57 protein-coding genes, 2 tRNA genes and 1 pseudogene (1 of these 60 cut by a window edge) are annotated in these 54,750 nt (G+C 60.3%); 36 read left to right on the top strand and 24 right to left on the bottom strand.

Annotated elements, in window-relative coordinates:
- Positions 1-68: 68 nt before the first annotated feature.
- From etfB to LOY45_RS24830, 6 genes are all read right to left on the bottom strand, one after another.
- Positions 69-839: an electron transfer flavoprotein subunit beta gene (etfB, locus tag LOY45_RS24805; protein WP_115084933.1), complete on the bottom strand. Its 771-nt coding sequence runs from the start codon at positions 837-839 to the stop codon at positions 69-71.
- 15 nt (positions 840-854) lie between these two features.
- A complete protein-coding gene (etfA, locus tag LOY45_RS24810; RefSeq protein ID WP_258578506.1) occupies positions 855-2,078 on the bottom strand; it encodes an electron transfer flavoprotein subunit alpha in 1,224 nt (407 codons plus the stop codon).
- The gene (dgcB, locus tag LOY45_RS24815; protein WP_258578507.1) at positions 2,078-4,027 is read right to left on the bottom strand and encodes a dimethylglycine demethylation protein DgcB; all 1,950 of its coding nucleotides are present in this window, start codon (positions 4,025-4,027) and stop codon (positions 2,078-2,080) included. Before dgcB ends, etfA begins: the two co-directional genes overlap by 1 nt.
- A gap of 167 nt (positions 4,028-4,194) precedes the next feature.
- Positions 4,195-6,255 carry a dimethylglycine demethylation protein DgcA gene (gene dgcA, locus LOY45_RS24820; RefSeq protein ID WP_134061232.1) on the bottom strand — a complete coding sequence of 687 codons (2,061 nt, stop codon included), beginning with the start codon at positions 6,253-6,255 and terminating at the stop codon, positions 4,195-4,197.
- Positions 6,256-6,270: 15 nt separating this feature from the next.
- The gene (locus LOY45_RS24825; protein ID WP_134061231.1) at positions 6,271-6,801 is read right to left on the bottom strand and encodes a DUF5943 domain-containing protein; all 531 of its coding nucleotides are present in this window, start codon (positions 6,799-6,801) and stop codon (positions 6,271-6,273) included.
- Positions 6,802-6,876: 75 nt separating this feature from the next.
- Positions 6,877-7,854 (bottom strand): dipeptidase, encoded by a 978-nt coding sequence (locus LOY45_RS24830; protein WP_254282549.1) that lies wholly within the window; start codon positions 7,852-7,854, stop codon positions 6,877-6,879.
- 250 nt (positions 7,855-8,104) lie between these two features.
- On the opposite strand from LOY45_RS24830, the gene LOY45_RS24835 reads away from it, so the two are divergent.
- Positions 8,105-9,316: a serine hydrolase domain-containing protein gene (locus tag LOY45_RS24835; RefSeq protein ID WP_258578508.1), complete on the top strand. Its 1,212-nt coding sequence runs from the start codon at positions 8,105-8,107 to the stop codon at positions 9,314-9,316.
- A gap of 3 nt (positions 9,317-9,319) precedes the next feature.
- On the opposite strand, the gene LOY45_RS24840 is transcribed toward LOY45_RS24835, so the two are convergent.
- Both LOY45_RS24840 and LOY45_RS24845 read right to left on the bottom strand, forming a co-directional pair.
- Positions 9,320-10,609, bottom strand: coding sequence for an ATP-binding protein (locus LOY45_RS24840; RefSeq protein ID WP_115084928.1), 1,290 nt, complete (start codon positions 10,607-10,609; stop codon positions 9,320-9,322).
- Complete coding sequence (locus LOY45_RS24845; protein WP_115084927.1) at positions 10,610-11,317, bottom strand: winged helix-turn-helix domain-containing protein; 708 nt, start codon at positions 11,315-11,317, stop codon at positions 10,610-10,612.
- Between the two features lie 191 nt (positions 11,318-11,508).
- On the opposite strand from LOY45_RS24845, the gene LOY45_RS24850 reads away from it, so the two are divergent.
- Positions 11,509-11,910, top strand: a complete 402-nt coding sequence (locus tag LOY45_RS24850; protein WP_115084926.1) for a lysozyme inhibitor LprI family protein — start codon at positions 11,509-11,511, stop codon at positions 11,908-11,910.
- Between the two features lie 19 nt (positions 11,911-11,929).
- Positions 11,930-12,349 (top strand): DUF3010 family protein, encoded by a 420-nt coding sequence (locus LOY45_RS24855; protein WP_258578509.1) that lies wholly within the window; start codon positions 11,930-11,932, stop codon positions 12,347-12,349.
- On the opposite strand, the gene LOY45_RS24860 is transcribed toward LOY45_RS24855, so the two are convergent.
- Positions 12,336-13,301: a GlxA family transcriptional regulator gene (locus tag LOY45_RS24860; protein WP_115084924.1), complete on the bottom strand. Its 966-nt coding sequence runs from the start codon at positions 13,299-13,301 to the stop codon at positions 12,336-12,338. The genes LOY45_RS24855 and LOY45_RS24860 overlap by 14 nt on opposite strands.
- A gap of 169 nt (positions 13,302-13,470) precedes the next feature.
- On the opposite strand from LOY45_RS24860, the gene choX reads away from it, so the two are divergent.
- From choX to LOY45_RS24885, 5 genes and pseudogenes are all read left to right on the top strand, one after another.
- Positions 13,471-14,415, top strand: a complete 945-nt coding sequence (gene choX / locus LOY45_RS24865; RefSeq protein WP_115084923.1) for a choline ABC transporter substrate-binding protein — start codon at positions 13,471-13,473, stop codon at positions 14,413-14,415.
- A gap of 102 nt (positions 14,416-14,517) precedes the next feature.
- On the top strand, positions 14,518-15,402 hold the full coding sequence (cdhC, locus tag LOY45_RS24870; protein ID WP_115084922.1) for a 3-dehydrocarnitine:acetyl-CoA trimethylamine transferase CdhC: 885 nt from the start codon (positions 14,518-14,520) through the stop codon (positions 15,400-15,402).
- Between the two features lie 15 nt (positions 15,403-15,417).
- Positions 15,418-16,384, top strand: a pseudogene (locus LOY45_RS24875) (L-carnitine dehydrogenase).
- 13 nt (positions 16,385-16,397) lie between these two features.
- Positions 16,398-16,868: a thioesterase family protein gene (locus LOY45_RS24880; protein ID WP_115084920.1), complete on the top strand. Its 471-nt coding sequence runs from the start codon at positions 16,398-16,400 to the stop codon at positions 16,866-16,868.
- A 343-nt stretch (positions 16,869-17,211) separates the two neighbouring features.
- The gene (locus LOY45_RS24885) at positions 17,212-17,472 is read left to right on the top strand and encodes a hypothetical protein (RefSeq protein WP_115084919.1); all 261 of its coding nucleotides are present in this window, start codon (positions 17,212-17,214) and stop codon (positions 17,470-17,472) included.
- Positions 17,473-17,559: 87 nt separating this feature from the next.
- On the opposite strand, the gene gbdR is transcribed toward LOY45_RS24885, so the two are convergent.
- Positions 17,560-18,663 (bottom strand): choline metabolism transcriptional regulator GbdR, encoded by a 1,104-nt coding sequence (gbdR, locus tag LOY45_RS24890; protein ID WP_028942254.1) that lies wholly within the window; start codon positions 18,661-18,663, stop codon positions 17,560-17,562.
- A gap of 408 nt (positions 18,664-19,071) precedes the next feature.
- On the bottom strand, positions 19,072-20,448 hold the full coding sequence (locus tag LOY45_RS24895; protein WP_134061227.1) for an L-serine ammonia-lyase: 1,377 nt from the start codon (positions 20,446-20,448) through the stop codon (positions 19,072-19,074).
- Between the two features lie 462 nt (positions 20,449-20,910).
- Between LOY45_RS24895 and LOY45_RS24900 the strand changes: the two genes are divergently transcribed.
- The 3 genes from LOY45_RS24900 (at position 20,911) to choV (ending at position 23,948) form a co-directional block, all read left to right on the top strand.
- Positions 20,911-21,858: a choline ABC transporter substrate-binding protein gene (locus LOY45_RS24900; RefSeq protein WP_115084917.1), complete on the top strand. Its 948-nt coding sequence runs from the start codon at positions 20,911-20,913 to the stop codon at positions 21,856-21,858.
- A 66-nt stretch (positions 21,859-21,924) separates the two neighbouring features.
- Positions 21,925-22,773: a choline ABC transporter permease subunit gene (gene choW, locus LOY45_RS24905; RefSeq protein ID WP_177414816.1), complete on the top strand. Its 849-nt coding sequence runs from the start codon at positions 21,925-21,927 to the stop codon at positions 22,771-22,773.
- A complete protein-coding gene (choV, locus tag LOY45_RS24910) occupies positions 22,770-23,948 on the top strand; it encodes a choline ABC transporter ATP-binding protein (protein ID WP_115084915.1) in 1,179 nt (392 codons plus the stop codon). The genes choW and choV overlap by 4 nt, the downstream gene beginning before the upstream one ends.
- A gap of 52 nt (positions 23,949-24,000) precedes the next feature.
- On the opposite strand, the gene hisF is transcribed toward choV, so the two are convergent.
- The 6 genes from hisF to LOY45_RS24940 all read right to left on the bottom strand — a co-directional run bounded on the left by hisF (position 24,001) and on the right by LOY45_RS24940 (position 28,917).
- Complete coding sequence (hisF, locus tag LOY45_RS24915; protein WP_115084914.1) at positions 24,001-24,771, bottom strand: imidazole glycerol phosphate synthase subunit HisF; 771 nt, start codon at positions 24,769-24,771, stop codon at positions 24,001-24,003.
- A 10-nt stretch (positions 24,772-24,781) separates the two neighbouring features.
- Positions 24,782-25,519, bottom strand: a complete 738-nt coding sequence (gene hisA / locus LOY45_RS24920) for a 1-(5-phosphoribosyl)-5-[(5-phosphoribosylamino)methylideneamino]imidazole-4-carboxamide isomerase (RefSeq protein ID WP_258578510.1) — start codon at positions 25,517-25,519, stop codon at positions 24,782-24,784.
- A gap of 42 nt (positions 25,520-25,561) precedes the next feature.
- A complete protein-coding gene (locus LOY45_RS24925; protein WP_010221322.1) occupies positions 25,562-25,822 on the bottom strand; it encodes a DUF2164 domain-containing protein in 261 nt (86 codons plus the stop codon).
- Positions 25,822-26,460 (bottom strand): imidazole glycerol phosphate synthase subunit HisH, encoded by a 639-nt coding sequence (hisH, locus tag LOY45_RS24930; RefSeq protein ID WP_115084912.1) that lies wholly within the window; start codon positions 26,458-26,460, stop codon positions 25,822-25,824. Before hisH ends, LOY45_RS24925 begins: the two co-directional genes overlap by 1 nt.
- Positions 26,460-27,053 carry an imidazoleglycerol-phosphate dehydratase HisB gene (hisB, locus tag LOY45_RS24935; protein WP_028942262.1) on the bottom strand — a complete coding sequence of 198 codons (594 nt, stop codon included), beginning with the start codon at positions 27,051-27,053 and terminating at the stop codon, positions 26,460-26,462. Before hisB ends, hisH begins: the two co-directional genes overlap by 1 nt.
- 202 nt (positions 27,054-27,255) lie before the next feature.
- A complete protein-coding gene (locus tag LOY45_RS24940; protein ID WP_115084911.1) occupies positions 27,256-28,917 on the bottom strand; it encodes an OFA family MFS transporter in 1,662 nt (553 codons plus the stop codon).
- Positions 28,918-29,255: 338 nt separating this feature from the next.
- Between LOY45_RS24940 and LOY45_RS24945 the strand changes: the two genes are divergently transcribed.
- The 5 genes from LOY45_RS24945 (at position 29,256) to LOY45_RS24965 (ending at position 33,525) form a co-directional block, all read left to right on the top strand.
- Positions 29,256-31,502 carry an AsmA family protein gene (locus tag LOY45_RS24945; protein WP_134064755.1) on the top strand — a complete coding sequence of 749 codons (2,247 nt, stop codon included), beginning with the start codon at positions 29,256-29,258 and terminating at the stop codon, positions 31,500-31,502.
- Entirely contained in the window at positions 31,499-32,566 is a 1,068-nt protein-coding gene (gene mutY, locus LOY45_RS24950; RefSeq protein ID WP_115084909.1) for an A/G-specific adenine glycosylase, read from the top strand. The genes LOY45_RS24945 and mutY overlap by 4 nt, the downstream gene beginning before the upstream one ends.
- Entirely contained in the window at positions 32,563-32,835 is a 273-nt protein-coding gene (locus LOY45_RS24955; RefSeq protein ID WP_115084908.1) for an oxidative damage protection protein, read from the top strand. Before mutY ends, LOY45_RS24955 begins: the two co-directional genes overlap by 4 nt.
- 91 nt (positions 32,836-32,926) lie before the next feature.
- Positions 32,927-33,002: transfer RNA gene (locus LOY45_RS24960), tRNA-Phe, on the top strand.
- A 118-nt stretch (positions 33,003-33,120) separates the two neighbouring features.
- Positions 33,121-33,525: a hypothetical protein gene (locus LOY45_RS24965; RefSeq protein WP_258578511.1), complete on the top strand. Its 405-nt coding sequence runs from the start codon at positions 33,121-33,123 to the stop codon at positions 33,523-33,525.
- On the opposite strand, the gene LOY45_RS24970 is transcribed toward LOY45_RS24965, so the two are convergent.
- Positions 33,522-34,058, bottom strand: coding sequence for a TetR/AcrR family transcriptional regulator (locus LOY45_RS24970; protein WP_038998288.1), 537 nt, complete (start codon positions 34,056-34,058; stop codon positions 33,522-33,524). The two genes, LOY45_RS24965 and LOY45_RS24970, sit on opposite strands and share 4 nt — an antisense overlap.
- A 108-nt stretch (positions 34,059-34,166) precedes the next feature.
- Here LOY45_RS24970 and LOY45_RS24975 point away from each other — a divergent pair, with 108 nt between their 5' ends.
- The 3 genes from LOY45_RS24975 (at position 34,167) to LOY45_RS24985 (ending at position 36,326) form a co-directional block, all read left to right on the top strand.
- Positions 34,167-34,655 carry an HPP family protein gene (locus tag LOY45_RS24975; RefSeq protein ID WP_038998287.1) on the top strand — a complete coding sequence of 163 codons (489 nt, stop codon included), beginning with the start codon at positions 34,167-34,169 and terminating at the stop codon, positions 34,653-34,655.
- 98 nt (positions 34,656-34,753) lie between these two features.
- Entirely contained in the window at positions 34,754-35,797 is a 1,044-nt protein-coding gene (gene ppk2 / locus LOY45_RS24980; protein WP_038998286.1) for a polyphosphate kinase 2, read from the top strand.
- Between the two features lie 91 nt (positions 35,798-35,888).
- Entirely contained in the window at positions 35,889-36,326 is a 438-nt protein-coding gene (locus LOY45_RS24985) for a hypothetical protein (protein ID WP_038998284.1), read from the top strand.
- 211 nt (positions 36,327-36,537) lie between these two features.
- Here LOY45_RS24985 and gabP read toward each other — a convergent pair whose 3' ends face one another.
- Positions 36,538-37,932, bottom strand: coding sequence for a GABA permease (gene gabP / locus LOY45_RS24990; RefSeq protein WP_233674612.1), 1,395 nt, complete (start codon positions 37,930-37,932; stop codon positions 36,538-36,540).
- Positions 37,933-38,541: 609 nt separating this feature from the next.
- Between gabP and LOY45_RS24995 the strand changes: the two genes are divergently transcribed.
- Genes LOY45_RS24995 through LOY45_RS25015 form a run of 5 tightly spaced genes read left to right on the top strand, consistent with a single transcriptional unit; the run spans position 38,542 to position 42,795 of the window.
- A complete protein-coding gene (locus LOY45_RS24995) occupies positions 38,542-39,315 on the top strand; it encodes an ABC transporter ATP-binding protein (protein WP_038998282.1) in 774 nt (257 codons plus the stop codon).
- A gap of 13 nt (positions 39,316-39,328) precedes the next feature.
- Positions 39,329-40,090: an ABC transporter substrate-binding protein gene (locus LOY45_RS25000; RefSeq protein WP_038998280.1), complete on the top strand. Its 762-nt coding sequence runs from the start codon at positions 39,329-39,331 to the stop codon at positions 40,088-40,090.
- 57 nt (positions 40,091-40,147) lie between these two features.
- Positions 40,148-40,843, top strand: coding sequence for an ABC transporter permease (locus LOY45_RS25005; RefSeq protein WP_258578512.1), 696 nt, complete (start codon positions 40,148-40,150; stop codon positions 40,841-40,843).
- Positions 40,840-41,529 carry an ABC transporter permease gene (locus LOY45_RS25010; RefSeq protein WP_258578513.1) on the top strand — a complete coding sequence of 230 codons (690 nt, stop codon included), beginning with the start codon at positions 40,840-40,842 and terminating at the stop codon, positions 41,527-41,529. The genes LOY45_RS25005 and LOY45_RS25010 overlap by 4 nt, the downstream gene beginning before the upstream one ends.
- A gap of 45 nt (positions 41,530-41,574) precedes the next feature.
- The gene (locus tag LOY45_RS25015; RefSeq protein ID WP_258578514.1) at positions 41,575-42,795 is read left to right on the top strand and encodes an SAM-dependent methyltransferase; all 1,221 of its coding nucleotides are present in this window, start codon (positions 41,575-41,577) and stop codon (positions 42,793-42,795) included.
- A 230-nt stretch (positions 42,796-43,025) separates the two neighbouring features.
- Here the strand turns inward: LOY45_RS25015 and mdtI are convergent, their stop codons facing one another.
- Together mdtI and LOY45_RS25025 are read right to left on the bottom strand one after the other, a co-directional pair.
- A complete protein-coding gene (mdtI, locus tag LOY45_RS25020; protein WP_258578515.1) occupies positions 43,026-43,355 on the bottom strand; it encodes a multidrug/spermidine efflux SMR transporter subunit MdtI in 330 nt (109 codons plus the stop codon).
- Positions 43,349-43,708 (bottom strand): SMR family transporter, encoded by a 360-nt coding sequence (locus LOY45_RS25025; protein WP_258578516.1) that lies wholly within the window; start codon positions 43,706-43,708, stop codon positions 43,349-43,351. Before LOY45_RS25025 ends, mdtI begins: the two co-directional genes overlap by 7 nt.
- 516 nt (positions 43,709-44,224) lie before the next feature.
- On the opposite strand from LOY45_RS25025, the gene LOY45_RS25030 reads away from it, so the two are divergent.
- The 12 genes from LOY45_RS25030 to LOY45_RS25085 all read left to right on the top strand — a co-directional run bounded on the left by LOY45_RS25030 (position 44,225) and on the right by LOY45_RS25085 (position 51,945).
- A complete protein-coding gene (locus LOY45_RS25030; RefSeq protein WP_010221300.1) occupies positions 44,225-44,803 on the top strand; it encodes a hypothetical protein in 579 nt (192 codons plus the stop codon).
- A 9-nt stretch (positions 44,804-44,812) separates the two neighbouring features.
- Positions 44,813-45,019, top strand: coding sequence for a helix-turn-helix domain-containing protein (locus tag LOY45_RS25035; protein WP_010221299.1), 207 nt, complete (start codon positions 44,813-44,815; stop codon positions 45,017-45,019).
- Positions 45,020-45,037: 18 nt separating this feature from the next.
- Positions 45,038-45,418: a hypothetical protein gene (locus tag LOY45_RS25040; protein ID WP_115084903.1), complete on the top strand. Its 381-nt coding sequence runs from the start codon at positions 45,038-45,040 to the stop codon at positions 45,416-45,418.
- Positions 45,419-45,442: 24 nt separating this feature from the next.
- On the top strand, positions 45,443-45,649 hold the full coding sequence (locus LOY45_RS25045; RefSeq protein WP_258578517.1) for a hypothetical protein: 207 nt from the start codon (positions 45,443-45,445) through the stop codon (positions 45,647-45,649).
- A gap of 24 nt (positions 45,650-45,673) precedes the next feature.
- Entirely contained in the window at positions 45,674-45,940 is a 267-nt protein-coding gene (locus LOY45_RS25050; RefSeq protein ID WP_115084901.1) for a hypothetical protein, read from the top strand.
- A gap of 97 nt (positions 45,941-46,037) precedes the next feature.
- Positions 46,038-46,113 (top strand) — tRNA-Thr (locus LOY45_RS25055).
- Positions 46,114-46,277: 164 nt separating this feature from the next.
- The gene (locus LOY45_RS25060; protein WP_258578518.1) at positions 46,278-47,606 is read left to right on the top strand and encodes a tyrosine-type recombinase/integrase; all 1,329 of its coding nucleotides are present in this window, start codon (positions 46,278-46,280) and stop codon (positions 47,604-47,606) included.
- A gap of 904 nt (positions 47,607-48,510) precedes the next feature.
- A complete protein-coding gene (locus LOY45_RS25065; RefSeq protein ID WP_258578519.1) occupies positions 48,511-49,491 on the top strand; it encodes an integrase domain-containing protein in 981 nt (326 codons plus the stop codon).
- Positions 49,488-49,763, top strand: a complete 276-nt coding sequence (locus LOY45_RS25070) for a hypothetical protein (RefSeq protein ID WP_046040835.1) — start codon at positions 49,488-49,490, stop codon at positions 49,761-49,763. The genes LOY45_RS25065 and LOY45_RS25070 overlap by 4 nt, the downstream gene beginning before the upstream one ends.
- Positions 49,764-49,878: 115 nt before the next feature.
- On the top strand, positions 49,879-50,823 hold the full coding sequence (locus tag LOY45_RS25075; RefSeq protein WP_258578521.1) for a hypothetical protein: 945 nt from the start codon (positions 49,879-49,881) through the stop codon (positions 50,821-50,823).
- A gap of 99 nt (positions 50,824-50,922) precedes the next feature.
- The gene (locus LOY45_RS25080; protein WP_038978441.1) at positions 50,923-51,297 is read left to right on the top strand and encodes a hypothetical protein; all 375 of its coding nucleotides are present in this window, start codon (positions 50,923-50,925) and stop codon (positions 51,295-51,297) included.
- Positions 51,298-51,387: 90 nt separating this feature from the next.
- Positions 51,388-51,945 (top strand): hypothetical protein, encoded by a 558-nt coding sequence (locus tag LOY45_RS25085; protein ID WP_038978440.1) that lies wholly within the window; start codon positions 51,388-51,390, stop codon positions 51,943-51,945.
- A 471-nt stretch (positions 51,946-52,416) separates the two neighbouring features.
- On the opposite strand, the gene LOY45_RS25090 is transcribed toward LOY45_RS25085, so the two are convergent.
- From LOY45_RS25090 to LOY45_RS25100, 3 genes are all read right to left on the bottom strand, one after another.
- Positions 52,417-53,445 carry a reverse transcriptase domain-containing protein gene (locus LOY45_RS25090; RefSeq protein WP_080925314.1) on the bottom strand — a complete coding sequence of 343 codons (1,029 nt, stop codon included), beginning with the start codon at positions 53,443-53,445 and terminating at the stop codon, positions 52,417-52,419.
- A gap of 274 nt (positions 53,446-53,719) precedes the next feature.
- Complete coding sequence (locus tag LOY45_RS25095; RefSeq protein ID WP_185754785.1) at positions 53,720-54,064, bottom strand: hypothetical protein; 345 nt, start codon at positions 54,062-54,064, stop codon at positions 53,720-53,722.
- Positions 54,061-54,750 carry the 3' portion of a phosphoribosyltransferase-like protein gene (locus tag LOY45_RS25100; RefSeq protein ID WP_258578522.1) on the bottom strand. Its footprint extends 156 nt past the window's final position, so 690 of the gene's 846 nt are visible here — the last part of the coding sequence; the start codon falls outside the window, past its right edge — the gene reads right to left on this strand; the stop codon is at positions 54,061-54,063. Before LOY45_RS25100 ends, LOY45_RS25095 begins: the two co-directional genes overlap by 4 nt.

The following is a 54,750-nucleotide window of genomic DNA, read 5'->3' on the forward strand; positions in this document are numbered from 1 at the left end:
ATGCGTGCCCTCCAGCCATGCACAAACACTTTATCCACAGATCGGCCAACAGACTTTGTGAGCAACTGTCAGCGCAGCACACCCTCTTCCACCAGCAGCTTGAGGATGGCTTGTGCACCGTCCTGAGGGCTGACGTCCTTGAGTACTTGCCCACCGCCGCCACTGGCCTTGGCGGTGGCGGCTTTCATGCGGTCGGCGCCGCTCTTGGCCTTGATCACTTTGAGGCGCTTGGGCCGTGGCTTGGCCGGTTGCAGTTCGGCACTTGTGAATAACTCGTCTTCGATGATTGCCACCTGGCGCGCGGCCAACACCCCACGCCGCGCCGGGCCAAACGCGCTCTGGCGCGGCTTGGGCGCGGCGTTATCCACAGTGGCGAGCAACGGCAGGCGCACCTTCAAGCGGCGCCGCTGGCCCCGTGGCAGGGCCTGCAGGACCTGGGCCACGCCGTTGTGGATAGACTCCACTTCGGCAAGGCCCACCACCAGCGGCCAGCCCAGACGCTCGGCCAGCAGGAATGGCAGCATCCCTGAGCCTTCGCCGGTTTCCGCCTGGCTACCGGTAAGTACCAGTTGCGCACCGGCGTCGCGCAGATAGTCGCCCAGTACGCCCAGGGCATCGGCGCCTTGCGGTTGTTCCAGCACGTCAATGTGTTCCAGGCCCATGCCCAGGTAGGCGCGCAAGGCCGGCTCCTGCGGGTCGCCGGCATGCAGCACCTGCAAGTTATCCCCAGCCAGCTGCAGGCCCAGTTCCACCGCCCGGGCGTCCTGTTCGGCGCGGCGGCTGCGGCCGGAGCTGGGGTGGGCACCGATTGAAACCAGACTGATGACCTTGGTGTGCATAGTTATCCCCTGCCCTTAGGCCGCATCGCGCTTGGCGTCGTTGCGGTAGTTTTCCACAGCCTCGATCAGCGCCTGGAGAATCGCCGCGCTGTCGCCGATCACCGACAGGTCGGCACGCTTGATCATGTCGCAGCCCGGGTCCATGTTGATCGCCACCACCTTGTCGCAGGCCCCGATGCCCTGCAGGTGCTGGATCGCCCCGGAAATACCCACAGCCACATAAACCCGCGCGGTCACCCAGGTACCGGTAGCACCGACCTGGCGATTGCGCGGCATGAAGCCGTCGTCCACGGCCACCCGCGAAGCGCCTTCGGTAGCGCCCAGCGCAACGGTGGCGCGGTGGAACAGGTCCCAGTCCTTGACGCCGTTGCCGCCCGAGACGATGAACTCGGCCTCGGCCATGGCAATGGCGGCCGGGTCGACGGCCACAGGGCCGAGGTCTTCAATTCGCGACAAGCTGCGCACAGCGCTTGTGGATAACTGCACCGGCAAGGCTTCGTGGCGAGTTTCGCTGACCGGTTCCGCGCATTCGGCAGCCGCCAGGATCAACCGTGGCAGGCCGCGGATCAGGTCCTGCTGGCCAGCGCCGGCGCGGCCGCTGCATTGCCCGTCCTTGACCTGCCAGACGCGCGTAGCCGGGCGTTCGCCAATGGCCGCGGCAAAGCGCCGGCCCAGCTCGCCGCCACCGGTACGACTGTCCGGCAGCAGCCAATGGCGTGGGCTGTACTGGTTATCCACAGCGCGCAGCCCCTGCACCAGTTGCTCCGGCGCATAACCTGCGAACTCGTCGCCTTCGATCACCAGCAGGCGATCGACGCCGGCTGTGGAAAAGTTGCTTTCCTTGTGTTCGCCAAACACCACCGCCAGCACTGCGCCGTCGCTGCCGGCCAGGCTGTGGGCCAGGCCCAGCAGGTCGCGGTCGTGGCTGCCCAGGCGGCCGCCGACCATGTCCGGGACCACGGCGATGTAGAACGCCGGCTGCGCCACCTGGTGCAGCGGCAATTGCACCGCCGCTGCTGCCGTGCGCTTGCTGCTGCCGCCCTGCTGGGCGCCGCTGCGGTCGATGCGCTTGATGCCGTTGGGGCCGATGAAGCCGACCCCATGGGGGTTCTTGCGGATGATGCCGTTGGGCCCCATCCAGCTGTGCTGTTGGCCCTGCTGCATGGCCGCGTGCAGCGGGTGCAGGCGGTTGCGGGCGATCCACTCGGCGCGCGGATCACGGCGAATAATGTCGCTCATCAGTGCACCTCCGCGGGTTCACGCTTTGCCGGGGCGGGTTTGCTCGCCTGGGCCTGTTCTTCGAGAATGGCGTCGGCGACCAGCTCCGCCAGGTCCTTGATCAGCGGACGCGGCTCGACCACGCCTTCGAGCATCGCCGTGCACTGTGGACAACCCACGGCCACCAGCTCGGCAGCGGTTTCGCGGATGTCGTCCATGCGCATGTCGGGGATCCGTTGCTTGCCAGGAATATCGGTAATCGGCGCGCCGCCGCCACCGCCGCAGCAGCGCGAGCGAAAGCCCGAACGCTGCATCTCCTGGACCTCGATACCGAGGGCGCGCAGCACTTCACGCGGCGCCTCGTACTCGCCGTTGTAACGACCCAGGTAGCACGGGTCGTGATAGGTCACGCTACCGCCCTTGTGCTGGCCGAGGTTGAGCGCGCCAGCGGCGATCAGTTCGGCGATATAGGTGCTGTGGTGCTGCACCAGGTAGTTGCCGCCGAAGGCACCGTACTCGTTCTTGAGCACATGGAAGCTGTGCGGGTCGCAGGTGACGATGCGCTTGAAGTTGTACTTGGCCATGGTCTGGATGTTGCGCCTGGCCAGTTGCTGGAAGGTCGCTTCGTCGCCCAGGCGCCGGGCCACGTCACCGCTGTCGCGCTCTTCCAGGCCGAGCACGGCAAAGTCCACTTGCGCGGCTTTCAGCACTTTGACAAACGCCCGCAGGGTGCGCTGGTTACGCATGTCAAACGCACCGTCGCCGACCCAGAACAGCACCTCGGCGGTCTTGATGTCGCCGAGCAGGTTGAGGTTGAGGTCCGCCGCCCAGTTCATCCGCCCGCCCGGAGCAAAACCGCCGGGGTTGTCGGTGGCGATCAGGTTGTCCAGCACCTCGGCGCCCTTGTTCGGCGTCGCGCCTTTTTCCAGGGTCAGGTGACGGCGCATGTCGACGATGGCATCGACGTGCTCGATCATCATCGGGCACTCCTCGACGCAGGCGCGGCAGGTGGTGCACGACCACAGGGTCTCGGCGTCGACCAGGCCGTTGACGATGGGCTGGTGCGGGTTGCCGCCATGCTCGCCGATCGGTTTGCCAGGGTACGGGCTGCCAGCGAACTTGGCATCGGTGCCGCCGGCCAGGCCGACGACCATGTCCTGGATAAGTTTTTTCGGGTTCAACGGCTGACCGGCAGCAAAGGCCGGGCACACCGCTTCACATTTGCCGCACTGCACGCAGGCATCGAAACCGAGCAGCTGGTTCCAGGTGAAGTCCTTGGGCTTTTCCACGCCGAGCAGGGCTTGTGGATCTTCCAGATCGATGGGCTTGAGCCCGGTCGAGCGACCACCGCCAAAGCGCTCGGCGCGCCGGTGCCAGGCCAGGTGCAGGGCACCGGCGAAGGCGTGCTTCATCGGCCCGCCCCAGGTCATGCCGAAGAACAGCTCGGACACGCCCCACAGCACGCCAATACCCAGCAGCGCCACCAGCAGCCAGCCGCCGAAGCCCTCAGGGAGAATCCCGGCCACCGGCAAGGTGGCGATGAAGAAGCTCACGGCAAACACCAGCAGGCTTTTCGGCAGGCGCATCCACGGGCCCTTCGACAACCGTGAAGGCGGGTTGAGGCGACGTTTGTAGACGAACAGCGCACCGGCAAACATCAGTACGGTGGCAAACAGCAAGGCATAGCCAAGAATCTTGTTATGCAGGCCAAAGCCATGCACCAGGATCGCCAGTACCGCTGCCAGGACGAAGCCGCCAGCCGTGGCCACGTGGGTGTTGGCCATGTACTTGTCGCGGGCGACCACGTGGTGCAGGTCGACCATATAGCGCCGTGGCATGGCCAGCAGGCCGCCCAGCAGATCGACCTTCGACGGCCGACCCTGGCGCCACATCCGCACGCGCCGCAGCGCGCCAAGGACGGCAAGGCCCAGGGCGGCGAACAGGAGGATGGGGATAAGGGTGTTCAACATGGGAAGCTCCCAAAAGACACTTCAGTGCCTTGCCAGGGGATCACTGTGGGAGCTGGCCTTGCCAGCGATGCAGACACCGCGCAACAACAGACACGGCGTCGATCCCATCGCCGGCAACGCCGGCTCCCACAGGGGTAGTAACACACCAGCATTCAGTTGCCGGTCGATCAGAAATCCTTGCACAGGCGCAAGGCGTCGTAGATGGCCGCGTGTGTATTGCGCTGCGCCACGCAGTCACCGATGCGGTACAGCAGGTAGCCTTCGCCCGGTTGGCTGAGGATCGGCTGCGGCTTGATCGCGAACAGGGCTTCGATATCGATCTGGCCCTTGTTCCGCGAACCTTCCTTGAGCCCGTAGTACAGCGCCTCGTCCGGCCGCACGCCGTTCTCGATCACCACCTGGTCGACCACCCGCTCCTCTTTGGCGCCGGTGTATTCGTTCTCCAGCACCGCCACCAGCTTGTCGCCCTCGCGGTAGACCTTTTCCAGCATCAGGTCGCCGGTCATGATCACTTCCTTGGGGTACATGCTGCGGTAGTAGGTCGGGAACGACGTGCCACCGATGGCCACGCCCGGCTTGATGTCGTCGGTGACGATCTCCACCTGGCTGCCTTTGTCGGCGATGTAGTCGGCCACCGACATGCCGGTGAATTCGCAGATGGTGTCGTACACCAGCACGTTCTTGCCCGGCGCCACCTTGCCGTCGAGCACGTCCCAGCTGCTGACCACCAGCCCTTCGGCGGCGCCCCAGTGTTCGTTCTGCTCGATGTAGGGATGGCCGCCCACCGCCAGCACGATAATGTCCGCACGCAGGTCCTGGATGGTCTCGATATCGGCCGCAGTGCCCAGGCGCAGGTCGACCTTCAGGCGCGCCAGCTCCAGCTGATACCAGCGGGTGATACCGGCGATCTGGTCGCGTTGCGGCGCCTTGGCAGCGATGCTGATCTGCCCGCCGATGGCGTCTTTCTTCTCGAACAGGGTGACGTCATGGCCGCGTTCGGCCGCCACGCGAGCGGCTTCCATCCCCGCAGGCCCGGCGCCGACCACCACCACCTTGCGCTTGGGCCCGGTGCTTTTCTCGATGATGTGCGGCACGCCCATGTATTCACGGGAGGTTGCCGCGTTCTGGATGCACAGCACATCCAGGCCCTGGTACTGGCGGTCGATGCAGTAGTTGGCACCGACGCACTGCTTGATCTGGTCGATCTGGCCCATCTTGATCTTGGCGATCAGGTGCGGGTCGGCGATGTGCGCGCGGGTCATGCCGACCATGTCGACATAGCCGCCTTCGAGGATGCGCGTGGCCTGGTTGGGGTCCTTGATGTTCTGCGCGTGCAGCACCGGAACCTTGACCACTTCCTTGATGCCGGCCGCCAGGTGCAGGAACGGCTCGGGCGGGAAGCTCATGTTGGGGATAACGTTGGCCAGGGTGTTGTGGGTGTCGCAGCCCGAACCGATCACGCCGAAGAAATCCAGCATGCCGGTGGCGTCGTAGTACTTGGCGATTTCCTTCATGTCCTCGTGGCTGAGGCCATCGGGGTGGAATTCGTCACCGCAGATACGCATGCCCACGCAAAAATCCGGGCCCACTTCGGCACGCACGGCCTTGAGCACTTCCAGGCCGAACTTCATTCGGCCTTCAAAGGTACCGCCCCATTCGTCGGTACGTTTATTGACCCGCGGGCTCCAGAACTGGTCGATCATGTGCTGGTGCACCGCCGACAGCTCGACGCCGTCCAGGCCGCCTTCCTTGGCCCGACGCGCGGCTTGCGCGTAGTTGCCGATTACCCGCCAGATTTCCTCCGGCTCGATGGTCTTGCAGGTGGCACGGTGCACCGGCTCGCGCACCCCCGATGGCGACATCAGGGTTGGCCAGTTGAAGCCATCCCAGCGCGAGCGGCGGCCCATGTGGGTAATCTGGATCATGATCTTGGCGCCATGCTTGTGCATGGCATCAGCCAGGTTCTGAAAGTGCGGGATGATGCGGTCGGTCGAGAGGTTCACCGAGGCCCACCATTCCTGCGGGCTGTCGATCGCCACCACCGAGGAGCCACCGCAAATGGCCAGGCCGATGCCGCCCTTGGCTTTCTCTTCGTAGTACTTCACGTAGCGCTCGGTGGTCATGCCGCCGTCGGTGGCGTAGACCTCGGCGTGCGCGGTGCTCAGTACCCGGTTGCGGATGGTCAGTTTGCCGATCTGGATCGGCTGGAACATTGCTTCGAAAGCCATGGCGGGATCCTCGACTTACAACGGCTTGACGATGAACAGGCCGTCGTCGTGGCCTTCTTCCGAACCGCCGTAGACCTGCTCGGCGACCGTGCGAATGGTGCTGCCGCGGGCCGCCAGGATCTGGTCCATGGCCCCGGCGAACCAGCCGGTAAACATGTAATCGACCTTGCGCCCGACCTTGCCGTACACATAGACGAACGCCGAATGCTCGAGCTTGACGCTGGCGGTGCCCTTGTCGAGGTCGATGTCCTGGATCTTGAACAGGCCCCAGCCGCGCTGGGACAGGCGCTTCATGTAGTGCTCGAACACCGCCACGCCTTCCAGGCCATGACATTCGGCTTCTTTCTCGCACCAGTGCCAGGCGGACTTGTAGCCGGCCTTGTAGAGGATCTCGGCATAGGCGTCGGCGCCCAGCACTTCCTCGATCCCCATGTGGTTGTTGACGAAGAAATGCCGTGGCACGTACAGCATCGGCAGGGCATCGCTGGTCCAGACACCGGTTTCGCTGTCGACTTCGATAGGCAATTGCGGGGCGATCTTGGCCATGGAAACTCAACTCCAGAAATTTTGGTTGGCTGCCCCTGCGCCTGTGGCAGGGGTCGGAAGACGGTTACTGGCGGCTTATTCGCCCCAGACATCCTTGAGCACGTTGACCCAGTTCTCGCCCATGATCTTGCGCACCACGCGCTCGGAATGGCCGCGCTTGAGCAGGGTCTCGGTGAGGTTGGGGAATTCGCCCACGGTGCGGATGCCCAGCGGGTTGATGATCTTGCCGAAGTTGGTCAGACGCCGGGCGTAGCCCTTGTCGTGGGTCAGGTACTCGAAGAAGTCCTGGCCGTGGCCCTGGGTGAAGTCGGTACCGATACCGATAGAGTCTTCACCAACGATGTTCATGGTGTATTCGATGGCTTCGGCGTAGTCATCGATGGTCGAATCGATGCCCTTGGCCAGGAACGGCGCGAACATGGTCACGCCGACGAAACCGCCGTGGTCGGCAATGAATTTGAGCTCTTCATCGGATTTGTTGCGCGGGTGCTCCTTGAGCCCGGAAGGCAGGCAGTGGGAGTAGCACACCGGTTTTTTCGATTCGAGGATGACTTCTTCGGAGGTCTTGGAACCGACATGGGACAGGTCGCACATGACCCCGACGCGGTTCATCTCGGCGACGATCTCGCGGCCAAAGCCCGACAGCCCGCCATCACGCTCGTAGCAGCCGGTGCCGACCAGGTTCTGGGTGTTGTAGCACATCTGCACGATGCCTACGCCCAGCTGCTTGAACACCTCGACATAGCCGATCTGGTCTTCGAAAGCATGGGCGTTCTGGAAGCCGAAGAGGATGCCGGTCTTGCCCACTTCCTTGGCCTTGCGAATGTCGGCAGTGGTGCGTACCGGCATCACCAGGTCGCTGTTCTCGCGGATCAGCTTCTGGCTGGCGGCAATGTTGTTGACCGTGGCCTGGAAGCCTTCCCAGACCGACACCGTGCAGTTGGCCGCAGTCAGGCCGCCCTTGCGCATGTCCTCGAACAGCTCGCGGTTCCATTTGGCAATGATCAGCCCGTCGATAACGATGCTGTCTGCGTGTAATTCGGCTGGGCTCATCAGGCTGTCCCCTTTATTGGTAAAACCTGCGCCGAATCGTCTGCCGGCGCTTTGGGGCCAGCATATGCCTAGGGGCAATGTCGCCCAGATGCAAAAACGACAGGGGAATTGCCGAAAGCGTCAAAGAGCGACAAAGGGCTGCTTTGACCGCCTGCGCCACAGTCTTTAACAGTTTTCCGACAATCCGCTCAAAGATTGCCGACCGCCTCTGCCCTAGCATGAACTGCCCCCCATTGCGCCCAGGTGCCCCATGCTTCGCCTTGCCTTTCTGTTCAGCCTGCTGCTCGTCAACTCCGGCTGCAGCGAGCGGGCACCCGCAAGCCTGCCGCCGATCCGCCAGGGTGACTATCAAGCGGTGATCGAACAGTTGCGCCAGAGCATCCCCGAGCAGATGCGCAAGAACCATGTGCCGGGCCTGTCCCTGGCGCTGATCGACGGCCAGACGCTGGTCTGGGCCGAAGGTTTCGGCCTGGCTGACGAGGCGCTGCAAATACCCGTGACCCCCGCCACGGCGTTCCGCGCCGGCTCGCTGTCTACGCTGTTCACCGCCAGCGCCACTTTGCAACTGGTCGAACAACAGCGCCTGAACCTGGATGCCCCGCTGTCGCAGACCCTGCCGGAGTTTCGCGTGCGTTCGCGCTTTCATGCCGATGCCCGCGGTGCTGACCGGGCTATCACCCTGCGCCGTTTGCTCAGCCACCAGGCTGGGCTACCCAGCGAATTTTTGCCGAACCTGCACAGCGCTGATCCATTGACGCACCTGCCGCAAAAAGCCGGCGAGCTGTGGCTTAACCATCCCCCCGGCATGCAGATGGCCTATTCCAACCTGGGCTTCACCCTGCTCGGCGCCGCCATCGAGCGCAGCAGCGGGCAACCCTTCGAAACCCGCCTGCAGCAGCACTTGTTGAAACCCCTGGGCATGGCGCACTCAAGTTTTATCGGCACCAGCAGCCTGCAGCCCTACCGCGCCCGCGGCTACCTGCAGGGCCAGCGCAGTAAGGACCCGGAAATTCGCGACCTGCCGGCTAGCGGCTTGTGGACCACGCCTCGGGATGTCGGCCAGTTCGTGCAAATGCTGTTCGCCCAGGGGCGCTTCGACGGTCGGCAAGTGCTCAATCGCCAGTCGATCGAACAGATGTTCCGCCAGCACAATCGCGCTAATGGGCCGGACGTCGATTGCCCGATTGGCCTGGCCTGGTACCTGGGCCCTTGCGGTGATCCACGCATAGGGCCGCAACTGCAGCAATGGCAACACAGCGGTTCGACCGGAGATTTTGCTGCGCAACTGAGCGTGCTGCCCGAGCCGAAACTGGCAGTGGTGGTGATGGCCAATGCCGATACCGCCGAAGCGCTGGTCAGCGACCTGGCCACCCAGGCCCTGCGCCTGATGCTGCAGGCCCACGGTAGCCAGCTGGCTTGCCCGCGCGACTGTCAGCCGAGCTTGCCGCCGCTGCGGCTCTGAACCTCAGGCTTCGTTGTGCGGCCAGCTCAACACGAACAGGGCGCCGCCACCGGCGCAGTCACGTACTTGAGCGTGGCCCTCGTGCCACTGCGACACTCGCCGGACCAGCGCCAGGCCAAGACCGTAGCCACCGGTGCGGCGATCGCGGCTGGTGTCCAGGCGGGTAAACGGCTCGAAGATCTTCTCCCGGGCGACCAAGGGCACGCCCGGGCCGTCGTCTTCGACAAACACCTGATACAGGTCGCCTTCGCGTACCAGGCTCACCCGCACTTCACGCTCGGCGTAGCGGATGGCATTACGCAGCAGGTTGATCACCGCCCGTGCCATGAACCGCGGCTCGATGCGAATGTTTTCAACCGTACAGACACTCAGCGTCAGCGCTACACCAGCGGCTTCCGCTTCCAGGGCGACGCTGCCAAGCACGCTGTCGATCCAGTCGGCGGCCTGGATGGTTTCGCGTTTGATCTGCGCCGCACCATGCTCAAGGCTGGCGTAGGTCAACAGCTCGGAGACCATCTCCTCCAGGTCGCCCAGGTCGGCATGCATATCGTCGATCAGCGGGCCACAGGCGCTCTGGTCGGCCAGGCGGCGCAACTGTTCCAGTTCGAAGGTCAGCCGCGCAATCGGCGTACGCAGCTCATGGGAAACGGCATTGGTCAGCTCGCGCTGGTTGGCGATCAGGCCTTCGATACGCCCGGCCATCTGGTTGAAATGCTCGGCCAGCTCACGAATGTTCGAGCGCCGCGACAAATGGATGCGCGAACGCAAGTCATTGTCACCAAAACGCTGGGCCGCCAGGCGCAAGCGCTCAAGGTCGCGCCAGTGCGGCCAGACCCAGCAGAACACGGCAATGCCGAGCAAGCTGGCGAACATGGCGTAGGCACTGACGGTAAAGGCTGTGGTCATGCGTAAATCGGGCGGCAAACTGACGCTCAACAACTGGCTGCCATCATCGATGGGAATGATGAAGCGGCTGACATCATCGGAAATCAGCATCTGCCCGTCGGCCAGTAACGCCTGATCTTGCCGGCCCAGTTGCAACTGGCTGGCCTCGACCAACTTGAGAGTCATCCCGTAGTGAGGCTGCAGCTCATTCAGGCGCTGCGGACGTTGTGCAGCAGGCAATGGCCGCAGTTGCTCCACCAGGCTGTAGGCCGGCCCGCGCATCGACTCGCGATAGTAAACATCGTCGCTGGTTTTCAGGTACCAGTCGAAAAACGTGTTGATCGACGGCACTGCCAGGGCGAAGGCTATGACCAGGGTGATGAACAAGCCGAGAAACAACCGCAGCATCTACAGCTCCCAGGCAAAAGGATTGAACAGGTAACCCTTGCCCCACACCGTCTTGATGCACACCGGCTCGCGGGGGTTGTCGCGCAATTTGCCGCGCAGCTTGCTGACATAGACATCGACGCTACGGTTGAAGCCGTCAAAGGCAATGCCGCGCAGGCGATTGAGGATGTCATCGCGCGACAGGGTCTGCCCGGCGGCACTTGCCAGCAGCCAGAGCAGTTCGAACTCCATGGTGCTCAACTCGATCGGTTCGTCACCCAGATGCGCTTCGCGACTGGCCCGGTCGATGCTCAAGTTCCCGAAGCGCAAGCTGTCGCGCCCAAGCGGCTCGCTGCCCTGGCGGCGCTGCAGGGCGCGCAGGCGCGCCAGTAGCACCGGTGGCTTGATAGGCTTGATCACATAGTCATCGGCACCGGACTCAAGGCCAAGGATATGGTCCAGGTCGTCCTCGCGGGCAGTCAGGATCACGATCGGGGTGGCCGCCTGGCTGCGAATCGCCCGGCACACCTGCAGGCCGCTCAGGCCCGGAAGCATCAGGTCGAGCACCACCAGTGCGGGCTTGAAATGCACAAAGGCCTCCAGTGCCTGGTCTCCACGATGCACGCAGTGCACCTCGAAGCCGTGTTCGGCCAGAAAGTGCGCAACCAGGCCAGCCAGTTTCAGGTCATCCTCGACCAGCAGTACCTTGATCAGTCCGGGGCTTTCCATGGCGTTTCCACAGGGTAGTCTGGATAAATGACAAAACGCCGAGTTTATGTGCGCCTTTATGAAACGTCTGTGAATAAGTGTTCACTCAGCCTGCACGCTTTTTCACAGGTGCAACGGCTACCCTGTTCTTTGCTGCGGCGCTGAGCGAGAATCGGCGCCCATGTTCGCGAAGCTTCCGGAGGATGTCGCAGATGAGAACGATGGTAGGGCTGGCCCTGGTATTGCTGGCATTCGGCGCCTATGCCGAGGACGACGAAAGCACCCCGTGCGACAACGTCGAAACCGACCAGCAAAGCTATGAATGCGCTCAATACAGCCGCACCACCGCTGAACGCGAACTCAATGCCGCTTTCGATGACCTGCTGCAACGCATCGGCGAGCAGTACGAAGGCCAGGACGCCAAGGTCGCCGACCTGAGCAAGCGCCTGCGTGACGCCGAAGCCATCTGGAAGCAACTGCGCGATGCCGATTGCAAGGTCGAGACCTTTGACGTCAAGCCCGGCAGCAAAGCCTTCGAAACCGCGCAGAACACCTGCCTGGCCCAGCGCAGCGACGATCGCTCGGAGTACCTGCAATCGCTCGGCCTGCAATAACCCCTGTCCTGAGGTATGAATGAAAGTCTGCGGAATCGAAATCAAGGGCAGCGAAGCCCTGCTCGCGGTCGCCACCCTCGAAGCTGGCGCCCCGGCGCACCTGGCCCTGGGTACCAAGAAGATCGCCCTGGAAGACGATGACCTGGCGGACAACGTCAAGGCCTTCGCCCGCCAGGCGCGGCAATTCTTCAGTGACAACGCCATTACCCACCTGGCGATCAAGAAGCGCAGCAAGAAAGGCGAATTCGCCGGCGGCCCGACCACCTTCAAGATCGAAGGCATCCTGCAGTTGCTCGACGGCTGCGAAGTACAGCTGCTGTCGCCGCAAACCGTCAGCGCCCAGGCCAAGAAGCACGCCATCGAGCTGCCCGCCGGGCTCAACAAGTACCAGCACGAAGCCTACAAGTGCGCCTGCGCGGTGCTGCTCACGGCACGCTGAGTGCGGGTTTGGCGGTAACCTGGACGCGATCATCGCGCGGGCAGCTGTTAAAGCGCGCGCGGTAGCAGCGGGTGAAGTAGGACGATGACTCGAACCCGCAGGCGATGCTTACCTCCAGTACGCTGAGGTCGGTCTGGCGCAGCAGTTGCCGGGCCTTGTCCAGGCGCAGGCGCAGGTAGAAACCACTGGGGGTGTCGTGCAGGTACAGGCGAAACAACCGCTCCAGTTGGCGCCGGGTGATCTGCACCGACTCGGCCAGCACCAGGGTATTGAGCGGTTGCTCGGTGTTGCGCTCCATCTCGCCGATCACCTGCACCAGTTTCTTGTTACTGATCCCATAGCGTGAGGCGATCTGCATGCGCTGGTGATCCTGGCGCGGGCGGATACGGCCGAGCACGAACTGCTCCGACACCTGGATCGCCAGCTCCGGGCCGTGGGCCTGGGCGATCAGGTCGAGCATCAGGTCGATCGACGCAGTACCACCCGCCGAAGTGATACGTCGGCGATCTACTTCGAACAGCTCCTGGGTTGCCTGCAACTGCGGGTAACTTTCCTTGAAGGCTTCCAGCGCTTCCCAGTGCAGGGTCACCCGGTGGCCGTCGAGCAGCCCAGCCTCGGCCAGCACCACGGTGCCGGTGTCGATGCCACCCAACACCACGCCCTCGTGATCGAGCTTGCGCAACCAGTGCTGCAGGACCGGGCCGAAGCTGCGCAGTGGCTCGAAACCGGCCACCACCAGCAGGGTCGCGCCTTTGCCCAGCGGCTGCAGCGCGGCGTCGGCATTCACCGACATGCCGTTGCTGGCCGGCACCGCACCGCCATCCATACTCAGCACCTGCCAGCGGTACAACTCGCCGCGAAAGCGGTTGGCCACCCGCAACGGCTCTACCGCGGAAATGAAGCCAATGGCGGAGAAACCGGGCAACAGCAAGAAATAGAAATCCTGGGGCATAGCGACAACTCGACGGCCACGGATGCAGGGTTAATAGCGCGCTGGTCGCCACTGTGCAAGTGCCGGTCGCCACAGTGCGATTTTTGCCCAGGGTACCCGCGTAGTTTGATCACACGGCACGCAGAGGCCGCCCCCTATAACAATTAGAACTGCCGTTGGAGGAGCCACCATGAACAGAATGATCAGCCGTAGCCTGCTGATGCTCGTCGGTACCGCAATCCTCAGCACCAACGTAATCGCCGCAGAACCGGCGGCCTGCAAGAACGTGCGCCTTGGCGTGGTGAACTGGACCGATGTGATGGCCACCAGCGCCATGACCCAGGTCCTGCTCGATGGCCTGGGCTACAAGACCAAGCAGACCAGTGCCTCGCAACAGATCATTTTCGCCGGTATCCGCGACCAGCGCCTGGACATGTTCCTCGGCTACTGGAACCCGATCATGACCCAGACCATCACCCCGTTCATCGACGCCAAACAGGTCAAGGTCCTCGACCAGCCGAGCCTCGACGACGCCCGCGCGACCCTCGCCGTGCCCAAGTACCTGGCCGACAAGGGCCTGAAAACCTTTGCTGACATCGCCAAGTTCGAGAAGGAGCTTGGCGGCAAGATCTACGGCATCGAGCCAGGCTCCGGCGCCAACACCCAGATCAAGGCGATGATCAGCAAGAACCAGTTCGGCCTGGGCAAGTTCCAGTTGGTCGAATCCAGCGAGGCCGGCATGCTCGCTGCCGTCGACCGCGCTGTGCGGCGCAAGGAGGCGGTGGTGTTCTTCGGTTGGGCGCCGCACCCGATGAACGTCAACATCGACATGGCCTACCTCGGCGGCAGCGAGGGCGCCCTGGGCCCGGACGAAGGCCGCGCCTCGGTGTGGACCGTTACCGCCCCGGATTACGCCGAGCGCTGCCCGAACGTCAACCAGCTGCTGAGCAACCTGACCTTCAGCGCCGAAGACGAGAGCCGCATGATGCAACCGCTGCTTGACCACAAGGACGCGCTGGAGTCCGCCCGCCAGTGGCTCAAGGATCATCCACAAGACCAGAAACGCTGGCTTGAAGGGGTGACCACGTTTGACGGCAGGCCGGCCGCCGAAAACCTGCAACTGACCGCTAACTGACAACCCCCATCGCGGGGCATGCCCGCTCCCACAGAGGAAATGGTCATCTGTGGGAGCGGGCTTACCCCGCGACGGCCCCAACTCGCCCGAAGGAAACCGCACATGAACCACGACGTCATCATCACCTGCGCCCTGACCGGCGCCGGCGACACCGCCAGCAAGAGCCACCTGGTCCCGGTGACCCCAAAACAGATCGCCGAAGCCGCGGTAGAGGCCGCCAAAGCCGGCGCAACAGTCGTCCACTGTCACGTCCGTGATCCACAAACCGGCCGCTTCAGCCGCGACGTCGCCTTGTACCGGGAAGTGATGGAGCGCATCCGCGAAGCGGACGTCGACATCATCGTCAACCTCACCGCCGGCATGGGCGGCGACCTGGAGATCGGCCCGGGCGAGACCCCACTGGAATTTGGTACCGGCACCGACCTGATCGGCCCGCTGGAGCGCCTGGCCCACGTCGAGGCGCTACTGCCGGAAATCTGCACCCTGGACTGCGGCACCCTCAACTTCGGTGACGGCAACAGCATCTACGTCTCGACCCCGGCGCAACTACGCGCTGGCGCCAAGCGCATCACTGAACTCGGGGTCAAAGCCGAGCTGGAAATCTTCGACACCGGTCACCTGTGGTTTGCCAAACAGATGATCAAGGAAGGCCTGCTCGACGACCCATTGTTCCAGCTGTGCCTGGGCATTCCCTGGGGCGCCCCGGCCGATACCACCACCATGAAAGCCATGGTCGACAACCTGCCAGCGGGCGTGACCTGGGCCGGCTTCGGCATCGGCCGCATGCAGATGCCGATGGCCGCACAAGCGGTGCTGCTGGGCGGCAACGTGCGGGTCGGCCTGGAAGACAACCTGTACCTGGACAAGGGCGTGCTGGCCAGCAATGGCCAGTTGGTCGAGCGCGCCAGCGAGATTCTAAGCCGCCTCGGCGCACGGGTACTCACCCCTGCCGAAGGCCGCGCCAAAATGAACCTGACCCGTCGCTGATTGCTGGAGAAACCGATGAGCTTTATCACCGAGATCAAGACCTTTGCAGCCCTGGGCAGCGGCGTAATCGGCAGCGGCTGGGTGGCCCGCGCCCTGGCCCATGGCCTGGACGTGGTAGCCTGGGACCCGGCTCCCGGCGCCGAAGCGGCCTTGCGCAAGCGTATCGCCAACGCCTGGCCAGCCCTGGAGAAACAGGGCCTGGCGCCCGGCGCATCACAGGAGCGCCTGCGCTTTGTGGCAACTATCGAGGAATGCGTGCGCGATGCCGATTTCATCCAGGAGAGCGCACCCGAGCGCCTGGACCTCAAGCTTGACCTGCACAGCAAGATCAGCGCTGCGGCCAAGCCCAACGCGCTGATCGGTTCCAGCACTTCGGGGCTGTTGCCCAGCGAATTCTACGAGTCCTCGACCCATCCCGAGCGCTGCGTGGTCGGCCACCCGTTCAACCCGGTGTACCTGCTGCCGCTGGTGGAAATCGTCGGCAGCAACAAGACCACGCCCGAGGCAATCGAAGCGGCAAAAAACCGTCTACACCAGCCTCGGCATGCGCCCCTTGCACGTGCGCAAGGAAGTGCCCGGCTTTATCGCCGACCGCCTGCTCGAAGCGCTCTGGCGCGAGGCTCTGCACCTGGTCAACGACGGCGTGGCAACCACCGGTGAAATCGACGACGCCATTCGTTTCGGTGCGGGTTTGCGCTGGTCGTTCATGGGCACCTTCCTTACCTATACCCTGGCCGGTGGCGATGCCGGCATGCGCCACTTCATGGCCCAGTTCGGCCCGGCGCTGCAACTGCCCTGGACTTACCTGCCAGCGCCGCAGCTGACCGACGGGCTGATCGACGCCGTGGTCGAGGGCACCAGCGAACAACTGGGCGAACGCAGCATCAGCTCGCTGGAGCGCTATCGCGATGATTGCCTGTTGGCCGTGCTGGATGCGTTAAAAACCACCAAGGCCAAGCACGGCATGGCCTTCAGCGACTGACCGGAGTGCAGCGATGCCCGCATTGATCACCTACCAGACCCCGGTCCAGGCGGACTGGGTCGACTACAACGGGCATCTGCGCGATGCCTTCTACCTGCTGATCTTCAGCTACGCCACCGACGCCTTCATGGATCGCATCGGCCTGGACAGCGACAACCGCAGCGCCAGCGGCAACTCGCTGTTCACCCTGGAGTGCCACCTCAACTACCTGCACGAAGTGAAGCTCGGTACCCAGGTGTGGGTGCAGACCCAGATCATCGGCTTCGACCGCAAGCGCCTGCACCTGTATCACAGCCTGCATCGCGAAGGCTTTGACGAGGCGTTGGCGGCCAGTGAGCAGATGCTGTTGCATGTGGACCTGGCGGGACCAAGGTCGGCGCCGTTTGCGCCCGGGGTGATGGAGCGGTTGCAGGGGATCGTGGATGAGCAGGTTGATCTGCCGGCGGCCGAGTTTGTTGGCCGGGTGATCGGGTTGCCAACGTAATCGCCCTATCGCTGGCAAGCCAGCTCCCACAGAAGCGGCGGTGATCCCTGTGGGAGCTGGCTTGCCAGCGATGAATCCAGCACCGATCCAAAGGCAAAAAATAACCCCGGCAAGCCGTGAAGCAACCGGGGCCAAGAGCGAGCATGAACATGCTTCAAGCGGAGGGTGACCAAACCTTCCTTTTCTGTGCATGGCCCCAGTGTGCAGCCTCCCCTTCCCGTCGATTTGCCCGAAAACGACCTGTGCTTAGGTAAAGCGGCCATTGCGACAATCTGCCCTTGCCGCAGTGCCTCGGCGCCCACAGAATCGAAGACGATCACACCTGCAAACAAGGACAACAGCCATGATGCATGCGGATTTGATTGATCAGGACGACCTGCTGGGCCAGTTGCGCGCGCTGGGTTTCGAGATGCCGACAGATGCCAGTGCCGAGCAGGCCTGCGACTGTGCAGTGCGCGGTTTGAATGAGCCCCGGGCCAAAGCGTTAAAGGGCATGGTCGAGCAGATGTACAGAGGCAATGCGACCATTCTGCCCGCCGTGCGCCAGGCCATCGAAAAGCAGCTGTTGCCGGCGTTGGCGCAGTTCAACAGCAATCGCGGCTGACCCCATCGCTGGCAAGCCAGCTCCCACAGGATCGGCATGCACCGGACCTGTGGGAGCTGGCTTGCCAGCGATTGATTCAGCTCGGAATCAGAGCCTCACACTGGCAAACGTCGACTCGTTACGCGCCTGGCTCAATGCCGACATCGGCCCGGCCAGCGGCGACAGCACCAGCGCCTGCGGGATCGGCATCATCGCCACCTGCTGCGCAGTGTTGGAGCCCACACGCTCGTCACGCGGCGGAATACCGAAGTACTCGCGGTAGCACTTGGAGAAATGCGGCGTAGAGACAAAGCCGCACACCGAAGCCACTTCGATGATCGACATCGGCGTCTGCTTGAGCAATTGCCGGGCGCGAATCAGGCGCAGCTTCAGGTAGTAGCGCGATGGCGAGCAGTGCAGGTACTTCTGGAACAGGCGCTCGAGCTGGCGCCGCGACACCGCCACATAAACCGCGAGTTCGTCCAGATCGATCGGCTCTTCCAGGTTGGCCTCCATCAGCGCGACGATTTCCTGCAGCTTCGGCTGGTTGGTGCCAAGCATGTGCTTGAGCGGCACGCGCTGGTGATCCTGTTCGTTGCGGATGCGCTCGTAGACGAACATCTCGGAGATCGCCGCCGACAGCTCGCGGCCATGATCACGGCTGATCAGGTGCAGCATCATGTCCAGCGGCGCAGTACCGCCAGAGCTGGTGAAGCGGTTACGGTCGAGGGTGAACAAACGGGTACTCATGCTCACCCGCGGGAAGGCTTCCTGCATCGCCGCCAGGCATTCCCAGTGCACGCTGCAATCGAAGCCATCGAGCAGACCGGCACAGGCCAGGGCCCAGCTGCCGGTGCACACCGCACCCAGGCGACGGGACTGACGCGCCTGGCTTTGCAGCCAGGTGACGTGCTCGCGGGTCACGGTGCGCTGGATGCCAATGCCGCCGCAGACAATCACGGTGTCCATGGCCGGTGCCTTGTGCATTGCTGCATCGGGGGTGATCTGCAAGCCGTCGCTGGCCCACACCTGGCCGCCGTCCACGCTCAAGGTGCTCCAGCGGTACAGCTCGCGGCCGGACAGCTGGTTGGCCATGCGCAGCGGCTCAACAGCGGAAGCCAGGGAAATCAGCGTGAAATTGTCCAGCAGCAGAAAGCCGATGGATTGGGGCGTGCGGTTCTGGGTTGGGGTCCCGGAGTTGTACGACGTCATCGCGGTATCTCCTCACACAATGCAGGTTGTGCCTCAGGCAGGCACGGGCTTTTTTGTCACGGCCCCGATTCGGATGCAGGGGCTTTGCCAATCACAACGCAATTGCCATGCCTGAAATTGAATGGCCATTCAATAAAACCCAAAAACGACGTCGCGCAGCGTCTATACAGCCCTTGTTCCCAGGCACGCTTATAAACGCAAACGACCGACCTAGTGCCGGTCTGTAGGACGCGTGAGCAATTCGGTAGCACTTGTGTGAAGGATGCCCAGAAACGACATGGGCAACTGTCACCCAAGGCGTCAGGCGCCGGGGTAACAGCGGGTTACTTGAGGTGAGATGGGCCAGCGCGCCAAAAGGCAGCGCGCAGGCCAAGGGTGAACGAAAACGGCGCAGGCCACCTCAACGTTTCAACATTCAATGGCGCTGACCGCCAGGCCACCGCGCGAAGTTTCCTTGTACTTGTCGTGCATGTCGGCGCCGGTATCGCGCATGGTGCGGATCACCCGGTCGAGGGAGATGAAATGCTCGCCATCACCGCGCAGGGCCATCTGCGCCGCATTGATCGCCTTGACCGCGGCAATCGCATTGCGCTCGATGCACGGCACCTGCACCAGCCCGCCGACCGGGTCGCAGGTCAGCCCGAGGTTGTGCTCAAGACCAATCTCGGCGGCGTTTTCCAGTTGCCCAGGGGTGGCCCCGAGCACTTCGGCAAGACCGGCCGCAGCCATGGCACAGGCCGAACCGACTTCACCCTGGCAACCGACTTCGGCACCGGAGATCGAAGCGTTCTTCTTGCACAGGATGCCCACTGCTGCAGCACCGAGGAAGAAGTCGACGACATTGGCCTCGCTGACTTCGTCGCTAAAACGCATGTAATAGTGCAGCACTGCCGGAATGATCCCCGCCGCGCCATTGGTCGGCGCGGTGACCATGCGCCCGCCGGCGGCGTTCTCTTCGTTGACCGCCAGGGCATAGAGGTTGACCCACTCCATGGCGCTCAGGGTCGAGCCGATCACGTTGGGCTTGTTCAGCTCCTGCAGGCTGCGGTGCAACTTGGCCGCGCGGCGTTTCACATTGAGCCCGCCAGGCAGGACGCCTTCGTACTTGAGGCCGTTTTCGACACAGGCCTGCATGGCATGCCACAGCTTCAAAAGCCCGGCGCGAATCTCTGCCTCGCTGCGCCAGACCTTCTCGTTTTCCAGCATCAATTGCGACACCCGCAGGTCGTTTTGCTTGCACAACTCAAGCAGTTCCACGGCACTGTTGAAATCGTAGGGCAACACGGTGTTGTCGGCGTCCAGCACGCCGCTGGCAGCCTGGGCTGCATCGACGACAAAGCCGCCGCCCACCGAGTAATAGGTATCGCGGTGCAGCTCGCCAGCGGCGCCTTCGGCGGTCAGGGTCATGGCGTTGGGGTGATACGGCAGGTTCTCGTCGAGCAGCAGCATGTCGCGGGCCCAGACGAAGCCGACCTCGAACCGGCCGTCGAGCAGCAAGGTGTCTGTTTCGCGCAGGGCGTTGATGCGTGGGCCAATCTGCGAGGGGTCGATGGCGTCCGGCCATTCACCCATCAGGCCCATGATCACCGCGTTGTCGCTGCCATGGCCAATACCGGTGGCCGACAGCGAGCCGTACAGGCGTACTTCGATGCGCCGCACCTGCGCAAGCTCGCCGCGCTCGCGCAGGCCCTGGACGAACAGTGCTGCGGCGCGCATGGGCCCGACGGTATGGGAACTGGATGGGCCAACGCCGATCTTGAACAGGTCGAACACACTGATGGCCATGCCACCTACCTCCTGAATGTACAGCCTGAATGTGCAGCCCCGCAGCCCAAGCCAAGGGCGCCGCAACTGCTACGCTGATTAGGCGGCAATCCGCCGATTCCGCGCATCATCAGGCTTTTGCCAGGACCTCTGACGTCTGCAACCGACGCGTTCTTGCCCAGCAACGCCGCCAGCTGTCAGCCGCGCTTGTGCGCCGTTTTTTTGCGGTGCAGAGGTGCCGAAACTGCGTTTACAGGGTGGGATAAAGCTGTAAACGACCTCATCGACACTGGATGCGACCCTGTCTGTACTGGATACGACGCACCCTGTAGGCGTTTGATTTTCGCTGTTAGATGATCGGTATCGACTCGATTGCACGGCAGCCGTCCCGCTATCGCCCGATAGTCAGGCCCGACCGAATGCAAACCATAAAGCACGGCGGTCCCGTGGGACATCCGAGAAAAAAACCCAGGAGTCCATCGAATGAAAGGTTCACCCTCGCTATTGCTGGCCGCAGTGCTGAGTCTGCCGGTGCTGGCCCAGGCCGCCGAGCCCGAGCAGTGCCAGACCGTCAACTTCTCCGATGTCGGCTGGACCGACATCACCGTGACCACCGCGGTCACCAGCGTCGTGCTCCAGTCGCTGGGCTACAAGACCAAGACCACGATGATTTCGGTACCGGTGACCTACAAGTCGCTGGCCGATGGCAAGAACATGGACGTGTTCCTCGGCAACTGGATGCCGACCATGGAAAACGACATCAAGCAGTACCGTGATGCCGGCACCGTGGAAACCGTACGGGCCAACCTGGAGAACGCCAAGTACACCCTGGCCGTGCCCCAGGCGCTGTATGACAAGGGCCTGAAGAACTTCGCCGACATTGCCAAGTTCAAGAAGGAACTGGACGGCAAGATCTACGGCATCGAGCCGGGTAACGACGGCAACCGCACCATCCAGAGCATGATCGACAAGAACGCCTTCGGCCTCAAGGACGCCGGCTTCAAGGTGGTCGAATCCAGCGAGGCCGGCATGCTCTCGCAAGTGGAGCGCGCCCAGCGCCGCGACACCGCCGTGGTATTCCTGGGCTGGGAACCGCACCCGATGAACACCCGCTTCAAGATGAAGTACCTGGACGGCGGCGATGACTTCTTCGGCCCCGAATATGGCAAGGCCACCGTCCTCACCAACACCCGCAAGGGCTATGTGCAGGAATGCAGCAACGTCGGCCAGTTGCTGAAGAACCTGTCCTTTACCCTCGACATGGAAAGCACCCTGATGGGCAACGTCCTGGACGACAAGATGAAACCCGACGCTGCAGCCAAGGCCTGGCTGAAGAAGAACCCGCAGGTGCTCGACACCTGGCTGGCCGGGGTTACCACCGTTGACGGCAAGCCTGGCCTGGAGGCAGCCAAAGCCAAACTCACGCAGTAAGCACTGCCTGCGGCGGGCTGGCCCCGCCGCAGGCTGTCTTCAAACTTTTGCAGGTGGACGCTCGCTATCATGCTGATCGATGAAAAACTCCCTCTGGGCCAGTACATCGCAGGCTTCGTTGAATGGTTGACGCAACACGGCGCCAACTACTTCGATGCCTTCGCGGCAGCACTGGAATATATGATTCATGGCGTGACCGGGGCACTGACCTGGTTCAATCCCTTCGTCCTGATCGGCCTGGTTGCAGTGATCGCGCACCTGATCCAGCGCAAATGGGCGCTGACCGCATTCTGCGTACTGTCATTCCTGCTGATCCTCAACCTCGGCTACTGGCAGGAGACCATGGAGACCCTGGCCCAGGTGCTGTTTGCCACCCTGGTCTGCGTGGCCATCGGCGTGCCGCTGGGCATCCTCGCCGCACACAAACCGATGTTCTACACCGCCATGCGCCCGGTCCTCGACCTGATGCAGACGGTACCTACCTTCGTTTACCTGATCCCGACCCTGACCCTGTTCGGTCTGGGGGTGGTCCCCGGACTGATCTCGACGGTGGTGTTCGCCATCGCTGCGCCAATCCGCCTGACCTACCTGGGTATCTGTGATGTACCCCAGGAACTGCTCGACGCCGGCAAGGCCTTCGGTTGCTCACGCCGCCAGCTGCTGTCGCGCATCGAACTGCCCCACGCCATGCCGAGCATCGCCGCCGGCGTCACCCAATGCATCATGCTGTCGCTGTCGATGGTGGTGATTGCCGCGCTGGTGGGTGCCGATGGCCTGGGCAAACCCGTGGTCAACGCATTGAACACTGCCGATATCGCTCTGGGCTTCGAAGCGGGTCTGGCGATCGTGTTGCTGGCGATCATGCTCGACCGTATCTGCAAACAACCCGACGCGCCGGTAAGGAGTGAAGCATGAGCATTATTCGCTTCGAAGACGTAGACGTTATCTTCTCCAGCCGACCGCGCGAGGCCCTGAGCCTGCTCGATCAGGGCCTTTCACGCGAACAGATCCTGAAGCAGACCGGCCTGGTGGTCGGGGTCGAAAAAGCCAACCTGGACATCAACAAGGGCGAGATCTGCGTATTGATGGGCCTGTCCGGTTCAGGCAAATCCAGCCTGCTGCGTTGCATCAACGGCCTCAACACCGTCAGCCGCGGCAAGCTGTTCGTCGAGCATGAAGGCTCGCATATCGACATCGCCCACTGCACCCCGGTGGAACTGAAGATGATGCGCACCAAGCGCATCGCCATGGTGTTCCAGAAGTTCGCCCTGATGCCCTGGTTGACGGTGCGCGAGAACATCAGCTTCGGCCTGGAAATGCAGGGCCGCCCAGAGAAGGAACGGCGCAAGCTGGTCGACGAGAAACTCGAGCTGGTGGGCCTGACCCAGTGGCGCAACAAGAAGCCTGACGAGTTATCAGGCGGCATGCAGCAGCGGGTCGGCCTGGCCCGGGCGCTGGCCATGGATGCCGACATCCTGCTGATGGACGAACCCTTCTCGGCCCTCGACCCGCTGATCCGGCAAGGCCTGCAGGACGAGCTGCTGGAACTGCAACGCAAGCTGAACAAGACCATCGTCTTCGTCAGCCACGACCTGGACGAGGCACTGAAGCTCGGCAGCCGCATTGCGATCATGAAAGACGGCAAGATCATCCAGTACAGCAAGCCGGAAGAGATCGTCCTCAACCCGGCCGACGATTACGTGCGCACCTTCGTCGCCCACACTAACCCGCTCAACGTGCTCTGTGGCCGCAGCCTGATGCGAACCCTGGACAAGTGCAAGCGCATCAATGGCTCGGTATGCCTGGACCCGGGCGGTGATTCCTGGCTCGACCTGGCCGAAGGCAACACCATCAAGGGTGCGCGCCAGGGTGCCAACGGCATGGACCTGCAGAACTGGGCACCGGGTCAAGCCGTGGAAGGCCTGGGCCGCAAACCGACCCTGGTCGATGCCAAAATCGGCATGCGCGAAGCCCTGCAGATCCGTTACCAGACCGGCAACAAGCTGGTGCTTCAGGAAGGCAATACCGTGGTGGGGATTCTCGGTGACAGCGAGCTGTACCACGCGCTGCTGGGCAAGAACCTGGGTTGAACGCTATCGCGGGGCACTTGTGGGAGCCGGCAACGCCGGCTCCCACAAAGCCTCAGCGAACGACGATACCCTGCCTGGCCATGAACGCCTTGGCCTCAGGCACCGTGTACTCACCGAAGTGGAAGATACTCGCCGCCAGCACTGCGCTGGCATGACCTTCGATAATTCCGTCGGCCAGGTGCTGCAGGTTGCCCACACCTCCGGAAGCAATCACCGGAATACCCAAGGCATCGCTGATGGCCCGGGTTACACCCAGGTCAAAGCCATTCTTCATGCCGTCCTGGTCCATGCTGGTCAGCAGGATCTCGCCGGCCCCCAGGCCTTCCATCTTCTTCGCCCACTCCACTGCGTCCAGGCCGGTAGGCTTGCGTCCGCCGTGGGTGAAGATCTCCCAGCGCGGGGTTTCACCCGGGCCTGAGACCTTCTTGGCATCAATGGCTACCACGATGCACTGCGAACCGAAGTGCGCGGCAGCTTCGCCAACGAACTCCGGGTTGAACACCGCGGCGGTGTTGATCGAGACCTTGTCGGCACCGGCATTGAGCAGGTTGCGGATGTCCTGCACGCTACGCACGCCGCCGCCTACGGTCAGCGGGATAAACACCTGGCTGGCCATGCGCTCGACGGTATGCAGGGTGGTGTCACGGCCATCGACGCTGGCGGTGATGTCGAGGAAAGTAATCTCGTCAGCACCCTGTTCATCGTAGCGCCGGGCGATTTCCACCGGGTCGCCGGCATCGCGGATGTTCTCGAACTTGACGCCCTTGACCACCCGGCCGTTGTCGACGTCCAGGCAAGGGATGATGCGCTTGGCCAGTGCCATGTGGGAATCCTCAGCCTTTGTAGCTGTCGCAGAAGGCTTGCGCCTCGGCGACATCCAGGGTGCCTTCGTAGATGGCGCGGCCGGTGATCGCACCGATAATGCCCGGCGCCTTGGCGTCGAGCAGGGCCTTGATATCACCGAGGTTGTGGATACCGCCGGAGGCGATTACCGGGATCTTGGTGGCAGCGGCCAGAGCTACGGTGAACGGCACGTTGCAGCCCTGCATCATGCCGTCTTTGGCGATGTCGGTGTAGACGATGGCCGAGACGCCGTCGGCTTCGAAACGCTTGGCCAGGTCGATGACCTGCACCGAGCTGACTTCAGCCCAGCCGTCGGTGGCGACGAAGCCGTCTTTGGCATCCAGGCCCACGATCACTTTGCCCGGGAAGGCGCGGCAGGCTTCGGCAACGAACTCTGGCTCCTTGACCGCCTTGGTACCGATGATCACGTAGCTGACGCCGGCCTTGACGTAGTGCTCGATGGTTTCCAGCGAACGGATGCCGCCACCGATCTGGATCGGCAGGGTCGGGTAGCGCTTGGCAATCGCGGTGACCACTTCACCGTTGACCGGCTGGCCTTCGAAGGCGCCGTTGAGGTCAACCAGATGCAGCCGGCGGCAGCCCCCTTCAACCCATTTGGCGGCCATGCTCACCGGGTCGTCCGAGAATACCGTGGAGTCTTCCATGCGGCCCTGGCGCAGGCGTACGCAAGCACCGTCCTTGAGATCGATAGCGGGGATAATCAGCATCTGCAAAACCTGTCTATTCGGTAAACAGTGATGCTCGAAAAGTCAGTTCTTCTCGAGCGCCCACAGGTCGCTTTCAATGCTTTCGAACCGTTCCTTGAGGTGGTTCTGCACATCGAAAATCGCCCTGTTGTAGTAGTGCGGGGCAATCTCTTTGGTGAACAGCTCCAGGACCTCGGCCACCTCGAACGACCCCAGCTGCAGCTCGAAACGGTCTTCGAGAAAGCGCTTGAGGGTATCGAGCGCTTCGCGTTCCTGTTCCGGCGCCAGTGTGAGGATCGGTGGCTTGGCCCTGGACTTGCCCATTACCAGCGCCCGTCCCAGGCGGCGAAGTTCTGCAGCAGCTGCAGGCCATGGGTATGGCTCTTCTCCGGGTGGAACTGCACGGCAAAGCGCGAGCCTTCGGCCAGCGCTGCGGCAAAGTCGACGCCGTAGTGACCGCTACCCACCACCTGGCCCGGCTTGCCGGCGGTGATGTAGTAGCTGTGCACGAAGTAGAAGCGCGCACGCTCGGGGATGTTGTGCCACAGCGGGTGGTCGATGCTCTGGACGACTTCGTTCCAGCCCATGTGCGGCACCTTCAGGTGCTCGCCGTCTTCGTGCAGGTCTTTGCCGAAGAAGCGCACATTGCCCGGGAACAGGCCGATGCAATCGACGCCGTCGTTCTCTTCGCTGTGATCGAGCAAGGCTTGCATGCCAACGCAGATGCCAAGGAACGGACGGTCCTGGCTGACTTCACGCACCAGGCTGTCGAAGCCCAGGCGGCGGATTTCAGCCATGCAATCGCGGATCGCGCCGACGCCCGGGAACACCACGCGATCCGCTTCGCGAATCACGTCGGCGTCGCTGGTGATCAGGACCTTGCCGGCGCCTACGTGCTCGAGGGCCTTGGCCACCGAGTGCAGGTTACCCATGCCATAGTCGATAACGGCAACCGTCTGCATTACAGGCAACCCTTGGTCGATGGCATCTGCCCGGCCATGCGCTCATCCAGCTCGATGGCCATGCGCAGCGCGCGGCCGAAGGCCTTGAACACGGTCTCGATCTGGTGGTGGGTGTTGTGCCCACGCAGGTTGTCGATGTGCAGGGTGACGTTGGCGTGGTTGACGAAGCCCTGGAAGAACTCCTGGAACAGGTCGACATCGAAGCCACCGACCGACGCGCGGGTATACGGTACGTGCATCTGCAGGCCCGGGCGGCCGGAGAAGTCGATGACCACCCGCGACAGCGCTTCGTCCAGCGGCACGTAGGCATGGCCGTAGCGGCGGATGCCCTTCTTGTCGCCGATGGCCTGGTTGAAGGCCTGGCCCAGGGTGATACCGACGTCTTCGACGGTATGGTGATCGTCGATATGCAGGTCGCCCTTGCACTCGATATCGAGGTCGATCAGCCCATGTCGGGCGATCTGGTCGAGCATATGTTCAAGGAAAGGCACACCGATATCGAATCGGGCCTTGCCGCTGCCATCCAGGTTGATCGAGGCCTTGATCTGGGTCTCCAGAGTATTGCGCTCGACGGAAGCCTTACGTTCGACCATCACCAGCTCCGCAAAATCATTGGGCGAAAAAGGTGATCATTATAGGCCCAGAAGCGCCCGGCTTGAAACGCAGATGACGCGTGGCAGGGAATTTAGTCGGGCCGCTGTACGGCCCATCGCTGGCAAAGCCAGCTCCCACAAGGGTCAGTGCATGAAGATCTTGTGGGAGCCGGCCTTGCCGGCGATGGCCTGCGCAGCAGGCCTAATTGAACAACACCGCCGTCTTCTGCAGCGTCACCCAGATCCCCCAGGCCAGCGGCACCACAACCACCAGCCAGGCCGCCAGCACCAGCGGCCTGCTGGCCGGATCAGCCTGCCACTCCAGCGCGCGCTCGCTGGCGCTGCCCTGGTCATGGCTCAGGGCCCGCTCGGCAGCAAGCTCGGCATCGGTCATGAAGTACTTGTCGGCCACCGGCCGTACCAGCGCATTGCAGACAAAGCCCAGCACCAGCAACCCGGCGAGGATGTACAGGGTGATGTCATAGGCCGCCGCCCGCGGCACGCCCAGTTCCAGCTGGTACTCGCGCAGGTAGGTGATCAGCACCGGCCCCAGCACCCCGGCTGCGGCCCAGGCGGTCAGCAGGCGACCGTGAATGGCGCCGACCATCTGCGTGCCGAACAGGTCGGCCAGGTACGCCGGCACCGTCGCAAAGCCACCGCCATACATCGACAGGATGATGCAGAACGCCGCCACGAACAGGGCGATGTTGCCCAGATGGCCCATGTTCGGCACCAGCGCATACAGGGCCACGCCCAGGGCGAAGAAGGCGAAATAGGTGTTCTTGCGCCCGATATAGTCGGAGAACGACGCCCAGAAGAAGCGCCCGCCAATGTTGAACAGGCTGAGCAAGCCGGTAAAACCTGCTGCAATCGCCGCGATCTGGCCCAGTTGCGCAGTGTTGAGCTGACTGAAGCCCAGGTCATTGCCCAGCAACTTGCCGGCAAAGACTTCCTGCAACAGCGGCGAGGCCATGCCGAGAATGCCGATACCCGCCGACACGTTCAGGCACAAAACCAGCCAGATCAGCACAAACTGCGGAGTTTTCCATGCCACACTGACGTGCACATGACGATGAGTGATCATCGCGTTGTTGGCTTTTTTCAGCGGTGCGGACCAGCCTCCAGGTTTCCAGCCGGTGGGCGGCACGCGATAGGCCAGGGCGCCGCCGAGCATGAACACGAAGTAGATCAGCGCCATCACCACGAAGCTCTGCCAGACGCCGACGTCGCCGGGAGTGGCAAAGTGGTTCATCAAGGCTGCCGCCAGCGGCGCACCGACCATGGCGCCGCCGCCAAAGCCCATGATCGCCATGCCGGTGGCCATGCCGCGTTTGTCCGGGAACCACTTGATCAGGGTCGAGACCGGCGAAATGTAACCAAGCCCCAGGCCGATACCGCCAATCACCCCGGAGCCCAGCCACATCAGCCACAGCTGGTGGGTATAGACGCCGAGAGCGGAAATCAACAGGCCGCCGCACCAGCACAGGGTCGATACCACCCCGGCCTTGCGCGGCCCGGCGTGTTCCAGCCAGCCGCCCCAGATGGCCGCCGAACAGCCGAGGAAGACGAAGAACAACGTGTAGATCCAGCTGAGCATCGAGATCGGCCAGTCACACCCGGTGGTAAACATGCGCATCAGGAAGTTGGTTTCTTCCGAGCAGACAACCGGCGCACTGATACCGATGGCCTGCGACAGCGGCAACCAGAACACCGAAAAACCGTAGGCCATGCCGATGCACAGGTGAATGGCCAGGGCCGCTGGCGGCACCAGCCACCGGTTGAAGCCCGGACGGGCGATGATCCGCTCCTTGGACAGGAAACCGGGCGCGCTCGCTATGGCGCCGGCCGTGATGCTGCTGCTCATTGTTGTGTTCCCCTCGTAGGTATGAAGCGCTCACCGCCCTCGACCTTGGCCCTCTGGCAACTGGTCGTTTTTATTGGCGAACGGCCCTTTTGCGCGACAAATAGCCGCAGCAGGGCCTGAGAGCGGCGAGAGAGTAGCATTTGCCGTGGCCACTGAGCGCAAACTGATACCGTCGTTTGTTCAACAACTGATCTCCCCGGCAAGGAACTGTCAGGCCCTCTGCTGTCGAATCCGACACGTTTGCAGGACTAAACCTTCGCCCCATATCACCCAGCGGTGATAACCGCAGCGCTATACTCTGCGGCTGAATTTAGAAATCGGACTACAAGGACTCGCCCATGAAAGCGTTCGGCAAAATCCTGGGGCTGGTGCTTCTCGGGTTGTTGCTGATCATTGTGGCTCTGGGCTTCGCCCTGACCCACCTCTTCGATCCCAACGACTACAAAGACGAGATTCGCCAGCTGGCACGCGACAAGGCCCACGTCGAGCTGACGCTCAATGGCGACATCGGCTGGAGCCTGTTCCCGTGGCTGGGCCTTGAGCTGCATGAAGCCAGCATCGCCACCCTGAACAACCCGAAAGTGCCGTTTGCCGACCTGCAGATGCTCGGCCTGTCGGTACGCGTGCTGCCCTTGCTGCGCCGTGAAGTGCAGATGAGCGACGTGCGCGTCGAGGGCCTGAACCTGACCCTGAGCCGCGACGAAAAAGGCCACGGCAACTGGGAAGACATCGGCAAGCCCCTGCCTGCCGCTACCCCGGCCCCGGCCGAAGGCGCCGGCACCACGCCTGCCGACGCCGCCGCACAAGCCAGCACCGACAGCGCCAGCGAGCGCCCGATCAAGCTCGACATCGACAGCCTGACCGTCAATAACGCCCGCGTGCAGTACAACGATGCCCGCAGCGGCCAGAGCTTCGGCGCCGAAAGCATCCAGCTGAGCACCGGCGCGGTGCATGAAGGGGTGAACATCCCGCTGAAGATGACCGCCTTCCTCAGCTCCGGCCAGCCGGTGATCAAGGCGCGCACCGAGCTTAACGGCGAACTGCGCTTCGATCGGCGGCTCAAGCGCTACCAGTTCGAAGACATGAAGCTCAGCGGCGAAGCCTCGGGCGAACCGCTGCAAGGCAAGACCATGACCTTCGCCGCTCAGGGCCAGTTGCTGGTTGATCTGGCAGCCAACGTCGCCGAATGGAACGGCCTCAAGCTCTCGGCCAACCAGTTGCGCGCCCTTGGCGAGCTGAACCTGCGCGACCTCGACAAAACGCCACAGCTGAGCGGCGGCCTGTCGATTGCCCAGTTCGACCTGCGCAACTTCCTCGACAGCATCGGCCACCCGCTGCCGGTTTCGGCCGACCCCAGCACCCTGAGCAAGGTCGAGCTGGTCACCCGTTTGCAAGGCACACCGAACAGCCTGGCCCTGGAAGACCTGGCGATTAAACTCGACGACAGCACCTTCAGCGGTCGCCTGGCCGTCGAAGACTTCGCCAAGCAAGCCCTGCGCGTGCAGCTCAAGGCCGACAAGTTCGACGCCGACCGCTACCTGCTGGCCAAAAGCGATGCGGCCAAAGGCGCCAAGGCCGCGCGCCAGGCCGAAGTGCAGAGCAAAGAAGCTGGCGCCCTGGCCGGTGCCGGCACCACGCCGCTGCCCGACGCGCCAACCCAGGTGGCCTGGAGCAACGACAAACTGCTGCCGGTTGATCGCCTGCGCAAAGTCGACCTGCAAGCCGATCTGACTTTTGCTCAGCTGACCCTGGACAAGCTGCCGATCGCAAACGCCCACCTCAAGGCCCAGGGCCAGGGTGGCCTGATCACTCTGGAAACCCTGCGCGGTGGCCTGTACAACGGCGACTTCGAAAGCAAGGGCACCCTCGACGTGCGTCCGGCAGTGCCGCAGATCGGCCTCAACACCCGCATCAACCGGGTACCGGTCGAGCACTTCATCAAGAGCGAAACCGGCACTGCACCGGTCAAGGGCCTGCTGACCCTGAACAGCGACCTGACCGCCACCGGCAACAGCCAGAAGGCCCTGGTCGACACCCTCAACGGCAACGCCAGCTTCGTCATCAACGACGGCATCCTGGTCAACGCCAACCTCGAGCAGCAGCTGTGCCAGGCCATCGCCACCCTCAACCGCAAGACGCTGAGCGGCGAACCACGCGGCAAGGACACCCCGTTCCAGGAGCTCAAGGGCAGCCTGGTAATGCGTAACGGCGTAGCCAGCAACCCTGACCTCAAGGCGCGGATTCCCGGCCTGACCGTCAATGGCCAGGGCGATCTCGACCTGCGCGTGCTGGGCATGGACTACCGCATTGGCGTGATCGTCGAAGGCGACAAGCGCGATATGCCCGACCCGGCCTGCCAGGTGGGCGAGCGCTATGTCGGCCTCGAACTGCCGCTGCGCTGCCGCGGCCCGCTGGAGCTGGGTGCCAAGGCCTGCCGCCTGGATAAAGACGGCCTGGGCAAGGTCGCGGCCAAGCTTGCCGGCGACAAGGTCAGCGAAAAACTCAGCGAGAAGATCGACGAGAAACTCGGTGACAAGGTCAGCCCGGAGCTCAAGGACGCACTCAAGGGGTTGTTCAAGCGATGAGCCCCGAGCAGTTTTCCAGCGCCGTGCTGGAGTGGTACGACCGTAACGGTCGCCACGACCTGCCCTGGCAACAGGGCATCACCCCGTATCGGGTGTGGGTTTCGGAGATCATGCTGCAGCAGACCCAGGTGAGCACCGTGCTCAACTACTTCGACCGTTTCATGCAAGCGCTGCCGACGGTCCAGGCCCTGGCCGAAGCCCCCGAGGACGAAGTGCTGCACCTGTGGACGGGCCTGGGTTACTACACCCGGGCGCGCAACCTGCAAAAGACCGCGAAGATCGTCGTCGAGCAATACGGTGGCGAGTTCCCCCGCGATGTCGAGAAGCTCACCGACCTGCCGGGCATCGGCCTGTCCACCGCCGGCGCCATTGCCAGCATCAGCATGGGCCTGCGCGCACCGATCCTCGACGGCAACGTCAAGCGCGTGCTGGCCCGCTATACCGCGCAAGAGGGTTACCCCGGCGAGCCGAAAGTGGCCAAGATGCTGTGGGCCAACGCCGAGCGCTATACCCCGCACAGCCGGGTAAATCACTACACCCAGGCGATGATGGACCTGGGCGCCACCCTGTGCACCCGCAGCAAGCCCAGTTGCCTGCTGTGCCCGCTCAAGGTCGGTTGCGAGGCGCACCTGCTCGGCCAGGAAATCCGCTACCCGGTGCCCAAGCCGCGCAAGGAGCTGCCGCAAAAGCGCACGCTGATGCCGCTGCTGGCCAACCACGAAGGCGCCATCCTGCTTTACCGGCGGCCTTCCAGCGGCCTCTGGGGCGGGCTGTGGAGCCTGCCGGAGCTGGACAACCTCGAACAGATCGACGACCTGGCCGACCAGCACGGCCTGAGCCTGGCCGGCAGCCAGGCGCTGGACGGCCTGACCCACACCTTCAGCCATTTCCAGCTGACCATCGAACCCTGGCTGGTGCGCGTCGATACCGCCACCGACCACGTGGCCGAGGCCGACTGGCTCTGGTATAACCTCGCCACCCCGCCGCGCCTGGGCCTTGCCGCCCCGGTGAAAAAACTGCTTAAACGCGCGGCCGACGTATTGCTTACAGGAGAGTCGCGATGACCCGCACCGTAATGTGCCGCAAGTACCATAAAGAAATGCCTGGCCTGGATCGTGCCCCCTACCCGGGCGCCAAGGGCCAGGACATCTTCGAGAACATCTCGCAGCAAGCTTGGGCCGACTGGCAGAAAGAACAGACCATGCTGATCAACGAGAAGCGCCTGAACATGATGAACGCCGAGGACCGCAAATTCCTCCAGGGCGAGATGGACAAGTTCTTCTCCGGTCAGGATTACGAGAAGGCCGAAGGCTACGTTCCACCTAGCGAATAACCCCGGAAAATCGTAAGCGACGGAATTAATTTAAAAAATTTTCAAAAAGTCGTTGACGTAAATCCGAAAAACCCTTTTAATGCGCCCCGTTGCCCAGATAGCTCAGTCGGTAGAGCAGGGGATTGAAAATCCCCGTGTCGGCGGTTCGATTCCGTCTCTGGGCACCACTAATACCGAAAAGCCCCAAGCGAAGTGATTCCTTGGGGCTTTTTTCATGCCTGCGATTTATCAGCGAACGCAGGCTTTCTCGCGCACGGAAATGCCGCGAGCTCATCGGAGCCAGGGATGAAATCGATTGCCGTTGTCGTCGCCATACTTCTGAGCCTGACCGGCTGTGTCGGCGCCACCGTCGTGCTGCCGGAAAAACAGACCTATCCCACCTCGGCCCATCGCATCCTGCGCCTGAAGAACATCACCCCCAAGGTCAGCAAATCGGAGAAATCCGACGTCACCCGCGAATGGTGCGGCGTCACCCTCTGGGCAGTGGTCGTGCCGGTGCCTTTGCTACTGCCGGTGTGCAAGACCTACAGCGAAGTGGCCTACGGCCCGGACATCGATGGCGACCAGGTCGTGCTGTTCAACGCCAGGCAGACCATCAGCTCGCCCATGTACGCCTGCGGCCCGATGATGATCCTCGCGCCGATCATCCATGGTTACGAAGGCAATCAGATCTGCGGGATGCTGCGCTAGGCCAGCGCAGCCACCATCGACCGCGCCGCCTCGAACAGCGGCACCTGCACCCCGCCGACCTGCGACGCCACGATCAACCCCTCGCCGATCAGAAACAGCTGCCCCGCCGCAGCCGGCTGCTTGCACCCAGCCTCCCGGCAGGCCTGTTCAAGTGCGGCCATGACCTTGTGCTTGTGCAACCTGGCCAGCACATGGGGCGGTTCGGCCGACCCGGCGTATTCGGCTGACGCGTTGATGAAGGCACAACCGTGGAAGTCTTCAGAGCGCGCCCAGGCCTCAATAAAGTCGATATAGGCCAACGGCCGCGCTTTTGCCTCAACGGCCGCCAGAGCGCTTTCCAGGCGCGCCATGAAATCGTGATCGCGCCGCTCCAGTGCTGCCTCGATCAACAGCTCCTTGCTGGGGAAATGCCGGTACAGGGTCTTCTTGGTTACCCCGGCCTCCTGGCTCAACTGCTCGACCCCGGTGCCGTGGTAACCCTGGCGGTAGAACAGTTGCAGCGCCGACTCGGCGATTTTCTCGGACGTACTCATGCCACACCTTCGATCAGGACAATTACGAGCAGTGTATACCGATCGGTTGACTTACAGGTAAACCGATCGGTATCCTCGGCGCAAATTGCCCACCTGGAGACTGTGCCCATGCCGTTCAAATCCAAGGCGCCCGCCGCCCCCTCCCTGCACTTCAGCCTGTTGTCACTGATTGGCGCGGCCCTGGCGATCGGCGCCACCGGCTGGCTCAGCCAGGTGTCCGGTGCCTTGTGGTTGATGGCGCCGTTTGGCGCCAGCTGCGTGCTGGCCTTCGGCATGCCCGACTCGCCGCTGGCGCAGCCGCGCAACATTATCGGCGGGCACGTGATTGCCACCCTGGTGGGCCTGGCAGTGCTGCATACCCTCGGCGACAGCTGGTGGAGCGCAGCCCTGGCCGTCGGCCTGGCGCTGGCCGCCATGCAGCAGACCCGCACCCTGCACGCGCCAGCCGGGGCCAACCCGCTGGTAGTGATCGCCAGCCATGCACCACTGAGCTTCGTGGTGACCCCGGTGCTTGCAGGCTCGCTGGTGATCGTCGCCGTGGCCTGGTGCCTGAACAATGCGCGCCAGGCCAACAGCTACCCGAAATACTGGTACTGATGGCGCTATGCCAAGGGCTGTTGACCACCGTCAATATGCCCCTGGCCTGCCCCGATAAAATGCTCTGAGGATATTAGAAGGAACCAACAGGCCTCCCCATGAGCGAAGAATCCACTGCCCTGCCCCTGCCCTCACCTACCGCTGAAACATCTGCGAGCACCAGCCCAAGCCCGGCACGCAAAGTTGCCAGCACCCGCCCACGCCGTCCACGTACCCCACGCAAGCCTGCAGCAAGCGCCGCTGCCGAAGCCGAAATCAGCGCCATCAGCCAACAACCAGCCGCTTTGAAAGTCGCCTCGGCGCCACGTGGCTCCAACGAAGACAGCGCCTCGGCCAAGCTGCCGGCCAGCTATCCGTACCGCAACCGCATGCGCCGCGCCGAGTACGAAAAGGCCAAGCATGAACTGCAGATCGAGTTGCTCAAGGTGCAAAGCTGGGTCAAGGAAACCGGCCAGCGCATCGTCGTGCTGTTCGAGGGCCGTGACGCCGCCGGCAAGGGCGGCACCATCAAGCGCTTCATGGAGCACCTGAACCCGCGCGGCGCGCGAATCGTCGCCCTGGAGAAGCCTTCCGAGCAGGAGAAAGGCCAGTGGTACTTCCAGCGCTATGTCCAGCACCTGCCCACGGCCGGTGAAATGGTTTTCTTCGACCGCTCCTGGTACAACCGCGCCGGGGTCGAGCGGGTCATGGACTTCTGCTCGCCGCTGCAATACCTGGAGTTCATGCGCCAGGCGCCGGAGCTCGAGCGCATGTTGTGCAACAGCGGCATCCTGTTGTTCAAGTACTGGTTCTCGGTGAACCGCGAAGAGCAGTTGCGCCGTTTCATCTCCCGTCGCGACGACCCGCTCAAGCACTGGAAGCTGTCGCCGATCGACATCAAGTCGCTGGACAAGTGGGACGAATACACCGCCGCCAAGGAGGCGATGTTCTTCCACACCGACACCGCCGATGCCCCGTGGACGGTAATCAAGTCCGACGACAAGAAGCGCGCGCGGATCAACTGCATCCGCCACTTCCTGCACTCGCTGGACTACCCCGGCAAGGACCTGAGCGTCGCCCACCAGCCTGACCCGCTGCTGGTAGACCGCGCCGCGCGTGTGCTGGAAGAGGAAGACCGCGGCGAGCTGGCCCAACCGGCCTGAGCGTGCTCCAGGCCGTCGGCGGCACTTGGGTTTCCCGGCCAACTGCGATTCAATACGCAGAATTTATCCGGCTCAGCACAAGGGTTCACCGATGGCCTCCAGCAGCAAACAACAGAAACGCGCCAAGCGCGCCGCCAGCAAGGCTCGCGAGAACCGCATGGTGCGTAGCGGCCAGGCGGTCAAGAGCTCGGGCGAAAGCTCCAGCGCCAGCGTCGAGCAGGTATTCAACAAGGCGATGGAATCGGGCAGCTATACCGCCCTGTTCGAAAAAATGAAGCAAGCCCAGGACACCGGCCTGGTCGCGCTGATCTCGGTGTTCCTGGTCGACCCGCTGCTGACCCTGGTGCTCAAGGGCCACAAGGAAGAACACGCCACCGACTACATCGTCATGGTCTTCAGTGCCTACCGCAAATGGCTGGACGGCGCCGACGAGGCCACTTCCATGGCCTGGCTCGAGAGCGACGAGTTCCAGGAAGCCTACATTGCAGCTTCCGAAGCGGTGTCCAAACAGCAGAAGAAGTTCGGCTGACAGCTTGCCTGGCTCCTGATCCCCTCAATGGCGATAGCCGGATGGGGCTGCGCTGCAGCCCATCGCCGGCAAGACCGGCTCCCACCACAGTCCCTGTGGGAGCTGGCTTGCCAGCGATGGGGCCAACCAGAACACCACACCACTTCCTGCTTGAACAAAAAAGGCCGCGATCCTCACAGATCGCGGCCTTTGTCATTGCACCCGCATCACATCAGTTGTTCAGCACCGCCCGCCCGGCCGCCTCGGCCTTGCGCTTGCGCGCCACCAGCAGCCCGGCGGCGACCACGGCAATCGACAACAAGCCGGTCGCGACGATCTCGATACGATGATCCGGACGGATCAGCATCACCGTCAGAATGCCGACAATGAAAGCGATCGTCGCCCAGGTCAGCCCCGGGAACAGCCACATCTTGAAGGCGATCTTCTCACCACGCTGCATACGCTGACGGCGCATGCGCAGTTGCGACACGGCAATCACCAGGTACACCAGCAAGGCGATGGCGCCGGAGCTGGCCAGCAGGAACTCGAACACCTGGGCAGGCGCCAGGTAGTTGGCGATCACGGTGAGGAACGCCGCCGCAGTCGACAGCACCACCGCCACATACGGGGTCCCGCTGGAGGTGGTGCGCTGGGCCATGGCCGGCGCATCGCCACGCTTGCTCAGGGAGAAGAGCATCCGCGAGGAGGTGTACAGCGCCGAGTTCAGGCAACTGGTCACGGCGATCAGCACGACGATGTCGACGATCAGCTTGGCGTTGGGGATGCCCATCAGGTTGAGCACGGTCTGGTACGAGCCGACTTCGGCCAGGTCACTGTTGGTCCACGGCACCAGGGCCACGACCACGAAGATCGACACGAGGTAGAACAGAAAGATCCGCCAGATCACCGAGTTGGTGGCCTTGGTGATCTGCTTGCCCGGGTCTTTCGACTCGGCGGCAGCGATGGTGACGATCTCGGTACCCATGAACGAGAACATGGTGGTGAGCATTGCCGCCAGCACCGCGCCCATGCCGTTGGGCATGAAGCCCTGGGTGTCGAACAGGTGGCTGACGCCGCTGACCTGGCTGTTGGGCAGCAGGCCGAAGATCGCGGCAACACCAAGGATGATGAAGCCGATGATCGCCACCACCTTGAGCAACGCGAACCAGAACTCGAATTCACCGTAGTTCTTCACACTGAACAGGTTGGTCGCAGTCAGCAGCAAGGTGATCACCAGGGTAAACACCCAGATGCCGATATCGGGAAACCAGGCATTCAGGATGGTCGCCGCGGCGTTGGCCTCAAGCGGAATCACCAGCACCCAGAACCACCAGTACAGCCAGCCGATGGTAAAGCCGGCCCAGTGGCCGATGGCTTTGTCGGCGTACGTCGAAAACGAACCGGTATCCGGCGAGGCGACGGCCATCTCGGCCAGCATGCGCATCACCAGCACCACCAGGGTTCCGGCCGCGGCATAGGCCAGCAACACCGCAGGGCCGGCTTCGGCGATGGCGTGGCCGGAGCCGACGAACAGGCCGGCGCCGATGACACCGGCAATCGACAGCATGGTCACATGCCGCTGTTTGAGCCCCTGAGCGAGGTCGTTGGAATTGTGCGTACCGCTCATAAAACTACCTTTGCGAGAAATGGCGTTTTGATCCTGCTACTCGAGTCGCACTCTTCAAAAAGAGTGCTACATCCTGTTGCCGATCGATAACGCAATTACCGCGCCAGGCTGATGACCGTTCGTTCGAAAATTCTCACAGCCCCGTTTAACAAGGCTTACAGGTCTTTCGGCCAAGACTTGACCGAAAGCCCCTGAAAAACCGGCGGAATTGGCCAATTACTGAAATACCCACTTACAAATACCCTGGGTGCACCACAATCCGTCACCGGTAACACCTCATGCACTTCCTACGAACACAAAGGTACAACCCCGAGGTACAACCAAAGCCGTAAATAAAGGCCCGAACCTGTGCACAAGGTCAGAAACGACTTCCCAGAAACGGCCAAAACTGGCACCATCGCGCCTTTTTTCATCAAGGCTCCGGCCCTGGAAACGAGGGTAGGCGGACATCTGCGCGACAGTCCACTGCAGCGATGCGACACCCGCCCTCCCACCAACCGATTGCCTCTCCCGACGTTATTGGCTGTCTTCGGACCGCTATGCTAGCTTGGCGCCTCGCCAGGAAGGCCGCTAACAGCAGGAGCGCACCAGAACACATGAGGACCGCACATGGCTGAGGCCACGCCCGCGCTGGAAATCCGCAACCTGCACAAACGCTACGGCGACCAGGAAATCCTCAAGGGAATTTCGCTGACCGCGCGTGATGGCGACGTGATCTCGATCCTGGGATCCTCCGGCTCCGGCAAGTCCACTCTGCTGCGCTGCATCAACCTGCTGGAAAACCCGCACCAGGGCCAGATTCTGGTGGCTGGCGAAGAGCTCAGGCTCAAGGCGGCAAAAAACGGCGAACTGGTCGCCGCCGACAACAAGCAGATCAATCGCCTGCGCAGCGAGATCGGCTTCGTCTTCCAGAATTTCAACCTGTGGCCGCACATGAGCATCCTCGACAACATCATCGAGGCGCCGCGCCGGGTGCTGGGCCAGAGCAAGGCCGAGGCCATCGAGCATGCCGAAGCGCTGCTGAACAAGGTCGGTATCCACAACAAGCGTCACAGCTACCCGGCCGAACTGTCCGGTGGTCAGCAACAGCGTGCGGCCATCGCCCGCACCCTGGCAATGAAGCCCAAAGTCATTCTGTTCGATGAGCCGACTTCGGCCCTGGACCCGGAAATGGTCCAGGAAGTGCTCAACGTTATCCGTGCCCTCGCCGAAGAAGGCCGTACCATGCTACTGGTTACCCACGAAATGGGCTTTGCCCGCCAGGTGTCCAGCGAAGTCGTCTTCCTGCACCAGGGGCTGGTCGAAGAGCAAGGAACGCCGCAGCAGGTTTTCGAAAACCCGACCTCGGCGCGTTGTAAACAATTCATGTCCAGCAACCGCTAACGGAGCAACACGCATGCAGACCTATAAGAAATTCCTCCTGGCCGCTGCCGCCACGCTGGTGTTCTCGGCCAATGCCATGGCTGCCGAGAAACTGAAAATGGGCATCGAGGCGGCCTACCCGCCGTTCAACAACAAGGATGCCAGCGGCCAGGTGGTCGGCTTCGACAAAGACATCGGCGACGCCCTGTGCGCCAAGATGAAGGTCGAGTGTGAAGTCGTGGTCTCCGACTGGGACGGTATCATTCCAGCCCTGAACGCGAAGAAGTCCGACTTCATCGTCTCGTCCCTGTCGATTACCGACGAGCGCAAGCAGGCCGTGGACTTCACCGACCCGTACTACTCGAACAAGCAGCAGTTCATTGCCCCGAAGAACGTCGACTTCAAGACCGATGATGCTTCGCTCGCAGGCAAGACACTGGGCACCCAGCGCGCAACCCAGGCCGCCATCTGGCTGGACGATCACGGCGGTATGGACGGCAAGTTCAAAGTCAGCCTGTACGACACCCAGGAAAACGCCTACCTGGACCTGACTTCTGGCCGCGTCGATGCCCTGCTGGCTGACAAATACGCCAACTACGACTGGCTCAAGTCCGACGCCGGTAAAAACTACGAGTTCAAAGGCGAGCCGGTGAACGAAAGCGACAAGGTCGGTATCGCCGTGCGCAAAGGTGACAATGAACTGCGCAACAAGCTGAACGCCGCTCTGAAGGAAATTGTTGCCGACGGCACCTACGAGAAGATCAACAACAAATACTTCCCGTTCAGCATCTATTGATTCGCCCCGACCGGCATCGCCCTGGAGGCGATGCCGGTCCCTTGAACAAACCTGCCCATGAATATTGATCTCTACGGATTCGGTCCGGCCTTGTTGGCCGGGACGCTGATGACCGTCAAACTCGCGTTGTCGGCCCTGTTTCTGGGGCTGGTACTGGGACTGCTTGGTGCCCTGGCCAAGACCTCGCCGTACAAACCCCTGCAATGGCTGGGTGGCTTCTACTCCACGCTGGTTCGCGGCGTGCCCGAACTGCTCTGGGTGTTGTTGATTTACTTCGGCACCGTCAGCCTGATGAACCGGCTTGGCGAACTTCTGAATATTCCTGGCCTGGAGCTCAATGCCTTCGCCGCAGGTGTCATTGCCCTGGGCCTGTGCTTCGGCGCCTATGCCACGGAAGTGTTCCGTGGTGCGATCCTGGCCATTCCCAAGGGTCACCGTGAAGCCGGCCTGGCCCTCGGCCTGTCCAAAGGGCGGATCTTCTCCAAGCTGATCCTGCCGCAAATGTGGCGGATCGCGCTGCCGGGGCTGGGCAACCTGTTCATGATCCTGATGAAAGATACCGCGCTGGTCTCGGTGATCGGCCTGGAAGAAATCATGCGTCACTCGCAAATCGCCGTGACCGTGAGCAAGCAGCCCTTCACCTTCTACATGGTCGCCGCCATCATCTACCTGGGCCTGACCGTCCTTGCCATGACCGGCATGCACTTCATGGAAAAACGCGCCGCTCGCGGCTTCGTGAGGACCAATCAATGAACTGGGAAGTCATCATCAAGTGGCTGCCACGCTTGGCCCAAGGTGCCACGCTGACGCTGGAGCTGGTAGCCATCGCGGTCATTGCCGGCCTGATCCTCGCCATTCCACTGGGCATCGCCCGCTCCTCGCGGCACTGGTACGTGCGCGCCCTGCCATACGGTTACATTTTCTTCTTCCGTGGCACACCGCTGCTGGTTCAGCTGTTCCTGGTGTACTACGGGCTGGCCCAGTTCGATGCCGTGCGTAACAGTGTCTTGTGGCCGTATCTGCGCGATCCGTTCTGGTGCACGGTGCTGACCATGACCTTGCACACTGCCGCCTACATCGCAGAAATCCTGCGTGGCGCGCTGCAGGCCATCCCCCGTGGCGAAATTGAAGCGGCGCGGGCCCTGGGCATGTCCCGGGCCAAGGCGATGATCTACATCATGCTGCCACGCGCAGCGCGCATCGGCCTACCGGCCTACAGCAACGAAGTGATCCTGATGCTCAAGGCCAGCGCCCTGGCCAGTACCGTCACCCTGCTGGAGCTGACCGGCATGGCGCGGACCATCATCGCCCGCACCTACCTGCCGGTAGAGATCTTCTTCGCTGCGGGCCTGTTCTACCTGCTGATTTCCTTCCTGCTGGTGCAAGCCTTCAAGCAGCTGGAACGCTGGCTGCGCGTCGACGCCTGCCAGGGTCGATAAACCTGTATAACGGGGCTGATCTCAGCCCCGTTTTCGTATCCGCTCATGACCACTGCCTTTCCTCTTTCCGGTGACCAACTGCTCAGCCGCTTCCAGGCGCTGGATGGTTTTCTACGCGAGCACCAGGCACTCTGGCGGCCACGGCCATTCACCCAGCTGGAACAGCCGTGGAAAGCCGAGCACCCCGCCCTTGCCCACTGGTTGCGCGAGCGTTCGTTGAGCGAGGCTGAGGCGGCGCACAATCACCCCGAGCAGCTAGACGCCCCCGCCCCTTTTCCACAACTGGCGCGCCGGGCGTCAGAGCTGTCTGCCATCGGTGAGTTATCCACCGTTGCTCTGCCCGCGGCAGGCCCTCGCCTGAATGTCGATGTGCCGGGGCGCAAATGGCAGCAGATCGAAGCCTTCGCCAGCCATCTGGGCTTTATCCACAACCCGCGACACTGGCTGGACTGGTGCGCAGGCAAGGGCCATCTGGGCCGGCGCTTGTTGCAGCCGCACAGCCAGCAACTGACCTGCCTGGAATTCGACCCGGCGCTGGTCGAAGCCGGTATCGCCCTCAGCCAGCATCATCAGCTGCCCGCCGAACACCGCCTGCAGGATGTACTGGCCAATGACGCCGCCTTGCAACTGAATGCCGAGCACACGGCAGTCGCCCTGCACGCCTGTGGCGACCTGCATGTACGCCTGATGCAACTGGCCAGCCAGCAGGGCTGCCGCCAACTGGCCATCGCACCGTGCTGCTACAACCGCATCCAGGCGCCGCAGTACCAGCCGTTATCCACAGCCGCCAAGGCTTCTGGCTTGCAGTTGTCGATCGAAGATCTTGGCTTGCCGCTGAGCGAAACGGTTACCGCTGGTGCGCGCGTGCGCCGCCAGCGTGACCAATCCATGGCCAGGCGCCTGGGTTTCGATCTGTGGCAACGTCAGGTGCGTGGGGTGGATGAGTACCTGCCAACGCCTTCGCTACCGGTCAGTTGGCTGCACAAGCCGTTCGCCGACTACTGCCGGGGCCTTGCTGAACTCAAAGAGTTGCAGGCAGGTGCCGAGCCCGATTGGCCCGCGCTGGAAGCCGCCGGCTGGCAGCGCCTGGCCCAGGTGCGCAACCTGGAATTGCTGCGCAATCTGTTCCGCCGCCCGCTGGAATTGTGGCTGGTGCTGGATCGCGCACTGTTCCTGCAGGAACAGTCCTATCAGGTACAGCTCGGGGTGTTTTGTGAACAGCCTCTCACGCCACGCAACCTGATGCTGTTGGCCGAACGTCAGTAAAGGTGCTCAGCCTGTGGATAAGTCTGTGCGCAACCTTGCGTCGAACCCCTGCAAATTCGTGGATCCAAGCGCTTTCACTGGCTGGTCATTTTTTGTTCACCGATTAATCGCCAGCAAAAACAGCCATTTGCGCAAAGACCAACGGCGGGCGTTGGTCCGATGCAATGCGCACCTGCTTGGCATGCGGCTTGTGCATAAGCCTTCGCGCGAATAGCGCTAAGCAGGCTGAATCAGGCCAGTTTCAACAGGCTCATGCCCACCAGCAACAGCGCCAGCCCCAACCAGCCACGGCCCACCAGGCGTTGACCAAACAACGCCCAGCCCATGGCCACGGTGGCGAGGATGCCGAAGCCACCCCAGATGGCATAAGCCAGCGACAGTTCGATATCTCGCACAGCCTGAGCCAGTGCGGTAAAGGCGGCCAGCACACAGAGAATCGAGGCAATGCCCAGGCCGCGCTTTCTGAAACCGTCGGAATACTTGAGCAGCAGGTTGGCGATCACTTCCAGCACGATCGCCAGGCCCAGCCAGGCGAAGGGAATCCAGTTCATGCTCAGCATGGCAGGGCCTCCATGTTGCGCGGGGCAGGTGCGGCGCGGGTACCCGACTTGATCAGCAGGATACCGGCGATCATCACACCCAGGCCGGTGGCCTTGAGCAGGCCCAGGCTCTCGCCCAGCCAGGTGACGCTGATCAGGGTAATCAGCACGATACCGATGCCTTCCCAGAGGGCGTAGGCCACGCCCACCGGCACGCGTTTTACCGCCAGTGCCAGGAAGAAGTACGACAGGCCGATCATCAGGTACATCAACCCGTGACCAAGAATCGGGAAATGACTGGCGGCGAATTTCATCGACGCGGTACCGATCACCTCAGCGGTGATGGCGATAAACAGATAGATCCAGGAACGCATGATGCCCTCCCACGGGCGACACAAGCCGAGCGAAATCGCGCTGACGGCTGCAGACAAAAAGAGAAACGAGGCTGTTTGTCGGGGGAGGCGCTAGAGGTCGCCGGTCCAGTGACGTTCACGGGAAACCAGGCGGGAGGTGAGGAGCGGAAACGCTTTAGTGTTCAACATAATGAACAACAAATTAGCTCAAGGCATCGTTAAAGTCAAATCGATAGAAAATGACTAATTAATTTTCGCGTCTTTCAGTCCGTATTTAGGTGAAAGCCCTTAAAGGTTACAGAAAGGTTCGTAAATTATATTACCCGGCCATTTTGGGGCTGCTGCGCCCCCCATCGCCGACAAGGCCGGCTCTGTGGGAGCTGGCTTGCCAGCGATTCAGCCACCGCGCAGCCTCTGACACCCCTCTCCTGCCCTCGTGTCAAAACGCCGCACCCCTACCAAAATCACAATTAATTATTGTAATACGATAATTTTTCACAAATAATGCACCCCGCTCAACTAGCACGGAGGGAAACCATGAACAGTAAGACAGTGGCTTACGCGAGATCGCGTCTGCGAGTGATCGGTGCATTCGCCGCGGTACTCGCCTGGGGTACAGGGATCGTCGAGTTCGGCGGCAACGTACTATTGTGGGTGTTCGAAAAAGCCCAGGTGCAAGGCGCCTACCTGCAAAGCTTTGGTGAAAACATGCCGCTGCTGCTGGCCCCGGACTACCAGCCTTCGCACCTGGCCCTGGGCCTGGTGATCGGCCTGGAACTGATCCCCGCCAGCCTCTCGGCTTTTGCCTTGTACCTGACCGGCTTGTTCTTCCTGCGCCTGTCGCGGGGCGAAACCTGGACGACGCAAAACATCAAGATGCTCTGGTGGGTGGGCTTGCTGTGCATCGGCTTGCCGATGGTCTGGCCGATGATCGGCACCTTGCAGGGCCTGGCGTTCTCCATCGACCTGCCCAAAGGCGAAAGAAGCTTCAGCGTATCGATCGGTGTATCATCCCAGGCGGTTTACGAGATCATGAAAGGCATCTTCCTGTGCGCCTTCTCACTCCTCATGCGTGACGCCAAAACCATCAGCGATGAACACAACTGTTATGTCTAGCTTGCCCCTATGCCGATAATTATTCGACTCGATGTAGTCATGGCCAAGAACAAGATCCGCTCCAAGGATCTGGCCGAGATTATCGGTATTACGGAGGCGAACCTGTCGTTGCTGAAAAACGGCAAGATCAAGGGTTTCAAGATGGAAACCCTCGAGAAGCTCTGTCGCGCGTTGAACTGCCAGCCAGGTGACCTGCTGGAGTTCAGCGAGGAATGAACAAGGAACTGGCAACTCGTGAGCAATTCACTCAAATGGCGCGCTGCGCTAGTGCTGGCCGTCGGCCTGCTCGGCGGCTGCGGCCCCAGCTACACCTATAGATACTCCCCACCGCCAAGCATGGCGGGCATGAACTGCATCAACTCCTGCTCGATGGAACGCAACCACTGCAAACAGATGGCGCGCCTGCAGGAAAACAGCGATCAGGCCCTGTACCAGGCCAACTACAGAAGCTACCAGCTTTGCCAGGCCGGCAAGAGCAAAAAGGAAGCGCGCAAAAGCTGCTACTACCCCAGCTACCCGTTCAACAGCGGCTCTAGCTACTCGTGCGGCAGCGACTACGACAGCTGCTACCAGTCCTGCGGCGGCACCATCCACCGCATCCTCAACAAAGACTGACGCCTCGAATAAACGGAATTGACTGTGGATATCATCAGATCCATCGCCCTGCTTGCGTCCGCGTTTTACCTCAGCGGCTGCGCCTTCATGTCCGACTGGCAAGTCCCGCCACCCCGGTCCGACTGGCAAGTACCGCCCATGCAGATGTACGGCACCCAGAGCTTCCCTGGGCCGGACTTCAGCCGCGACCACCGCGCCATCCAGCACTACCTCGACACACACAAACACTGACACTTCGACCAAACGGAATTGCCTGTGGCTATTATCAGATCCTTCCTCCTGCTGGCGTGCGCGTTTTACTTGAGCGGCTGCACCACCGGCGACTACGCCCCGATGTCTGGCTGGGAAATCCCGCAGATGCAGATATACGGCGACAAGGGCTACACGGGCCCGGCCTACAGCTGCAAGAAAAAGCACGGCTGCCGAGAGCACTGTAAAAAGCACGATTGCCGCTACAAACCGCTGATATTCGACCCCACCAAAGCCGAACCCAGCGCCACCACAATGCACCGCGGCTGGTAACAAAACACCTCGCGATAGCCGCTGAAACCGGGCATCGCGAGGAATGTTGCAGAAGTAGTTTACAGACGCAAACTGATCGCTATAATGACGCCCCTGTGCCGGTATAGCTCAGATGGTAGAGCAACTGACTTGTAATCAGTAGGTCCCGGGTTCGATTCCTGGTGCCGGCACCACATTAGGCTCCACTGCATTCCACCGAATGCTCTGGAAGCCCCGAAAACCCGCCCTTTGGCGGGTTTTTTCGTTCCAGGACCCTCCGTCGGGATCCAACAAAATCCCCCTTCCCCGAGGGTATGTTAGGGGTACTGCGATTTTCCGGTCAGGAGCGCGTACCCCTATGCCACGTCTAGCGATCCCTCTCAGCGACCTGCAATGCCGCACGGCCAAAACCCGCGAACGCGCCTACAAACTGTTCGACGGCGGCGGCATGTACCTTTTCGTCAAACCCAATGGCGTGAAGACCTGGCGCTTGAAGTACACCAAGCCCAGCGGCAAGGAAGGGACGCTCATCATCGGCAATTACCCCATCGTTACCCTTTCCGTCGCACGACGTAAGCGAGACGAAGCCAAGGCGTTGCTGCTCGACAATCTCGACCCAATGGAAGAAAAGAAGAAGGCCAAGATCGTAGCCCAGCGTGCGGCACTGCTTTTCGAAACCGTTGCTCTGGAGTGGCACGCCGACATGTCCCGTCGCTGGACCGAAGGACACGCAAAAACCGTGATGAGCCGACTGCGTACCCACGTCTTCCCACTGATCGGCCAACGCCCCATCGCTGAACTCGATACCCACGACCTGCTAGAGATCACTCAGCGCATCAAGGAACGCGGCACCATGGATGTGGCGCTAAGGGTACAGAATTACTTATCCACCATCATGCGCGGGGCCAAAAGAGCCCGGCAGATCACCATGAATCCTGCACTGGATCTGGCAGGCTCGCTTCACGCGCCGCGCACAGTCCATCGCCCAGCCCTCTCTCTCAACCGCCTACCCGAACTGCTGCACCGTATCAACAACTACAACGGCCGCGAACTAACGCGCCTCGCCGTCCTGTTGACGTTGCATGTATTCGTCCGCTCCAGCGAACTGCGCTTCGCGCGATGGAGTGAGTTCGACCTCCAACGCGCCATGTGGGAAATCCCCGATACACGCGCACCGATTGAAGGGGTACGCAACTCCACACGTGGGACCAAGATGAACGGCGACATTCAAATGGTTCCGTTATCGCCGCAGGTCATCGAAATACTGGAGCGCCTGCGCAGCCTCAGTCGTTTTTCAGAGTTAGTGCTACCGGGAGACCACAAATACTGGAAGCCCATGTCCGAGAACACGGTGAACACCATGCTCCGCAACGTCGGCTATGACACCAGCAAGGACGTGTGCGGCCACGGCTTCAGGACCATGGCCTGTAGCGCCCTACTGGAGTCCGGGTTATGGACCGACGCAGCCATCGAAAGACAAATGAGCCATAAGGAACGCAACCGCGTGCGTGCCGCGTATATCCACAAGGCCGAATTCCTCGAACAGCGCAGGCTGATCATGGCGTGGTGGAGCAACTACATCGACGCCAACCGCCATGGGCATGTGACACCCCACGAATTCGCTCACCCTGTCGGCGACAACATCACGGCCCTACAAAATAGCCGTGGCGCATCCAAACGTGGGTAAGCCTATGAGATCACCGTTGTCCGCCCTTCCACGCGGGTCCATCCAAGCGGGGCTGCAAAGCCGCCCTGCTTGGATGGACCTCATTTAAAAAATCTAAAGCCCACGCAAATTGTCTGTGGAAAACCATAGATTTCCACCGGTGGATAATTTCATCCACAGCCGCAGAATTCCCGAAAATTCGAGCCTTGACCCAAATTATCCACAGGCGTAGAAAAGATCGGGCAAAGCGCTGTCTTTGACAGCAACCCAAGTAGCCAGAACCTTTAAGGCTACGCCACACCGTGGTGGTTCACCCAAAGTGCGATTAGCGCCCGGCGGCTCGCACGGTCACTCACCGAGTGATGGATGCCTACTTCAGATCGTTGCCATTGCGGCAAATACATCCCCCTACCCAGCTGCCCTGCAGCAACCTTCCCGCTTGGCCATTTCACTGCGCCAACCTGCGCCCGTCTCTTTCCCCCGAAAGAGACGGGCGCTCCTACCGCTGCTGCAGCCCAACTCGTACAAGGCTTTGCGGCATTCCCCCTCGTGACAATCGGCGTGACAAACACCGAAGTCACCAGCAACAGCGATGCAGATAATGGTGCCGCAGCCCAAGGAATGGACTGTACCTGACTGACAGTCAGGCATGCCCCGGTCATCGCTTCACTGCCTTCACCCGACTCAGGATCTCGCGGCGCTGGTCTCGTCAGCCAGCGCAGCCTCCACCCGCCCACTTCTTCGGAAGTGCTCAGGAGGCCAGATCATGAGATGCCCAAGCTCCCGGTCGTAAAGAGCCGCCAGTCCCGCGTTAGTGGACAACCCTCACAGGTCGCAGGGGCCTTGATCCCTGATAACACTCAACATTCTTGGCGGGATGACGTGGGGAAAGCTTCAAAGATTTGGCTTCGACAGGAATTTGATCATGGCACTGGTAGGTAAACGTGACGGGCGCAATTTTGGCTATGGCCGGCAACTGAGTTATGCCGGGCCACAGGCGCTACGTGATCTGTTTGGCGGCGGGCATTACGGGACGGTCAAAGCACACAGTGATCGTTGGCTGGCGTTTGTACGCTGGTGTCGGTCGGAGGATGGCCCGGGAATTAATGACGCACGGCAGATTGATCGGCAGACCTTGCTGGATTACGCGGAGCATCTGCGTCACCTGGTTGAGCGCAGCGATCTCACCATCGCCACTGCGCAAAACCGATTGTCCAGCGTCAATCGGACCCTGGCAGCGCTTCGCGGTGATCAGTATTTGAAAGTACCGAGTCCGAGCAAGGCGCTAGGAATGCGGCGCACCAGTGTTCGTCGTTCGGTGCCGCAAGGCCAAGACCGCGAACATGTGAAGAGGGTCGTAGAGGTGCTTTGCGCACACCAGCAGCCGCGTGCCGCGGCCATCGCTCAATTAGCGCGAGCCACCGGCATGCGCTTACGTGAGGCCATTTTGGCCGACCTTCCGCGCTTAAAACGTGAGGCCGAACAATACGGCAAGATCAACATCCAGGATGGCACCAAGGGGGGCCGCTCAGGTGCCTCGGCACCTCGCTGGATCAGGGCGGATGATCATATTCGCGAGGCGCTGAGATTCGCCGAACAGGTCTCACCCGACGGTAGCCGCAACCTACTTGCACCGAACGAAACCTACCTCGATTTCCAACGGGGAATCGTCCGTCCTGCACGGGACATCCTCCATCAGTACATCCTCAAAGGCTTCCACGAATTGCGGGCAGCCTATGCGTGCGAACGCTATGAGCAAATCACCCACCATCCCGCCCCCATCAACGGTGGCCATTGCTATCAACTCGACCGACGTCTCGATCAGGAAGCCCGAGTACAAATCAGCTATGAGCTGGGGCACAACCGTATCGTCGTGGTGGCCGCTTACATTGGTGGTCGCGCATGAGCACGGTATTCGATATGGATCTGTTCCTGACGGGTGTCCTGACCGGGTCGCATACCACGCGCCAACGCCACCTGCGTCAGGCGAAGGCCATCCAAACAGCGATCGCTGAGCGCTGGCAACGCGACAATCCATGGACTTGGCAGAGAAAACACCTTGCGTGGTTTTTGAATCACCACCTAAACCAGCACACTCAATCGACGCGCTATTACTATTTGCTGACCATGCAATTACTCACTCATCGCTTAGGAAAATCCTGGCAGTTCAACCTCTAAACGAAGGTCAGAAAACGGCCAAAAGCAGCCTGTGGACAAACTAGTGGCAAATCGGTAGCGTCGACCTGTTGCGCTGAATCTTTACTGCCCACAGATAATCTTTTGAGAAGCAAGAATGAGCAAGCCAGGTGATGACCTTGAAAAGATTGTAGAGATAATTGAGCGCTCTATCTCACCTACAGCACGAATAGAACAAAACGTATTTCTTCCGGTGTTGACTTCAACGCAAGGCCACACTGCTCAGTGTGACATTGTGATAAGAAATGGATCGCCTCCCAGAGAGACACTTACAATTGTAGAAGTACAAGATCGCAACTCTAAAGTCGACATCAATACCTTCCGTGGCTGGCTAGGAAAAATTGAAGATGTTGGAGCTCAACATCTTATATGTGTTTCTAGAAAAGACTTTGCTTCCAGCATCAAGGAGAAAGCTGGACAATCCGGCTCGAAAATATTTCTTGTCACATTAAAGGATCTATCGCCGGAAAGGATTCCACTAGATTTTATAAAGTTTATCTTCCTGTATCATCATATAAACATCAAAAACATTCGCAGCATAAGGCCGTATGTTGGGCCAGGCCAAATTGCAAAGCTAGGGCTAAAGCCACTACAGCATGAGCTTGGTGACAAGATATGGTCCCTAGACAAAACAAACATGATTTCATTATTGGATATATGCAGGCTTTCAGTTAGAGACAAGCAGGATTTACTTAACTCAGCGACCAGCGAAGATGGCGTGGGAAAGGCATCATTTAGTAATGCTGGCGAAGATACCCTTTACTATTATTATGATGACGAATTTGTACGTCTTGGTCTGGATTGCGAGTTTGAATGGGAATCCGAGCATGCCGAGATCCCAATGTCTGTCGCCTCCTATGAGCAAGATCAACATGGCGCATTGGCATGGCTTTTTGAAGTGGCTCATAATAGTAAAAGTGGCATGATCTCAGTGAAACTTCCTGTGGTTAAGTTAGAGAACGGAAATTATGAAGTCCTCGACAGCATTATAAATTCTCAACATGAGTACGCCTTCGAAATAATACCGAAATTAAGCAGCTAGCAAGCACGCATAACAAACGGTTCAAGTCGTTCGCTTCACTCACTGGGACCGCGTTCCGCGCGCCCCTTAGCTTAATCACTAGGAATCCAAGGAGACTCCATGGATATCGTATCAACAATCAACAACTCCATCTCCATAGTGAGCAGGCTTCGCGACATATCTAAAAATCTGTCGGAAGCGGAGTTCAAAAATTTACTAGCAGATCTATCGAACGAGCTTGCTGACGCGAAGCTTCAAATTGCAGACCTAAAAACCCAGCTTGCAAATCAAACAGAAAATTTACGAGCTTTAAAGGCCGCAAGTCCAGAGAGCAAGCAGAAGCCCTCCATCAAATGGGGCTGCTATAAATTTGAAGGCGAAGAAGGTCTATACTGCTCCGCGTGCTATGATTCAAAAAACAAAAAGAGCCTAACCAACAGAGTAAATACAAAGAGTCGCTCATGCCCTGTATGTAAAGCAGTAATTGGTTCATGATCCCTAACAAACGGTTCAAGGCCGTTCGCTTCTCTCACTCGGGACGGGCTAAAGCCCGCCCTTTTACCAAGCGTTAGCCAGGGAAAATAGATGGAATTTGATATTAATGTCTTTGCCAAGCTGCTGGCGCCAGCTCTTACAGCTATAGTTGGCTTAATTGTTAAGAGCTACCTTGAGGCAAGGCCAAAACTTATAACCTATCTTGTTCATTCCTCAGCAATACCTCTACATGATGAAAAAAACACGAACGTCAATACTCACAGCATTGTCGTGCGCAATGCCGGGAAGAGAACTGCGCATAATGTACGCATTGGTCATTACTTCTTGCCGGCTTTTCAAATTCACCCTCAACTTGCACATGAAATCATCAGAGGCAAAGATAACTCAGCCGAGATAGTTATTCCCACCCTAGTTCCTGGCGAGCAGATAAGTATTTCTTACTTGTATTTTCCTCCTAGCTTATGGAGTCAAATTCACTCTCACTGCAAGTCAGATGAAATGGCGGCAAAGTACATAAATATTACTCCCGCCATTCAGCCAAGCAAACTTCAGCTCGCTGTAGTTTGGGGGCTGATGTTTGTTGGAGCATCAACTTTGCTTTATTGGTCTATTTACTGGTTGTTGGTATGGGTGCAGAAATCTGCCTAATAAGTCGAGCCTTCGCCGGAACAGCGGAGTCTGTTCGACGATCACAACAACTCGTCGCGCCGGCTGCTCATCCGTCGGTGGATTTCTGAAACCGAAGGTTTGCCGCCTGACACTGAGTGCTGGATCGGACCGTGACCTTGTTCGGCAGGGGTGCAAACCATATGGACAACGCCTCTATCAGCGCAGAGGCTTCGCTGAAGTGGTCACTGCCGGGGCAGAACATCAAAACGGCCATGGTCAGTTACCTCGATGTACCCGGATCATATTTTCTGAACATTAGGGGGCGATAGCCGTATCCCTGACTGGATTTAACACCATCACTCCATCTAACTCTCAATGTTTAACTGGTCGCCAGCCCCAAGCCACCTAACTGAGGGTGGCGACAGACAGAAATCGGCCAATAGCGGTCGTTAGCAACTTGTAAAGTTAGTGGAGTGCAAAAGGTGGGCTATAGACATTTCTACGAAGTAGTTATGCCTGATAATTTTTACCGAAATGAGGTAGTAATATGTCGCGACAAATCTTAGCATCGGAACTATGAGGTTCCGCTTGCAACCAAAAATTAACTTTTCCTAAAATAGAATCTAGGTAAAACGGGTCTTTGATTTTTTCTTGTGACACATGAGAGAGAAAGCCATATCGCTCGATATAGTGCACCGCCTGCTTTATGGAGCGCCGGAGCTCTCTAGTAATTCTAAGTTTGTCAGCAGCAACTGACAGGCCTGTAACAATTTTTTTGTTTTTGTTTATCATTAATCTAGTTTTTGTAGCATTCACTACAAGCCCATAATCACTCACTATAGATTCTATAAGTGCGGGCAGTTTGTTCGAGATGTAGCCACCTGAAAAGGTCATATCATCAGCGTAACGGGTATATTTCAAGTTGCTCTTGGATGCTAATTTGGCCAGTCGTTCGTCCAACCCATGCAGCAGAATATTCGTAAGGTAGGGGCTTGTAGACGCGCCCTGAACCAAGCAGCCCTTGTTGCAACATAAAGACGCCAGTGCGTATGACACGCCGTGCGAATAACCAAGCCCTGAGAAAAGATTTATTACCCAACCAATTCCTATTGATGGGAAAAAGTCTTTTAGATCCATCTTAAGCAAAACTTTGCAGTTAAGATGGGGGCTTGCGTTAGTGAAAATTGATCGTTTAGGAATGTAGCCGTGCGCGTTATCATGAACGGCGCAGTTGAGAAGGATATTTTGGTAGATCCAATCCTGGCATTGAAGAAGACTGGGGTAGGGGGCATGTATAGTACGATTACCGCCAGTTCTTTTTTTAATAGTAAACTCCCTATAAAATCTGGGGGTTCCGTTTATCATTGCCTGGATGGTTAAATACTCTATTCCAAGCAACAGGGATAAGTGCTCAACCTCGAATATGATTGGAGAGTTAGATGCTGTAAGTGACTTTATTTGATCAAGGTATTGATCTATTGTCTTTTGAGGGATTCCGCGACTTAAAAAAAAGTGCTTCCATTCATTTATTATTTTCATAATAAGCCCACAGATGGCTACCTTCTAGACTTGCGCTCTAAACCGCGAGGCGTGCGGAAGTGGGCGAAGCCCGCTTTTGTGCGCCTTGCGGTTTGCGGAAACGCGAAGCGTTGTAGCATTGCAGCCACTGGTATGCTTCACCGCCAGTGGTTGCAATATCGGTTATCGGACACCTTAACCTAGGGAGCGACTGCACTCCAACGTACTAGCCTCTGTGGGCGAAGGTGAGAATACAGAAATTCAAACAAAAAAACAAATTCTATTATGTCCTAGGTCATTGATCTAGTAGATAGATGTTAGGCACGTAGAAGTCGTCAACTCGAATTTTGCGACCTTTCATTTCGCTAGGGACTTGTCGCCAGCTTTTTCGGCCTGATAGCACCCTTCCGGAACCTGCTAAAAATACTTCTCTTCCTGCCGGACTTAAGTGAATAAGAGAGTCGTGTTCAACTATTAATTTCTTTGCAGCTAGAGCGCTGAACACCTTGAAAAATATTTCGCCAGAGAGCTTGCTGCGTTTTAATATTGTATATGGTTGCAAGCCGGATAATGACTCCTGCAAAACTTTCATTATCACAAAGTCTGCACGAAGCATGCTGGGCGTAGTGTATTTAATCATGCATCCCTCATAGCTCTGTGAAGCATGGTTTTTCGTTTTTGATTGTCAATATAAAATGGCCACCAAAAAATAGGAAATACGCTATTCGGAGTATTCGCAGCCTCTCGACAGTAAGCGGCCTGAGCGCCGTTGTACCCAAGCTTTGGCAGCTTTATGCCTTCATAATCTTGGGAAAGACCTGATTCTAAATCATCCATCAAGGATCGGTATTGAGCCGCAACCTCTTCCGGAAAACATCCATCAATGGCCTTTTTAATTATGAGTTGAGCAGAGATTTCGATTCCAGCCGCCCTAACTGCCTCAACACCGTGAAGAGTTGAAACTAACACTTTGAAAGTAATCGAAAAATCGGCCACACCTGCATTAGTGAAAACACTTGTTAGCTCTTTATAGCGCCCTATGACGGTCTGGCCTGAACCAACAAAGTCATCAATAATATAGATTTTTTTACGCCCAGTGCGTTTAAAGTTTTTTAGAGCCCCGCCAAACGTATTCACACCGCAAAAGCTATGCCACTCCCTTTTGGTGAAAATATATTTTAAGTTATATAAAAGCTCTTGCGAGCTGTCTGGGCCAGAGTCAGCTGCCATTGCTACTATCTGAGCGTTATCCTCGTAACCAGCTTCGGACATAACTTCTTCAGCTAACGAGTTTAATTTCTCGCTATACTCTTGAGCTGATAGATA

Origin of the sequence: Pseudomonas wadenswilerensis (genome assembly GCF_024749185.1) — a bacterium.
In the GTDB taxonomy this organism is placed as follows: domain Bacteria; phylum Pseudomonadota; class Gammaproteobacteria; order Pseudomonadales; family Pseudomonadaceae; genus Aquipseudomonas; species Aquipseudomonas wadenswilerensis.

Bases quoted from the DNA above. Each gene is read 5' to 3' on its own strand.
- LOY45_RS24850 (WP_115084926.1), top strand. From the start codon at position 11,509: ATGAGAACGATGGTAGGGCTGGCCCTGGTATTGCTGGCATTCGGCGCC.
- etfA (WP_258578506.1), bottom strand. From the start codon at position 2,078: ATGAGCGACATTATTCGCCGTGATCCGCGCGCCGAGTGGATCGCCCGC.
- hisH (WP_115084912.1), bottom strand. From the start codon at position 26,460: ATGCAGACGGTTGCCGTTATCGACTATGGCATGGGTAACCTGCACTCG.
- LOY45_RS25085 (WP_038978440.1), top strand. From the start codon at position 51,388: ATGGAATTTGATATTAATGTCTTTGCCAAGCTGCTGGCGCCAGCTCTT.
- dgcB (WP_258578507.1), bottom strand. From the start codon at position 4,027: ATGTTGAACACCCTTATCCCCATCCTCCTGTTCGCCGCCCTGGGCCTT.
- LOY45_RS24900 (WP_115084917.1), top strand. From the start codon at position 20,911: ATGAAAGGTTCACCCTCGCTATTGCTGGCCGCAGTGCTGAGTCTGCCG.
- mutY (WP_115084909.1), top strand. From the start codon at position 31,499: ATGAGCCCCGAGCAGTTTTCCAGCGCCGTGCTGGAGTGGTACGACCGT.
- LOY45_RS24840 (WP_115084928.1), bottom strand. From the start codon at position 10,609: ATGCTGCGGTTGTTTCTCGGCTTGTTCATCACCCTGGTCATAGCCTTC.
- LOY45_RS25010 (WP_258578513.1), top strand. From the start codon at position 40,840: ATGAACTGGGAAGTCATCATCAAGTGGCTGCCACGCTTGGCCCAAGGT.
- LOY45_RS25030 (WP_010221300.1), top strand. From the start codon at position 44,225: ATGAACAGTAAGACAGTGGCTTACGCGAGATCGCGTCTGCGAGTGATC.
- LOY45_RS24965 (WP_258578511.1), top strand. From the start codon at position 33,121: ATGAAATCGATTGCCGTTGTCGTCGCCATACTTCTGAGCCTGACCGGC.
- hisA (WP_258578510.1), bottom strand. From the start codon at position 25,519: ATGCTGATTATCCCCGCTATCGATCTCAAGGACGGTGCTTGCGTACGC.
- gbdR (WP_028942254.1), bottom strand. From the start codon at position 18,663: ATGACGTCGTACAACTCCGGGACCCCAACCCAGAACCGCACGCCCCAA.
- LOY45_RS24885 (WP_115084919.1), top strand. From the start codon at position 17,212: ATGATGCATGCGGATTTGATTGATCAGGACGACCTGCTGGGCCAGTTG.
- hisB (WP_028942262.1), bottom strand. From the start codon at position 27,053: ATGGTCGAACGTAAGGCTTCCGTCGAGCGCAATACTCTGGAGACCCAG.
- LOY45_RS25095 (WP_185754785.1), bottom strand. From the start codon at position 54,064: ATGATTAAATACACTACGCCCAGCATGCTTCGTGCAGACTTTGTGATA.
- LOY45_RS25060 (WP_258578518.1), top strand. From the start codon at position 46,278: ATGCCACGTCTAGCGATCCCTCTCAGCGACCTGCAATGCCGCACGGCC.
- LOY45_RS25080 (WP_038978441.1), top strand. From the start codon at position 50,923: ATGGATATCGTATCAACAATCAACAACTCCATCTCCATAGTGAGCAGG.
- LOY45_RS24995 (WP_038998282.1), top strand. From the start codon at position 38,542: ATGGCTGAGGCCACGCCCGCGCTGGAAATCCGCAACCTGCACAAACGC.
- LOY45_RS24955 (WP_115084908.1), top strand. From the start codon at position 32,563: ATGACCCGCACCGTAATGTGCCGCAAGTACCATAAAGAAATGCCTGGC.
- LOY45_RS24860 (WP_115084924.1), bottom strand. From the start codon at position 13,301: ATGCCCCAGGATTTCTATTTCTTGCTGTTGCCCGGTTTCTCCGCCATT.
- LOY45_RS24880 (WP_115084920.1), top strand. From the start codon at position 16,398: ATGCCCGCATTGATCACCTACCAGACCCCGGTCCAGGCGGACTGGGTC.
- LOY45_RS25035 (WP_010221299.1), top strand. From the start codon at position 44,813: ATGCCGATAATTATTCGACTCGATGTAGTCATGGCCAAGAACAAGATC.
- LOY45_RS25025 (WP_258578516.1), bottom strand. From the start codon at position 43,708: ATGCGTTCCTGGATCTATCTGTTTATCGCCATCACCGCTGAGGTGATC.
- gabP (WP_233674612.1), bottom strand. From the start codon at position 37,932: ATGAGCGGTACGCACAATTCCAACGACCTCGCTCAGGGGCTCAAACAG.
- LOY45_RS25000 (WP_038998280.1), top strand. From the start codon at position 39,329: ATGCAGACCTATAAGAAATTCCTCCTGGCCGCTGCCGCCACGCTGGTG.
- LOY45_RS24845 (WP_115084927.1), bottom strand. From the start codon at position 11,317: ATGGAAAGCCCCGGACTGATCAAGGTACTGCTGGTCGAGGATGACCTG.
- LOY45_RS25005 (WP_258578512.1), top strand. From the start codon at position 40,148: ATGAATATTGATCTCTACGGATTCGGTCCGGCCTTGTTGGCCGGGACG.
- LOY45_RS24835 (WP_258578508.1), top strand. From the start codon at position 8,105: ATGCTTCGCCTTGCCTTTCTGTTCAGCCTGCTGCTCGTCAACTCCGGC.
- choV (WP_115084915.1), top strand. From the start codon at position 22,770: ATGAGCATTATTCGCTTCGAAGACGTAGACGTTATCTTCTCCAGCCGA.
- ppk2 (WP_038998286.1), top strand. From the start codon at position 34,754: ATGAGCGAAGAATCCACTGCCCTGCCCCTGCCCTCACCTACCGCTGAA.
- hisF (WP_115084914.1), bottom strand. From the start codon at position 24,771: ATGGCACTGGCCAAGCGCATCATCCCTTGCCTGGACGTCGACAACGGC.
- mdtI (WP_258578515.1), bottom strand. From the start codon at position 43,355: ATGCTGAGCATGAACTGGATTCCCTTCGCCTGGCTGGGCCTGGCGATC.
- LOY45_RS24940 (WP_115084911.1), bottom strand. From the start codon at position 28,917: ATGAGCAGCAGCATCACGGCCGGCGCCATAGCGAGCGCGCCCGGTTTC.
- dgcA (WP_134061232.1), bottom strand. From the start codon at position 6,255: ATGGCTTTCGAAGCAATGTTCCAGCCGATCCAGATCGGCAAACTGACC.
- LOY45_RS25075 (WP_258578521.1), top strand. From the start codon at position 49,879: ATGAGCAAGCCAGGTGATGACCTTGAAAAGATTGTAGAGATAATTGAG.
- LOY45_RS24825 (WP_134061231.1), bottom strand. From the start codon at position 6,801: ATGGCCAAGATCGCCCCGCAATTGCCTATCGAAGTCGACAGCGAAACC.
- LOY45_RS24895 (WP_134061227.1), bottom strand. From the start codon at position 20,448: ATGGCCATCAGTGTGTTCGACCTGTTCAAGATCGGCGTTGGCCCATCC.
- LOY45_RS25065 (WP_258578519.1), top strand. From the start codon at position 48,511: ATGGCACTGGTAGGTAAACGTGACGGGCGCAATTTTGGCTATGGCCGG.
- LOY45_RS24970 (WP_038998288.1), bottom strand. From the start codon at position 34,058: ATGAGTACGTCCGAGAAAATCGCCGAGTCGGCGCTGCAACTGTTCTAC.
- LOY45_RS24975 (WP_038998287.1), top strand. From the start codon at position 34,167: ATGCCGTTCAAATCCAAGGCGCCCGCCGCCCCCTCCCTGCACTTCAGC.
- LOY45_RS25070 (WP_046040835.1), top strand. From the start codon at position 49,488: ATGAGCACGGTATTCGATATGGATCTGTTCCTGACGGGTGTCCTGACC.
- LOY45_RS24925 (WP_010221322.1), bottom strand. From the start codon at position 25,822: ATGGGCAAGTCCAGGGCCAAGCCACCGATCCTCACACTGGCGCCGGAA.
- LOY45_RS25015 (WP_258578514.1), top strand. From the start codon at position 41,575: ATGACCACTGCCTTTCCTCTTTCCGGTGACCAACTGCTCAGCCGCTTC.
- LOY45_RS24830 (WP_254282549.1), bottom strand. From the start codon at position 7,854: ATGAGCCCAGCCGAATTACACGCAGACAGCATCGTTATCGACGGGCTG.
- etfB (WP_115084933.1), bottom strand. From the start codon at position 839: ATGCACACCAAGGTCATCAGTCTGGTTTCAATCGGTGCCCACCCCAGC.
- LOY45_RS24945 (WP_134064755.1), top strand. From the start codon at position 29,256: ATGAAAGCGTTCGGCAAAATCCTGGGGCTGGTGCTTCTCGGGTTGTTG.
- choX (WP_115084923.1), top strand. From the start codon at position 13,471: ATGAACAGAATGATCAGCCGTAGCCTGCTGATGCTCGTCGGTACCGCA.
- cdhC (WP_115084922.1), top strand. From the start codon at position 14,518: ATGAACCACGACGTCATCATCACCTGCGCCCTGACCGGCGCCGGCGAC.
- LOY45_RS25090 (WP_080925314.1), bottom strand. From the start codon at position 53,445: ATGAAAATAATAAATGAATGGAAGCACTTTTTTTTAAGTCGCGGAATC.
- LOY45_RS24985 (WP_038998284.1), top strand. From the start codon at position 35,889: ATGGCCTCCAGCAGCAAACAACAGAAACGCGCCAAGCGCGCCGCCAGC.
- LOY45_RS24855 (WP_258578509.1), top strand. From the start codon at position 11,930: ATGAAAGTCTGCGGAATCGAAATCAAGGGCAGCGAAGCCCTGCTCGCG.